This window comes from Micromonospora sp. CA-249363 (assembly GCF_050950185.1).
Lineage (GTDB): Bacteria > Actinomycetota > Actinomycetes > Mycobacteriales > Micromonosporaceae > Micromonospora.
Genome location: NZ_CP192020.1, coordinates 1,133,143 through 1,189,448, shown reverse-complemented (window position 1 = coordinate 1,189,448; position 56,306 = coordinate 1,133,143). Strand labels below are relative to the sequence as shown.

The window sequence follows — 56,306 nt, the reverse complement described above, 5'->3', positions numbered from 1 at the left end:
GTGTCGCACTCCCCCGCCGAGGCCGCGAGCGACGACGACTGCGCCGCCGGGGTGCGCGCGCTGGCCCGCGTGCTCGAGGAGCTGACATGCCGCTGACGGACGTGGTGCGCGCGCGCCGGGCTGGGCCGCGCGGGGCTGGGCCGCGCGGGGCTGGGCCGCGCGGGGCTGGGCCGCGCGGGGCTGGGCCGCGCGGGGCTGGTCTGCCGCGTGGCGCTGGTTGGCACCTGTTGCGGACGTCCTTTGGAGCTGATGCCGCAGACGGATCAGTCGGAGCGCCGCGGCCACCCCGACCGGCCGGACCGTCGGCAGCACCCCGACCGGCCGGACCGTCGGCAGCACCCCGACCGGCCGGGCCGTCGGCAGCGCCCCGGCCGCTGATGTCACAGACGATTCAGCTCCAAAGGGAGCGTGGAGTATGACCGCCACCCGCTGGCTCGCCGAGTACGCCTGGTTGCCCGCGCACGCCGAGCCCACGCCCGACGTGCTGATCGAGGTCGAGGACGGCCGGATCAGCGCGGTGACGCCGCTGACGCCCGGGAGTCGGCCACCGGCCGGGGTCGACGTGTACGCCGACGCCGTGCCACTGCCCGGCCTGACGCTGCCGGGCCTGGCGAACGCCCACTCGCACGCCTTCCACCGGGCCCTGCGCGGGCGCACCCACGACGGGCGGGGTGACTTCTTCTCCTGGCGGGACCGCATGTACGCGGTCGCGGACCGGCTGGACCCGGACACCTACCTGGCGCTGGCCCGGGCGGTGTACGCCGAGATGGCCCTCGCCGGCATCACCTGCGTGGGCGAGTTCCACTACCTGCACCACCGGCCCGACGGCGGCGCGTACGACGACCCGAACGCGATGGGCGCGGCGCTGGTCGAGGCGGCCGCGCACGCCGGGGTCCGGCTCACCCTGCTGGACACCTGCTACCTCTCCTCCACGGTGGACGGTCAGCCGCTCGCCGGGCCGCAGCGGCGCTTCGGCGACGGCGACGCGGACGGCTGGGCGCGACGGGCGGGGGCGTTCGGACCGACGGACCCGCACGTGCGGGTCGGCGCGGCCGTGCACTCGGTCCGTGCCGTGCCCGCCGGCCAGCTCCGCACGGTCGCCGACTGGGCCCGCGACCGGCAGGCCCCGCTGCACGTGCACCTCTCCGAACAGCCCGCCGAGAACGACGAGTGCCGGGCCGTGCACGGGCGTACACCGACCGCTCTGCTCGCGGACCACGGCGTGCTCGGGCCGGACACCACCGCCGTCCACGCCACCCATCCGACCAGCGCGGACCTGACCCTGCTCGCGGACAGCCGGACCGGCGTGTGCCTCTGCCCCACCACCGAGCGGGACCTCGCCGACGGCATCGGCCCGGCCCGCCGGATGGCCGACGCGGGGATCCGGCTGAGCCTGGGCAGCGACAGTCACGCCGTGGTCGACCTGTTCGAGGAGGCCCGCGCCGTCGAGCTGGACGAGCGGCTGCGTACCCGTCGCCGCGGCCACTTCGCCCCGGTCGACCTGTTCGCCATGGCCACCGCTGCCGGGCACGCCGCGCTGGGGTGGACCGACGCCGGTCGCATCGCCGCCGGTGCCCGCGCCGACCTGGTGACGGTAAAGCTCGACAGCGCCCGCACCGCCGGCGTGCCGCCGCTGGGGGCGTTCTTCGCGGCCGGTGCGGCGGACGTCGACCAGGTGGTGGTGGACGGCCGGATCGTGGTGGCCGAGGGCCGGCATCTGAACGTCGACGTGCCGGCCGAGCTGTCGGCGTCGATCGAGGCGGTGACGCCTTCATGAGCAGCCTGCTGATCGACAACATCGGGGAGTTGGTCACCAACGGCATCGGCGCGGACCCGCTGGGCGTCCGCCGCAAGGTGGCCGTGCTCGTCGAGGAGGATCGGGTGGCCTGGATCGGGCCGGCCGCGTACGCGCCGGCCGCCGACCACCGGATCGACGTCGGCGGGGCCGCCGTGCTGCCCGGCTTCGTGGACAGCCACGCCCACCTGGTCTTCGCCGGGGACCGGGCCGCCGAGTTCGGCGCTCGGATGGCCGGCGAGCCGTACACCGGCGGCGGCATCCGGACCACCGTGGGCGCGACCCGGGCCGCCAGCGACGACGCGCTGCGGGCCACCGTGCGCCGGCTGCGCGGGGAGGCGCTGCGCCAGGGCACCACGACCATGGAGATCAAGAGTGGGTACGGCCTGAGCGTCGCCGACGAGGCCCGCTCGCTGCGGATCGCCGCCGAGACCAGCTCCGAGACCACCTTCCTGGGCGCGCACGTGGTCCCCACCGAGTACGCCGACCGGCCGGACGACTACGTCGGGCTGGTCTGCGGGCCGATGCTTGCCGCCGCCGCGCCGTACGCGAAGTGGATCGACGTGTTCTGCGAGCGCGGCGCCTTCGACGTCGACCACGCCCGCGCCATCCTCGCCTGCGGGCAGGCCGTCGGGCTGGGCGTACGGCTGCACGCCAACCAGCTCGGCCCCGGACCGGGCGTGCGCCTCGGGGTGGAGTTGGGCGCGGCCAGCGTCGACCACTGCACCCACCTCAGCGACGCCGACGTCGACGCGCTGGCCGGCACGGCCCACAGCGACGGGTTCGGGACCCGCACCGTCGCCACCCTGCTCCCCGGTGCCGAATTCTCCACCCGTTCGCCCTATCCGGACGCGCGCCGGCTGCTCGACGCCGGTGTGACCGTGGCGCTGGCGACGGACTGCAATCCCGGTTCGTCGTACACCTCGTCGATGCCCTTCTGCATCGCCCTCGCGGTCCGCGAGATGCGGATGACCCCGGCGGAGGCGGTCTGGGCCGCCACCGCCGGCGGCGCGCGGGCGCTGCGCCGCGACGACATCGGGGTGCTCACGCCCGGCGCGCGGGCCGACCTGATCGTCCTGGACGCACCCTCCTACCTGCACCTGGCCTACCGGCCCGGTGTCCCCCTGATCCGCCAGGTAATTCGCAACGGAGTACCGCAATGACGCACGTGACCATCCAGCCCACCGGGATCTGTCCCGACGACGTGCGCGCGGTGGCCCGCGGCACCGCCACGGTGGTCCTCGACCCGGCCGCCCGGGACGCGATGGCGACCAGCCGCGCGATCGTGGACGGAATCGAGGCGGCCGGACGACCGGTGTACGGCGTCTCGACCGGGTTCGGGGCCCTGGCGAACACGTTCGTCGCCCCCGAGCGGCGGGCCGAGCTGCAACACGCGCTGATCCGCTCGCACGCCGCCGGGGTGGGCGCCCCGATGCCGCGCGAGGTGGTACGCGCCATGATGCTGCTGCGCGTACGCTCGCTCGCCCTGGGCCGCTCCGGGGTCCGGCCGCTGGTCGCCGAGGCCCTCGTCGACCTGCTCAACCACGACATCACCCCGTGGGTACCGGAGCACGGCTCGCTGGGCGCGTCCGGCGACCTGGCGCCGCTGGCGCACTGCGCGCTGGTGCTGCTCGGTGAGGGCTGGGTGCTCGGCCCGGCCGGCGAGCGGCAGGACGCGGCCGACGTGCTGGCCGCCAACGGGCTCAAGCCGATCGAGCTGGCCGCCAAGGAGGGGCTGGCGCTGATCAACGGCACCGACGGCATGCTGGGCATGCTGCTGCTGGCCATCCACGACGCGGCGCACCTCTTCGCGATGGCGGACGTGACCGCCGCGCTGGCCATCGAGGCGATGCTCGGCTCGGAGCGGCCGTTCCTGCCCGAGCTGCACGCCATCCGACCGCACCCCGGCCAGGCGGCGTCGGCGGCGAACATCCACCGGCTGTTGCAGGACTCGCGGGTCATGGACTCGCACCGCGACGACCTGGCCCACGCCGTGCAGGACGCGTACTCGATGCGCTGCGCGCCGCAGGTGGCCGGCGCGGCCCGCGACACCCTCGACTTCGTCCGTACGGTCGCGGGCCGGGAGCTGGTGTCCGTCGTGGACAACCCGGTGGTGCTGCCGGACGGACGGGTCGAGTCGACGGGAAACTTCCACGGTGCGCCGCTGGGCTTCGCCGCCGACTTTCTCGCCATCGCCGCCGGCGAGGTCGGCGCGATCGCCGAGCGACGGGTCGACCGGCTGCTCGACGTGACCCGCTCCCGGGAACTGCCGGCGTTCCTCTCCCCCGACGCCGGGGTCAACTCGGGCCTCATGATCGCCCAGTACACGGCCGCCGGGATCGTCGCGGAGAACCGGCGGCTGGCCGCGCCCGCGTCGGTGGACTCGCTGCCCACCAGCGGCATGCAGGAGGACCACGTCTCGATGGGCTGGGCGGCGGCCAAGAAGCTGCGCACCGTGCTGGACAACCTGACCAGCCTGCTCGCGGTCGAGTTGCTGGCCGGCGTACGTGGTCTGCAACTGCGCGAACCGCTGGTGCCCTCGCCGGCCGGCCGGGCCGCCGTCGCCGCCCTCGGCGCGGCGGCCGGCGACCCCGGTCCGGACGTGTTCCTCGCCCCGGTGATGGAAGCGGCCCGTGCCGTCGTCGCCGGCCCCGAGCTGCGCGCCGCCATCGAGCGGGAGATCGGCCCGCTGGGCTGACCTCCACGGGTCGCTGTCGTCCGCCGCGGGTCAGGCGGCGGGCGGCTGCACCTCGCGCCGGTCAGGCGGCGGGCGGCAGTACCTTGGCGACCAGCTTGGCCAGTTCCCGCAGCGCCTTGCCCCGGTGGCTGACCGCGTCCTTCTCGGCCGGCGTCAGCTCGGCGTTGGTCCGGTCCTGGCCGTCGCCCAGGAAGATGGGGTCGTACCCGAACCCGCCGTCGCCGCGCGGCGCACGCAGCACCCGACCGGTCTGCCGGCCGTCGACCAGGTGCTCCTTGCCGCCGGGCAGCACCAGCGCCACCGTGCAGACGAAGGACGCCGCCCGATGCTCGTCCGGCACGTCGGCGATCTGGTCCAGTACGAGCTGGAGGTTGGCCTGGTCGTCACCGTGCTTACCGGCCCACCGGGCGCTGAACACCCCCGGCATCCCGTTCAGCGCGTCCACCGCGATCCCCGAGTCGTCGGCGATCGTCGGCAGTCCGGTACGTCGGCAGCCCTCCCGCGCCTTGATCAGCGCGTTCTCGCCGAAGGTGAGGCCGGTCTCCGGAAGCTCCGGGTACTCCTCGACGTCGTCGAGGCCGAGCAGCGCGATCCGGTGGGCGCCGAGCGCCCCGTCCAGGATCCGCTGAAGCTCCACCAGCTTCTTGCGGTTCCGCGTGGCCAACAGGACCTTGTTCATGCCAGTACCTTCCGCTGGGCTTCGGCCAACTCGGCGCAGCCGGCCACGGCCAGGTCGAGCAGGCTGTCGAGCTGGTCCCTGGCGAACACGCCCGCCTCACCGGTGCCCTGCACCTCGACGAAGTCGCCCGTGCCGGTGCACACCACGTTCATGTCCACCTCGGCGGCCACGTCCTCCTCGTAGCAGAGGTCCAGGCGCGCCTCGCCGGCGATGATCCCGACGCTGACGGCGGCCACCGAGCGGTGCATGACCTTCTCCGGCTTGCCGGCGAGGGACTTGCGGGCCGCCAGCCAACCCACCGCGTCGTGCAGCGCCACGTACGCGCCGGTGATCGCGGCGGTCCGCGTACCGCCATCGGCCTGGAGCACGTCGCAGTCGAGCACGATCGAGTTCTCGCCGAGCGCCTTGAGGTCGATGCAGGCGCGCAGGCTGCGACCGATCAGGCGAGAGATCTCGTGGGTACGGCCACCGACGCGGCCCTTGACGCTCTCCCGGTCGGAGCGGGTGTTCGTGGCGCGGGGCAGCATCGCGTACTCGGCGGTCACCCAGCCGAGCCCGGAGCCCTTGCGCCAGCGGGGCACGCCCTCGGTGACGCTCGCCGTACAGAGCACCCGCGTGCCGCCGAACTCGACGAGCACCGACCCCTCCGGGTGGGTGCTCCAACCTCGGGTCAGGGTCACCGGTCGGAGTTGAGAGGGCCCTCGCCCGTCAGGTCGCGCCATGCCTGCACCCTATGCGGTGCGGCGATCCACCTCGCCCCGGGTGCCCTGCGGCACGTCCGCGTCGTGGGCCCGAAGGAACCCGGCGACCGCCTCGGGCCAGCCGAACTCCTCGGCCCGCGCCCGGGCGGCCCGCCGCCGCTGCGCCTCCGGACGGGCCACGAGGCGGCGCACGGCCTCGGCCAGCGACGCCCCGGAGCCGTACGCGGCCAGCCCCGCCGAGCCGACCACCTCGGGCAGCGCGCTCGCGGCGTTCACCACCACGGGAGTGCCGCAGGCCAGCGCCTCCAGCCCGGCCAGACCGAAGGTCTCCACCGGGCCGGGCGCCAGCACCACGTCCGCGCTGGCGAGCAGCGCGGCCAGCGAAGCACGGTCGGGCAGGAAGCCGGTGAACGTGACCGGCAGGCCGGTCGCCCGGCGGGCCAGCGACGCGCGCAGCGGCCCGTCGCCGACCAGCACGAGCACCGCCGGCACGCCGGCCCGGCGCAGCTCGGCGAGGGCTTCGACCGCCAGTTCCGGCCGCTTCTCCGGAGACAACCGCGCGCAGTGTACGAGCAGCAGCTCGGTCGGGTCGGCGTAGCGTTCCCGCAGCCGGGGGTCGGCCCGGTCCGGGCGGAACGTGTCCAGGTCCACGCCGAGCGGCACCAGGTGGACGTTGTCGGCCCCGATGCGCGCGAACTCCTCGGCCGCCCACCGGGTCGTGCACACGATCCGGTCGTACGCCCGGCTGGTGGCCCGGTTGAGTCGGTCGGCGGTCGGCCGGCGCAGCACCTCCGGCACTCCCCACTGGCCGAGCAGGCCGGTCAGCGACTCGTGCGAGACCATCACCGACGGCACCCCGTGCGCCTTCGCCCAGGCCCCCGTCCAGCGCAGCGACGACCGGTCGGACACCTCCAGCCGGTCCGGCGCGAGCTCGGTGAGCACCCGGGCCAGCCGCTGCCGGCCGGCCAGCAGCCGGTAACCACCCGTGCCCGGCAGCTCCGGGCCCGGCAGGGTGAACACCCGACCCCACGGGTGCCACTCGTGGGTGTGCCGCCGGCCGGGCACCACCAGCACCGGATCGTGTCCCGCCGCGCGGTAGCCCTCGCCGAGGTGCCGCAACGCCGTCCGCAGGCCACCGGAGCGCTCGGTCACGAAGTTCGCGAGCCGGACGATCCGCAACCCGCCGGCCGTCGCCGTCACGACGCGGCCGGCAGACCGACGGTGGCGGCGCCGGCGCGTACCGCGGAATAGTGCCCGACCAGCTCGTCGCCGACGGCCGCCCAGCTACGCCGGCGCACCGCGGCGCGGGCCGCCACCCCGTACGCCCGCCGCCGGTCGGCGTCCCCGGCCAGCTCGGCCACGGCGACGGCCAGCGCGTCCCCGTCGCCGGGTGGGACCAGCAGCCCGGTCCGGCCCGGGTCGACCAGGTCGACCGGCCCGCCGCTGGCCGGGGCGACCACCGGCACCCCGGACGCCAACGCCTCCTGCACGGTCTGGCCGAACGTCTCGTGCGGGCCGGTGTGCGCGAACACGTCCAGGCTGGCGTAGAGCCGTGCCAGGTCCTCGCCGTGCCGCACGCCCAGGAACGTCACCCCCGGCAACGCCCGCTCGAGCTGACGACGGGCCGGGCCGTCGCCGACCACCACCACCCGTACGCCCGGCAGCCGGGACGTCGCCGCCAACAGCTCCACCCGCTTCTCCGGGGCCAACCGGCCCACGTAGCCGACCAGCAGCTCCCCGCCCGGGGCCAGCCGACGTCGCAGGTCGGCGCAGCGCTTGGCCGGGTCGAACCGGACGGCGTCGACGCCCCGGCCCCACAACCAGATCCGCTGCACCCCGTTGGCGATCAGGTCGGCGGCTGCCTGGGTCGACGGCGCGAGCGTCCGCTGAGCCAGATTGTGGATCTCCCGGAGTCGTCGCCACGCCGCCGCCTCACCCCAGCTCACCCGGTACGCCCTGGCGTAGGCCGCCACGTCGGTCTGGTAGACCGCCACCATCGGCAGCCCGTACCGGTCGGCGAGGGTGGCCGCCCGCGCGCCGAGGACGAACGGGCTCGCCAGGTGCACCACGTCCGGGGCCGCCGACAGCAGAGCCCCCGCCAGCCGGGTGGTCGTCGGCACGCCCAGCCGGAAGCCCTGGTAGCGGGGCAACGGCACGCTGGGGATACGCACCACCGGGTACGCGAGACGGTCGGCGCCCCGCCGGTCCGCACCGGAGGGCGCGGGTGCGATGACGACCGGTTCGTGGCCACGGGCCAGCAGATGTTCGGCCGTGCGCACCACGGAGTGCGCGACGCCGTTGACGTCCGGCGGGAACGACTCGGTCACGATGGCGATCCGCATGTCCACACCGTGCGGGTGCCACGGGTGCGCCAGGCGACCAGCCGCTGACCGGTCGGCGAACAGTACGGCACAACACCGGACCGCCGACGACGCCGACGAAGCGCCGGGTTGGCCGCGACGCGGTCAGATGTCGTAGCTGGCGCCCGCCCGGACCACCTCGAGCGGCCCGCTGTACGCGGCGGCGGCCGATTCCAACGTGTGCGCCTCGCTGCCCCAGGCCGCGACCAGGTGGGTCAGCAGCAGACGACCCACCGCCGCCTTGGTCGCGATCTCACCCGCCTCCCGGCCGGTCAGGTGCAGATCCGGGGGGTTGTCCACGCCGTCCAGGTAGCTGGCCTCGCACAGGAACACGTCGGCGCTCTGGGCCAGCCGCAGCAACGCGTCGCACTCGGCGGTGTCCGACGAGTAGCACAGCGACCGGCCACCGTGCTCCAACCGCACGCCGTACGTCTCGACGGGATGGTTCACCCGGTCGACGGTGACCGTGAACGGCCCGATCGGGAACGTGCCCGGCTGGAGGGCGTAGAACTGGTAGACGTCGTCCACCGTGCCGTCGTCGCCGTAGGCGGCGCTGAGCCGGTCCGGGGCGCCGGCCGGGGCGTACACCGGCAGCGCCGGGTAGGGGCCTTCGGGGGCGTACCGGCGGACCACCACGTACGTCACGGCATCGAGGACGTGGTCACAGTGCAGGTGGGTCAGCAGGATCGCGTCCGGAGCGTGCAGCCCCGCGTACCGCTGGAGGCTGGACAACGACCCCGAGCCGAAGTCGACCAGGAGACGGAAGCCGTCCGCCTCGACGAGGTAGGCGGAGCACGGTGACTCGGGGCCCGGGAAGCTGCCGGCACACCCAAGGACAGTCAGTCGCATCGGGTTTTCTCACTGTCACTGTCAGTAGTATCTCTGCCGGCGGTCGTACCGGCCATGATCTCTACCGACGCGTACGCCACGCTGCGCAGCCTACGCCGGGGTACCCGAGGACAAGAATCATCCGTTGGAAGTTGTCACGAACGTGACACCTGCTCACGGCGAGCCGGGACGCGGAACGGGCCGTCGACGCGTACGCCGACGGCCCGTTCGCGCAGAACCCGGCCCTCAGGCCCAGAGCTGGCCCTCCAACGCGTCCTCGGCGTCGCTGAGAGTGCCGCCGTACGCGCCGGTGGACAGGTACTTCCAGCCTCCGTCGCACACCACGAAGGCGACGTCGGCACGTCGGCCGGCGCGGACCGCCTCATGGGCCACCGCCAGCGCGGCGTGCAGGATCGCGCCCGTGGAGAACCCGGCGAAGATGCCCTCCACCTCCACGAGCTGTCGGGTGCGCAGCACCGCGTCCCTCGTGCCGACCGAGAAACGCCGGGACAGCACCGAGGCGTCGTACAGCTCCGGCACGTACCCCTCGTCGATGTTGCGCAGCCCGTAGACCAGTTCGCCGTAGCGCGGCTCGGCCGCCACGACCTGGATGCCCTCGACCTTCTCGCGCAGGTAGCGCCCGGTGCCCATCAGGGTGCCGGTGGTGCCCAGGCCCGCCACGAAGTGCGTGATGGTGGGCAGGTCGTGCAGCAGCTCCGGGCCGGTCGTCTCGTAGTGCGCCCGCGCGTTGGCCTCGTTGCCGTACTGGTAGAGCATCACCCAGTCCGGGTGCTCGGCGGCGATCTGCTTGGCCGTCGCGACGGCCTGGTTCGAGCCGCCCGCCGCCTCCGAGAAGATGATTTCCGCCCCGTACATGCGGAGCAGCTGGACCCGCTCGGTCGAGACGTTCTCGGGCATCACGCAGACCAGCCGGTACCCGCGCAGCTTCGCCACCATGGCCAACGAGATACCGGTATTGCCGCTGGTCGGCTCCAGGATGGTGTCCCCAGCCCGGAGCCGGCCGGCCTCCTCCGCCGCGCGGACCATGAACAACGCCGCGCGGTCCTTGATGCTGCCCGTCGGGTTGCGGTCCTCCAGCTTGGCCCAGAGCCGCACCGGCGGGGCGCCGTCGGGCACCGTCGGGGAGAGTCGGGGCAGCCCGACGAGCGGCGTACCCCCGCACGCGTCGAGCAGGCTGTCGTACCGCGCCACGACGGCCGCCCTCAGCGAGCGGCGACGGCGTCGCGAGCCGCCGCCGCGCTGTCCCGGCTGATGCTGTGCGAGCTGATCGCCGCTGCCGCGGCGCTGTGCGAGCTGATCGCCGCTGCCGCGGCGCTGTGCGAGCTGATCGCGGCTGCCGCCGCGAAGCCGAACGCGCCGCCGGCCACGGCCGGCAGGATGGTGACGCTGTCGCCGTCGGAGAGCTTGGCGTCGAGCGCGCCGAGGAAGCGCACGTCCTCGTCGTTGATGTAGACGTTGACGAAGCGGTGCAGCGCGCCGGCGTCGGTGACCAGCCGGCCGCGCAGGCCGGCGTGCCGGGAGTCCAGGTCGGTGAGCAGGTCGCCCAGCGTGTCGCCGGCGCCCTCGACAACCTTGGCGCCGCCGGTGTAGCTACGCAGGATGGTGGGGATACGAACTTCGATGGCCATGATGTCGTGCTCCTTGATCGGGTGTACCAACGGTGACGGGAAGAAACGGGTGCGGACGCTGACGGGTCAGCGGCCGGAACACTCGTAGTCGACCGTCGCCGGGCTCTGCCCGAACATGTAGGACTGCACGGCGTGCGGGTCGACCCCGGCCTCCACGATCTGGACCGGCTCCTCGGTCACCACGCCGTCGACGATCCGGAACGAGCGGATCTCCTCCGAGTCGGGCTCGCGGGTCGAGACGAGCAGGTAGTGCGCGTTCGGCTCGCCGGCGAAGGACACGTCGGTACGCGACGGGTACGCCTCGGTCGCGGTGTGCGAGTGGTAGATGACCACGGGTTCCTCGTCGCGGTCGTCCATCTCCCGCCAGACGCGCAGATGCTCCATCGAGTCGAACTCGTAGAAGGTCATCGACCGCGCGGCATTGTCCATCAGGATGTGCCGGGTCGGGGTGTCGCTGCCGACGGCACCGGCGACGACGCCGCACGCCTCGTCGGGGTGGTCCCGGCGCGCGTGGGCGACGATCGCGTCGATGATCGACCGGTCGATGCTCAGCACGTGCTCCAGCCTAACGCCTGGCACGCGGGCCCTGAAGTGGTGCGGGTCACCCCTAGTCGATCAAGGCGTTGAGCAGCGACTCCTGGAGATATCCGAGATACGCGTAGACCGACAGCTGGAACACCCGGCTCGACCCCGGATCCTCGGTCACCGCGTCGTCCAACTCCTCGCCCAGGTCCGTGCCGTCCTTGATCTCCAGCCGGACACCCATCGCCAGTCGTGCGTCGTTGAGCGCCCGCAGCCACGCCTCGGCCGCCTCCGCGTCCAACCGCACCTCGCCGCCGGCATCGTCGGGCAGCGCGGCCAGGATCGCCCCGGCCTGGTCGATCTTCGCGGTCTTCAGGTCACCCTCGGTGTAGCGGCGGAACTCCGCGGTGCTGGCCGCGTCCTCGGGGTACGCCGCCGGAAACAGCCGGCCGACGACCGGATCGGTGTGGTCGAAGCCGTCGGTGAGGAGACCGACCACCTCGGTGGCGACCTTGCGCAGCACCCGCACCTCGTCGACGGCGAAGGTGGCGACGTAACGGCCCGCCTGCCGCCGGAACATGCTCACGATGCCTGCCTGGTTCGCGACTGCGGGGCTCGCAACCCCGGCTCACTCCTCGCGCTCACGAGCGGTCCACCGTTGCCCAGAGGCCGTACGCGTGCAACTGCGACGCGTCGTGCTCCATGCGCTCCCGGGCGCCCGTCGAGACCACGGCGCGGCCCTTGTGGTGCACGTCCAGCATGAGCTGCTCCGCCCTCTCCCGGCTGTAGCCGAACAGCTTCTGGAAGACCCAGGTCACGTACGTCATCAGGTTGACCGGGTCGTCCCACACGATCGTCACCCATTGCCGGTCGGGCGCCGGCACGTCGTCAGTGGCCGGCGTCTCGACCGGTGCAACCTGTGGAGCCGCCATGCCCCCCATCGTGCCACCGGTTTCCCTGAACCGAGGAACCGGAACGCCGGACGAATGCGGATCGCCCGTCGCGACCGTCGCCGAGCCGCCTCGCACCTGCGCGGGGGCGAGGCGCGGAGCGAGGTCGAGCCGCACGGCGGGCACCCGGTCAGGCGAGCAGGATGCCGTGGTCGATCGCATCGGACAGCACCACGCCCAGCGAGAGACGGATCACCTCGAAGCGCCGGGAGATCTCGCGGGAAAGCTCCAACTCGACCTCGCGCAGCGCTCGCTGGGACCAGGCCCGCGCTGCGCTGTGGTCGTTGTTTCCCGGGGTACGCCACTGCTGCCAGCATCCGCCGGAGAGCGCCACCGCGATCGGCGGAAGCACCTCGTCACGGGTCGCCGTCGGATAACCGGCGAGCGCGTCGATCGCCTCGGCGCCGGTCAGACCGGCCACACCCGCCGTACTGGTGACCAGCAGTACGCGGTCCAGGTCGCGTCCCGCGCGGTGGTCGGCCAAGCCGTACTGCACGGCGGTGGCGATCCGACGACGCACACCCTCCGTCGGCGGCGCGCCGAGCACCTGAGCGGTGGTGTCGGCCACGATGCCCCGCACCGCGTGGTCGCACTGCGCGGTGGCCAGCAGCGACAGTGCCGCCATCTCCCGGTCGAGCAGATCGGGAAGGCCGGCGCAGCCCACCCCGAACACGATCTCCTGAACGGCCCGCAGATGGATGTTCGCCAGTTCCAGCGCCAGATGCTGGCGGATCCGCTGGGCGCAGGAGCGGGCCTGCCGGTCGAGCCGCTCGGACCAGTCTCCCGGCTCGGCGGCCACCGCCACCCGGCCGTGCTGCCCCGGCAACACCGGCGGTTCGGCGCTGGCCCGCTGCAACCCCTCGGTCGCCGACCACCCCACCAGCGCCCGGCGCAGGTCGGCGGCGGCGTCCACGCCGTCGACCGGGAACCAGCGCGCGGCGGCCAGGGCGGGCACGGCGGCCAGCAACGCCGCCCGGTGCGCCGCGACGGTCACCGCGACCGGGTCCACCTCCCCCGAACGACCAACCGCCGGCGGGACGGACGCCCCCGCGTCCTCCGTCGTCGCCGTGCCGTCGGCCAGTGGCGCCCAACCGGCAGTGCCGGGCGTCACCGCGAAGACGACCTCCACCGGGGCCGCGGCCACCTCGGCGAGCAGGTTCAGCTCCTGGGCGGTGAACGCCTGGTCGGCCGCGATCACGAAGAGCAGCGCGCCGGCCCGGCCGACGGCTTCCCGCAGCACCCGGACGCCGGCCACACCGAGTGCCGCGGTGTCCGGTGTGTCGATGAGGGTGAAGTGGCGCAGCAGCGGCTCGGGCACGCTCAGCTCGACCCGCCGGGGCGGGCGGGCCAGGGCCGGGCCGGCCGCGTCCCGGTCCGCGCCGTACGAGTGCGGCTGGCGGTAGCCCGGGACGAACGCCGCTCGCGTCGGCACCTTGGCGTGCCGGACCACCAGCCAGCTGCCGGCCGGCACGGTGAGCATCACCGGGTCCAGACCGACGAGGGTGGCGAGCACGGCACGCCGGTCGGCACCGGCGGGACCGACGGCGACCACGCCCAGCGGCTCGTCCGCCCGGGGGCCGGGCACGTCGAGCTCGGTGGGCAGCGGGCCGCAGCTCGGCAGGTCGGCTGAGCTGGCCATGTCGCCGGGCGAGTCGAGCGAGGGGAGAGGGCCCTGCTGCATCGGGTGGCCTCCCGGGGCTGGCGACCGGCACGCCGGTCGGGTGGAAATTCCGGTCACGCTACCCGGATGCCCGAAGAGTACGTGCGGCCGGCCAACCAGGCGAAATACCGCAGATACTCAGCAGTAATTGTGCGACTACTCAACTTCGGTGCGTGACGGTACGGGCGCGGACGGAATTCGATGGATATGCTGCGCGGATGAGTCGATGGAAGTTCGTCGGCCGGACCGATGAACTCAACCGCCTGCTGGCGGCGGTTACCGGCGAGGCCGGCCGAGGGCTCTTCTTCAGCGGCAGCGCCGGCATCGGCAAGAGCCGGCTGTTGCGCGAGGGCGTCAACACCCTGCCCACCGACCGGTACGCCATCTGGTCCATCGCCGCGAGCGCCACCACCGCGGCGCTGCCGTTCGGCGGGCTGGTCCAGGTCCTCCCGGCGGAGCAGCCACAGGGCCTCTCCCCCGCCGGCATTCTGCGCTGGGCGCTGGGCGTCCTGCAACAGCAGGCCGCCGGTCGGCGGATCGTGCTCGCCATCGACGACGCGCACCTGCTCGACCCGCCGTCCGCCGCGCTCGTGCACCTGGTCGCCCGCGCGGACAACGCCACCGTGGTGGGTACCCTGCGCGACGGCGAGCAGATTCCGCTGCCGATCCGCGCGCTCTGGACCGACGATCTGGTCGAGCAGGTCGAGCTGACCCCGATGCCACCGTCGGAGACCGCCGGTCTGCTGGCCGCGATCCTGGGCGGCCCCGTCGACACCAACTCCGCCGACCGGCTCGGCCGGCTGTCGGCCGGCAACCCGCTGCTGCTGCGCGAGCTGGTGCACGCCGCCAGCGGCAGCGAGGAGTTGAAGCGCGCGTACGGCCTCTGGAAGTGGACCGGGCGGCTGGAGCTGGCGCCCAGCCTCACCGACCTGATCGACACCCGCGTCGGGCAGCTCACCGACGGCGTCCGTACGGTCGTCGAGCTGGTCGCCTTCGGTGAGCCTCTCGGGCTGCACCTGCTCAACCAGGCTGCCGAGCAGTCCGATGTGGAGTTCGCCGAGGAACGTGGGTTGATCACCGTCGTCCAGCACGATCGGCGGACCGACGTACGCCTGGCGCACCCGCTCTACGGCGAGGTCATGCGTCGCCGCTGCCCGGTCAGTCGCACCCGACGCCTCCAGGCGCACCTCGCCGAGCTGCTGGAGCAGGTCGGCAAGCGTCGCCGCGACGACCTGCTGCGGGTGGCGGTCTGGCGCCTCGACTCCGGTACCGCGCAGGACGCCGCCCTGCTGGTGGACGCCGCGATGCAGGCGTTCACCCGGTATGACGTACCGTTGGCGACCCGCCTGGCCCGGGCGGCGCTGCACGCCGACGGCGGCTCGGACGCGGCGGAGCTGCTGGCCACCATCCTGATGTTCGCCGACCGACCGGACGAGGCGCTCAGCGTTCTCGACGCGGTGACCCTCGAGCCCGACGACGAGCGCCGCCTCTGCCGGTGGCTGACCGTCCGCGGCATGGTCAGCTACTGGGGGCTCAGTCGGGAGTCCACGGTGGAGGAGATCGCGAGCCGCGTCGAGCAGCTCGGCGACTCCGCCGACCGGGCCCGGGTGCACGCCTTCGAGGCGATCATGCGGCTGCACCGACTCGACACGGCGACCGCCGTACGGCTCAGCCAGACCGTGCTCGACCGGCCCGCGGCCAGCATCGCCGCCCGCGAGCTGGCCCGCAGCACCATCGCGTACGTCCAGGCCGCCGAGGGTCAGCTGACCCGCAGCGGCGCGGCCATCGCTCAGGTGCACTCGGCCGCGGCGAGTTGGCGCACCGACATGCCGTACCTGCAACTGGCCCTGGAACTGGCGCGCGGCACCCGACTCATGCTCACCGGCGATCTCGCCGGGATCGACGCGATCGTGGCCGACGAGTTCGCCGACCTCGCGGGCGCCGGTGACTTCCGGCTCGGCACGGGCTACCTGGCGATCCTCGCGGCGTACGCCGCACGGCTGCGGGGGCAGAGCGACGCGGCCATGCGTACCTCGTTGGGCGCTTGCGCGGTGCTCGCCACCAGCCGGGTCTACGCGGGCCTGGCCCAGGCCGAACGGGCCCAGGCGGCGGCGCTGCGCGGCGACGCGGCGCAGGCCACCGAGGCGATGGCCGAGGCCGACCGCACCCACGCGCCGGGCATGGCGGTGCTCTACCCGTGGTTGGAGCAGGCCCGGGGCGCGGTGCTGGCCGCATCCGATGACCTGCCGGGGGCGGTGAAGCACCTCAGCGACCTGGCCGACCGGCTGCGCGCGGACGGCTTCGCCGGGCACGAGGTGCACGTCCTGCACGATCTGGTCCGGCTCGACCAGGCCGGTACGCCGATCGGTCCCACCTGCTCGGACGGCGGACGCCGCACCGTGGCGCAGCGCCTCGCCGAACTGTCCGAGCAGGTGGACGGGGTGTTGCCGCCACTGCTGGCCCGGCACGCCCGGGCGTCGGTGACCGACTCGGCCAAGGATCTGCTGGCGGTCGCCGACGACTACACCGCGCTGGAGTTGACCGTGTACGCCGCCGAGGCCACCGCCCAGGCCCTGCACCGGCTGCGCCAGCAGCAGTCCACGACGGCCGGCGAGGCACGCGAACGACTCGCGGGGTTGCTCGGGCGGTGCGACCTGATCCGGACGCCGGCGCTACGGGCCGGAGCGCCGGTGCTGACCGAACGCGAGTGGCAGGTGGCCCGTCTCGCGGCGCATGGCGCGACCAGCAAGGCCATCGCCGAACGGCTGTACCTCTCCGCGCGCACGGTGGAGAACCACCTACAGCGGATCTACACCAAGCTCGGCGTGACCGGCCGGACGGAGTTGTGGGCGGCGCTGCGGTCGATCCCGGGCCACGAGGGCGGCGACTCGGGCTGAACCTTAGGCTGGCACGGTGAGCACCCACCGCCCCGCGCTGCTGACCGACCACTACGAGCTGACCATGGTCAGCGCGGCACTCAAGGACGGCACCGCCGACCGCCGCTGCGTCTTCGAGGTGTTCAGCCGCCGGCTGCCCAGCGGCCGGCGGTACGGAGTGGTCGCCGGCACCGCGCGGCTGATCGAGCTGATCCGCGACTTCCGGTTCGACCCGGCCGAGGTCGACTTCCTGCGCCGCACCGGCGTGGTCGACGACACGGCGGCGGCCTGGCTCACCGACTACCGCTTCAGCGGCGACATCGACGGGTACGCCGAGGGCGAGCTGTTCTTCCCGGGTTCGCCGATCCTGACCGTCTCCGGCGGCTTCGCCGAGTGCGTGGTGCTGGAGACGGTGGCGCTCTCCGTGCTCAACCACGACTGCGCGGTGGCGGCCGCCGCGGCGCGGATGGTCACCGCCGCCCGGGGCCGCGCCCTGATCGAGATGGGGTCGCGTCGGGCACACGAGGAGGCGGCCGTGGCGGCGGCGCGGGCCGCGTACCTGGCCGGTTTCCGGTTCACCTCCAACCTCGCCGCCGGCGAGCGCTACGGCATCCCCACGGCGGGCACGGCGGCGCACGCGTTCACGCTGCTGCACGACGACGAGCGGGCGGCGTTCGCCTCGCAGGTCGCCACGCTGGGCAGGGACACCACGCTGCTGGTCGACACGTACGACATCTCGCAGGGCATCCGCAACGCCATCGCGGTGGCGGGGCCGGAGCTGCGGGCGGTCCGGATCGACTCGGGCGACCTGGCGGTGATCGCACAGCAGTCCCGGGAACTGCTCGATTCCCTGGGCGCGACCGAAACCAAGATCATCGTTTCGGGCGACCTCGACGAGTACTCCATCGCCGCGCTGGCCGCCGAGCCCGTCGACATGTACGGCGCGGGCACGGCCGTGGTCACCGGCTCCGGGGCGCCCACTGCGGGGCTGGTCTACAAGCTCGTCGAGGTCGACGGCCGGCCGGTGGTGAAGCGCTCCGAGCACAAGGCCACCATCGGGGGACGCAAGGTGGCGGTCCGCCGGCACAAGCCCACCGGCACCGCCACGGAAGAGATCATCGTCCCGCAGGGCGTGCCCGACCGGCAGGCCAACGACCGGACGCTCCAACGCTCGTACGTGGTCGACGGTGAGCCCGTGGCCCTGCCCACCCTCGACGAGTCCCGGGAGCACCTGCGGGAATGCCTCATCTCCATCCCCTGGGAGGGGCTGAAGCTCTCTGCCGGCGACCCCGCCGTGCCGGTCACCGTCGTACCCGCCGGCTGAGCCCGCTGATCCGACCTCGAAGGGACCCCCGATGGCCAACGCGCTGATCATCGTGGATGTGCAGAACGACTTCTGTGAGGGCGGCTCCCTGGCCGTCCCGGGTGGGGCCGGGGTGGCCGCCGGGATCTCCCGGCTGCTCGCCGGCGAGCCGGACCGATGGCGGCACGTGGTCGCCACGAAGGACTACCACATCGATCCGGGGGCGCACTTCGGCGATCCGCCGGACTTCGTGGAGTCCTGGCCCCGGCACTGCGTGGTCGGCACCAGCGGCTCGGAGTTCCACCCGGAGCTGGAGACCGGACGGGTCGAGGCGATCTTCCACAAGGGCGAGCACGCCGCCGCGTACTCCGGATTCGAGGGGCACGCCGACGACGGTGAGTGCCTGGCCGACTGGCTGCGCCGGCACGACGTGGACACGGTCGACGTGGTCGGCATCGCGACCGATCACTGCGTCCGCGCCACCGCGCTCGACGCCGCCCGGGAGGGCTTCGCCACCACGGTTCTGCTGGAACTGACCGCCGCGGTCGCCCCGGAGACCACCGACGTGGCGCTGCGGGCGATGGACGGCGCCGGGGTGATCCTGCACGGTGAGCCTGTGATCACGGCCGCATGAGGCGGTAATTGGTTGGCCAACGGTCCGCGTCCCGTCGAGGATGTCGCCGGAGGTACGGACCAACATGAACATCAAGCCTTACCGGACAGCGCTCGCCCTGCCCGGCCTGCGGTCGCTGCTGCTGGTCGCCGTCCTCGCGCGTATCCCGCTCACGGCCACCGGGGTCACCCTGACCTTCCACGTGGTGCTCGACCTCGATCGAGGTTACGGCGCGGCGGGTCTGGTGGGCGCCGCCATCACGGTGGGCGCGGCGATCGGCGGCCCCTTGCTCGGCCGCCTGGTCGACCGGCGCGGCCTGCGTCCGGTGCTGGTACTCACCGGGATCGCCGAGGCGATCTTCTGGACCACGGCGCCCTCGTTGGCGTACCCACTGCTCCTGCCGGCCGCGTTCGTGGCCGGCTCGCTGGCCCTGCCCATCTTCTCGGTGGTCCGCCAGTCGATCGCCGCGCTGGTCCCGGAAGATCAACGGCGTCCGGCGTACGCGCTGGACTCCATGTCCGTCGAACTGTCCTTCATGATCGGCCCCGCGCTGGCGGTGGCCCTGGTCACCGCGATCTCGGCGCAGACCACCATGTACCTCGTCGGTGGCGGCATCGTCGCCGCCGGGGCCGCGCTGTGGCTCCTGAACCCGCCGATCCGCAGCGCCGCCGAGCCCGTCGGCCCACGACGCCAGGTGTCCCGCCGCGAATGGCTGACGCCCCGGCTGCTCGCCGTGCTGGCGCTCAGCACCGCCGCAACCCTGGTCCTCGGAGGTACCGACGTGGCGGTGGTCGCCGTCCTGCGGGCCAGCGGAGAGGCCGGCTGGACCGGGGCCGTGCTGGCCGGCTGGGCGATCGCCTCCCTGATCGGCGGCTTCGCCTACGGGGCGGTGCGCCGCTCGCTCTCCCCGCTCACCCTCACCGCCGCGCTCGCGCTCTGCACCATCCCGGTCGGGCTGGGCGGCGCGCACTGGTGGCTGCTGTGCCTGGCGCTGATCCCGGCCGGCGCGCTGTGCGCGCCGACCATCGCGGCCTCCGCCGACGCCGTCAGCCGGCTCGCCCCGGCCGAGGTACGCGGTGAGGCGATGGGCCTGCACGGCTCGGCCGTCACCGTCGGCATCGCGGTCGGCGCACCGCTCGCCGGTGCCGTCATCGACGCCAGCGCGCCACTGTGGGGCTTCGTGGTGACGGGGGCGCTCGGCGCCCTGATCGTCCTGGCCGTGCTCCCCCTGGAGCTGCGTCGCCGCCGCAACACCGACGTCCTCCCCCCGACGACGCCCACCGAACAGGAACTAGCCGCCGCAACCCGCTAGCCCCAGCACCCGGCACCCCCGGGATTTCCGGGTACCCCGCATTCCCGGCCACCCCGGCACCTCCGGACGCCTCGGCACCCGGGCAGCCCGACACCCTGGGCACCCAACACCCTGGCACCAGGTGCCCCGGCTTCCCGGGCACCCCACAGCACCTCGGGCACCCTGGCGCATCTTGGGCGTGCAGGCAAAATTGGCACCTGGGGGCACTCGGGGCACCAAGATCCACGCAACATCCCTGATGTTGCTGCTTCGAAAGCGCGGGAGGCAGCAATATCCCTGATGTTGCGCGGATCTTGCCGCTCGGCGGCACTCGCGAGCGAGAGAACCCGACGTCTCTCCGCGCCGATCTTGCACAAACTGTTGCCGCTTTGTCAGCTTCCGCCTGATTTATGACGACAGAAAGTGCAAGATCGGCGCGGGGAACGGGTGGCGCGAGGTGCGCCCGGGCGCGGGACCGGCGCGCGGGACCGGGGCGCGGGGGGGGGTGGGTAACGGGGCGGGCGCCGCTCCCGGGGGTACCGGGGGCGGCGCCCGTCGTACAGGCTTGGTTGAGCGTCAGTTGCGGTCGATGTTGCTGGCGGTGTCCTCGGTGTAGGTGGCGCCGCCGTCCGACTCGCTGGTGAGCGGCTTGGCGCCACCCTCCGGCGGACCGGCCACGCTCTGGCCCGCGGCCAGCTCCGGGAACTTCGCGTCGAACGCCGGCCGCTCGGAGCGGATGCGCGGCATCCGGTCGAAGTTGCGCAGCGGCGGCGGGCTGCTGGTCGCCCACTCCAGCGAGTTGCCGTGACCCCAGGGGTCGTTCACCTCGACCACGGGGCCGGTCTTGTACGACTTCCAGCAGTTGTAGATGAACGGCAGCGTGGAGATACCGGTGATGAACGCGCCGATCGTGGAGATCGTGTTCAGCGTGGTGAAACCGTCGCCGGGCAGGTAGTCGGCGTACCGGCGGGGCATGCCCTCGGCGCCGAGCCAGTGCTGCACCAGGAAGGTGGTGTGGAAACCGATCATGGTGAGCCAGAAGTGCACCTTGCCCAGGCGCTCGTCGAGCATCCGGCCGAACATCTTCGGGAACCAGAAGTAGATGCCGGCGAAGACCGCGAACACGATGGTGCCGAAGAGCACGTAGTGGAAGTGGGCCACCACGAAGTACGAGTCCGACACGTGGAAGTCGAGCGGCGGGCTGGCCAGCAGCACACCGGTGAGACCACCGAAGAGGAAGGTGACCAGGAAGCCGACCGCCCAGAGCATGGGCGTCTCGAAGCTGATCTGGCCCCGCCACATGGTGCCGATCCAGTTGAAGAACTTCATACCGGTGGGCACCGCGATCAGGTAGCTCAGGAAGCTGAAGAACGGCAGCAGCACCTGGCCGGTGGCGAACATGTGGTGCGCCCACACGCTCATCGACAGCGCGGCGATCGCGACGGTCGCGGCGACCAGGCCCTTGTAGCCGAAGATCGGCTTGCGGGAGAACACCGGGATGATCTCGCTGATGATGCCGAAGAACGGCAGCGCGACGATGTACACCTCGGGGTGCCCGAAGAACCAGAACAGGTGCTGCCAGAGCATCGGTCCACCGGTCGCCGGGTCGTACACGTGGGCGCCGAGGATGCGGTCCGCGGCGAGCGCGAACAGCGCGGCGGCCAGCAGCGGGAAGACCAGGATCACCAGGAGGCTGGTGACCAGGATGTTCCAGGTGAAGATCGGCATCCGGAACATCGTCATGCCGGGCGCGCGCAGGGTGAGCACCGTGGTGATCATGTTCACCGCGCCGAGGATCGTGCCCAGACCGGAGATGGCCAGACCCATGATCCACATGTTCGCGCCGACGCCGGGCGAGTGCTCGACGCTGCTCAGCGGCGCGTACGCGAACCAGCCGAAGTCGGCGGCGCCGCCCGGGGTGATGAAACCGGCGGTCGCCATCGTGCCGCCGAACAGGTACAGCCAGTAGGCGAAGCTGTTCAGGCGGGGGAAGGAGACGTCGGGCGCGCCGATCTGGATCGGCACGATGTAGTTCGCGAAGGCGAACACGATCGGCGTCGCGAAGAACAGCAGCATGATCGTGCCGTGCATCGTGAAGAGCTGGTTGTACTGCTCGGGCGACAGGAACTGCAGCCCGGGTCGGGCCAGCTCAGCCCGCATGACCAGGGCCATCAGGCCACCGATCAGGAAGAACACGAACGCGGTGACCATGTACATGATCCCGATCTGCTTCGCGTCCGTGGTTCGCAGCAGCCGCGCGATGGCCGACCCCTTGACCGGCTCCCGGACCGGCCAGGGCCGGGTCACGACCGGCTTGGGTGCGACGGTGGTCACGAGTGGCCTCCGGTTCTCGGTTGTCCCGCTCGGCACACGCTGGTTATCGGCGGGCCGTCATCCGCAAGGAGGATAGTCCCCGGCAGGTCGCAGCGCCGCGTGGGGTGGCGTGACACGATCTACAACGGGGCTACAGCGGGCCGACCAGTAGGCGGTAGTGCTCCCCGAAGATACGTCCGCCGCGTCCGCGCAGCAGCGGGTCGCGCAGCGCCGGCGGCACGTCCCTGGTCCGGTTGCGGTCCCGGGTCCGGTCGGCCACCCATCGGGTACGCGGGCGACGACGACTCTCGTACGCCACCAGCGCCGCCTCGACGCTGCCGGCCGCGCGCAGCGATTCGGCCAGCACCACGGCGTCCTCCAGCGCCATGGCCGCGCCCTGCGACAGGGTCGGCGCGGTGGCGTGTGCGGCGTCGCCGACCAGCAGGACCCTCCCCCGGTGCCAGCGACCCAGGTCGACCTCGTCGGTGATCCCGACGTCCACCCGGTCGAGCGTGTCGAGCACCTCGGGCACCGGCCCCCGGTAGTTCGCGAAGAGCTCCCGCAGGCGGGCCAGCGGATCGGCGGGCGGCACGGTGCCCGCCTCGTCGGCGTAGCAGTGCAGCCGGCCCTCCCCGATCGGCACGAGCAGCAGGCCGCAGCGCTGCCCGAGCAGGGCGGTCCAGTCGGTGACGGCCGGACCGTCGCGCAGGACGGCCCGGTAGACGACGTGCCCGGCCGGACGGGGCGGCCCGCCGAGCGCGGCCAGGGTCCGGACCGACGAACGAGGTCCGTCGGCGCCGATGACCAGGTCGTACTCGGTGCGGGTGCCGTCGGTGAAGGTGACGCCGACGGCGCCGGGCAGCAGTTCGAGGGTACGGACCTCGGCGCCGTGGCGGACGGCGCCGCCGGCGCCGCTGAGCAGGACCCGGTGCAGGTCGCTCCGGGGCAGCGCCCGGCACTCCCCGACGCCGTCCCAGAGCGCGTCCAGGTCGACCTGGCAGAGCGGGGCCCCGGCGGCGTCGAAGAAGAGCTGCCGGTGGATCACCTGCCCGAGAGGACGGACGGGATCGTGCAGGTCCAGCCGGTGCAGCGCGCGGGCGGCGTTGCCGGGCAGGTAGAGACCGACATCGGTCGACTCTCCCGCCGGCAGCTTGTCGGTCACGTCCGGCCGGAAGCCCGCCAGGCGCAGGGCCCGGGCCACGGCCAGGCCGGCGATGCCCGCGCCGACGATGAGGATGCGCAGGGGGGAGCTACGCATGGTGGTGTACGCCTCCGGAGGGGAACGGCACGCGTTGGAGGCAACACGCTACTCGGAGCGATGGGTGCACACCAGAGCCGATCGGCCCGGCACGAACCGCTCGCCGTCGGCCGCTGCCGCTGACCGGGACGCGGGCTGACAGCCGACCGGAGGGGGCGTGGCAATCCTCACAATTCGCCAGTTTGACGCACGCGGTTGCGCCGTAGTTTCAGACATGTAAATGTGTCGTTGAGCGTGGGAGCGCTCCCGCACCACCCCACCACCGCCGGCGCCCAGCTTGCGCCGAGTCAAGGAGCGTCATGAAACGTCACCTTCGAGCCCTGGCCGCCGCCGGGCTGCTGCTCACCAGCTCACTCGTCGCCGTGGCTCTCGGCGGCAGCGCCTCGGCCGACACGCTGATCTGCGAGCAGTACGGCTCCACCGTCATCCAGGGCCGTTACGTGGTGCAGAACAACCGCTGGGGCACGACCGCCCAGCAGTGCATCAACGCCACCAGCAACGGCTTCGAGATCACCACGCTGAACGGCAGCAGCCCCACCAACGGCGCGCCCACGGCGTACCCCTCGATCTTCTTCGGTTGTCACTACACCAACTGCTCCCCCGGCACGAACCTGCCGATCCAGGTGTCGCAGATCAGCAGCGCCACCAGCAGCATCAGCTACCGGTACGTGAGCGGCGCGACCTACAACGCGTCGTACGACATCTGGCTGGACCCGTCGCCCAAGCGGGACGGCGTCAACCAGATGGAGATCATGATCTGGCTCAACCGCCAGGGCCCGATCCAGCCCATCGGCTCGGTGGTCGGCACGACGAACCTGGCCGGCCGGACCTGGGAGGTCTGGCGGGGCAGCAACGGCTCCAACAACGTCATCTCGTACGTCGCGCAGTCCGCGATCTCCAGCCTGAACTTCAGCGTCCTGGACTTCATCAACGACACCCGCAACCGGGGCGCGATCACGAACTCCTGGTACCTGACCAGCATCCAGGCCGGCTTCGAGCCGTGGCAGGGCGGCGTCGGCCTCGCGGTGACCTCGTTCTCGGCCAACGTCAACGGTGGCGGCAACCCCACCAACCCGCCGCCGACGACCCCGCCCCCGGGCGGCAGCTCGGCCTGCGCGGTCAAGTACACGGCCAACTCGTGGAACAACGGCTTCACCGCCGACGTGCAGATCACCAACACCGGCTCCAGCGCGATCAACGGCTGGACGCTGAACTACAACCTGCCCGGTGGGCAGACGGTCACCAACGCCTGGAACGCCACGGTGAGCCAGAGCGGATCCGCGGTGACCGCCCGGAACGTGAGCCACAACGGGTCGATCGCCCCCGGCGGCACGGCCAGCTTCGGCTACCAGGGAACGCTGAGCGGGTCGTACTCGTCCCCGACCAGCTTCTCGCTCAACGGGACGGCCTGCTCGCGCAACTGAGTCGACGGCACGACGGCGGGGCGCGACCCAAGCGGTCGCGCCCCGTCCGTGTCGAGGGTGAAACAATCACGCTTAACTATGCATTAATATTATCTCAGTACCTTTCTGGAGATGTCGGCTTTAGCGTCATTTCGGCACGATATCCCCTCGTCCATCGTGGTCTTCCTGATCGCCATCCCGTTGTCTCTGGGCATCGCCGCCGCCTCCGGAGCACCGCTGATGGCCGGGCTGATCGCCGCCGTCGTGGGCGGGATGGTCGCCGGCGCGCTCAGCGGCGCGCCGCTCCAGGTCAGCGGACCGGCGGCTGGGCTCACCGTGATCGTCGCGGGCACCATCGCCGAGTTCGGCTTCGCGGGCACCGCCGCGATCGTGACCGTCGCGGGGCTGCTGCAGATCGTGCTGGGCGTCACCCGTCTCGGACGGGCCGCGCTCGCGCTGTCGCCGACCGTCGTACACGGGATGCTGGCCGGCATCGGCCTGGTCATCGCACTGAGCCAGGTGCACGTCGCGCTCGGCGGCGAGCCCCAGAGTTCCGCCTGGGCGAACCTGCGTGACCTACCCGGCCAGGTCGCCGACTACCACAGCCTGTCCGTGCTGCTCGGCGCGCTGACCATCACGCTGCTGCTGGTCTGGTCACGCCTGGTCAAGACCACCATGCTGCCGGCGACCCTGGTGGCGGTGGTGGTCGCCACCGTGGTCGCGACGGCCCTCGACGCCGACGTGGACCGGGTGGATCTGCCCGCCGATCCCTTGAGCGCGCTCGCCTTTCCCCGCTGGCCCGATTCGCCGCCCTGGGAAGTCCTCCCGGCAGTCGTCACCATCGCCCTGGTGGCGAGCGTGGAATCTCTCCTCTCGGCGGTGGCCGTCGACCGCATGCACCACGGCCCGCGCGCGAACCTCGATCGGGAACTCATCGCCCAGGGTGCCGCGAACACCGTTTCCGGGACGCTCGGCGGCCTGCCGGTCACCGGCGTCATCGTGCGCAGTTCGGCGAACGTCGCGGCGGGCGCACGCACCCGGGCCTCGGCCGTCCTGCACGGAGTCTGGATCGCCGGGTTCGTGATGGCCGGCGCGGTACTGCTGGAGATGATCCCGATGGCCGCGCTCGCCGCCGTCCTCGTGGTGGTCGGTCTGCGGTTGGTGAGCCTCGCCCAGATCCGCACGTACGCCCGGCACCGGGAGCTGCCCATCTACGTGGTCACCGCGGTCGGCGTGGCCGCGACGGACCTGCTGATCGGGGTCGGGCTGGGCATGGCGACGGCGGCGCTGTTCATGTTGTGGCGGCTGGCCCGCTGCGACATCCACGTCAGCGAGCCGAACCCCGGCGCCTGGCTCGTGTCGATCACCGGAACACTCGCCTTCGTCGCCTGCGGACGGCTCACCCGCCGACTCGCCGCCCTGCCACCGGGGCAGCACGTCGCACTCGAGCTGCACCTGGACTATCTGGACCACGGCGCCTACGAGACGATCCGCGACTGGCAGGCGTCCTACACGCGGTCAGGTGGCAGCGTCCGGGTCAGCGAGGTGCACGGCTCTTGGCTCCATCGTGCGGGCACCGACGGGCTCGGCACCGGCAAACGAACCACCGTCTGCGTGACCCCTCGGGACTCCGTGAAGTCGGGGCATCCGCACGCCTGGGACACCCCGACTCCACGCAGGGTCAGACGCGGGTGAGGCGTACGGCGTCGGCGATGACCAGACCCGTCGCGTTGCTCCAGCGGCTCACCGCCACCCGGTTGGCGTCCCCGGCGGGCAGGGTGAACGTGCCGAGTACGCGCCACTGCCCGCCGGTCGCCCGCTGGTCGACGTACACCGTGGTGTTGCCGGTGGTGGTGGCCACGATGTACGGGGTGGCGCTGTTGTAGCCGCTGTTCGTCGGCCACCACGCGTCCACCCGGTAGCTGCCGGTCGCCGGGACGTTGAACCGGTACCAGGCCGGGTCGCTGGCCGCGACGGGATCGGCGTAGCGGTAGTCGGCGCCGTACCGCTGGGTGGAGAACGTCGACACGCCCCAGTTGGCGCTGGCGGTGAAGCGACCGGAGGTCGTGTTGTCGACGATTGACGACCAGGCCGTACCGCCGCCGGCCATCTTCGCGGCGACGTCGGCGCGCATAACGTTCAGGTCGATGAAGGACGGGTCGATCTTGCCGGTGGTGCTGGTCTCCCGGTGTCCGCGCGCGTAGCTGCTGTCCCGACCGAGCCGGGTGAGCACGGCGGCCGTGGCGGCTATCGAGGCGTTGTACTGCGCGGTCGTCATCCGCTGGTCGACGCCGTTGTAGTCGATCTCCCACCCGATCATCAGGGTGTTGCCGTCGCCGGCGGGGATGGGCCCGCTGCCGCCGCTGACCCCGGCGTGGTTGCAGCGGCCGGCGGAGATGACGTGGAAGACGCCGTTGTAGTCGACGAGGGCCTGGCAGAGCGGGCCGGCCAGGTCGGAGCGGCCGTTGATGCAGATGCCCAGCGCCGGGTGGGGGTTGCTGGCGCTGGAGGTCGAGGCCGTGTGGTGCCAGAGCACCCCGATCGGGTCGAAGGAGCCGGGCCGCATCCGGTTGAGCCAGTCGCCCTCGACGACGACCTGGACCCCGGCGGCGCGCAGCACGTCCACGAGCCATCCAATGGTGGCCATCAGGATTCTCCGAGCAGGTCGGCGAGGCACTCGGGGGCTTTCGGCGCGGCACTCGCCGGAGCGGGCCGGACCACGACGGTCAGGGCGGCGGCCACCAGGGCGGGGATGCCGAGCACCCCCCGGCGACGCAGACGAATGGACGGTGGTCGGGCCATGGCGATCCTCCAGCGAAGGCGGGTGTGAGACGGATCGACGGACGTGATGACGGCACGCTATACCGTCACGAGCGTCTATGTCGATACCCTTCACATGCCGGCCGCGACCTGAAGGAATTCGCCGCCTCAGGCGTCGCCGAGCGCGTCGATGTCGCGCATCTCCTCCGCCGTCAGCGAGAAGTGGAAGACGTCGAAGTTGGCGGTGATCCGCTCCGGCGTCACCGACTTCGGGATCACCACGATCTCGTGGTCGATGTGCCAGCGCAGCACCACCTGCGCCGGGGAGACACCGTGCGCCGCGGCGATCCTGGTCAGCACCGGATCGCTGAGATCGCTGGTCTTGAACGGGCTGTACCCCTCCAGCACCACGCCCCGGTCCCGGTGCTCGGCGTGCCGCTGCCGGTCGTACAGCGCGGGACTCCACCGGATCTGGTTGACCGCCGGGTTCTCCTCGGTCGACTGGATGAGCTCGTCGATCTCGCCAGTGCTGTAGTTGCTGACCCCGACGGCCCGGGTCAGGTTCTCGTCCCGCGCGGCCAGCAGCTCACGCCACAGCGGGATGCTGTCCGCCGACGACGACGGCGGCCAGTGGATCAACCAGAGGTCCACCTGGTCGACGCCGAGCGCCTCCAGGCTGGCCTCCAGGGTCTCGCGCTCCCGGCCCATCCGGTCCGGCGGCAGCTTCGTGGTGAGGAAGATGTCCTCCCGACGCAGCCCACTCTCCCGAACCGCTCGGCCCACCTCCCGCTCGTTGCCGTACACGGTGGCGGTGTCGAGGTGGCGGTAACCGGTGTCGAGCGCGGCCAGCACCGCGTCGTAGCCCGCCTGGCCGGTCGCCTGCCAGGTGCCGAAGCCGAGCAGGGGCATCCGCACGTCGCCCGGGAGCAGTGCGGTGGGCTGGTCGCTGAGGTCCATGAGGTCCGTTCTACCCCGCCGCGCGCCCGGCCGCCGAGCGAACCGGACACTCCGGAGGCCAGCACGAGGGCCCGTTCTGCCGGAGAATGCGGGTGTGACGGACCGGCTGGACGAGTACCGACGCCGGCGCGACGCGGCCCGCACACCGGAGCCCGTGCCAACGGCCACGCCCCGACCGGCCGGCGGCGACGGCGACACCGCACGCTTCGTCATCCAGCAGCACCACGCCCGCAGCCTGCACTGGGACCTGCGGTTGGAGCACGACGGGGTGCTCGCGTCCTGGGCGGTGCCGCGCGGCCTGCCCCGCGACCCGGGTCGCAACCACCTCGCCGTCCACACCGAAGATCATCCGATGGAGTACCTCGACTTCGCCGGCGAGATCCCGGCCGGCGAGTACGGGGGCGGCCGGATGGTCATCCACGACCGGGGCACGTACCGCTGCGAGAAGTGGCGCGACGACGAGGTCATCGTGACGCTCTCCGGCGAGCGCACCGAGGGCCGGTACGCGCTGTTCGCCACCGGCGGCCGGGACTGGATGATCCGCCGCACCGATCCCGCGCCGCCGGGGTGGACGCCGATGCCGGAGCTGGTCCGGCCGATGCACGCCACGCCCGCCGCCGGGCTGCCGCGCGACGCCGGCGAATGGGGGTACGAGCTGCGCTGGGACGGGGTCCGCGCGATGGCGTACGTCTCCGGCGGACGGTTGCGGCTGCTCTCCGAGACCGACGAGGAGATCACCGGCGGGTATCCGTGGCTGCGCGCCATGGCCGAGGCCCTGGCACCGACCGAGGCGGTGCTCGACGGCGTGCTCGTCCGCATCGACGGATCGGGACGGGTGCGTCCGGCACGCCCGGCCAGCGGAGGCCGAGTGCCGGCGGGCGCGCAGTTCCTGCTCGTCGACCTGCTGTGGTTGGAGGGCGTGAGCAGCATCGACGTCCCGTACGCGCAACGCCGGGAACTGCTCGATGGGCTGGCATTGGCCGGTACGCACTGGCAGACTCCGCCGTGGTTCTCCGGTGCCGGCGACGAGGCCCTACGCACCGGGCGTGAGCAGGGGCTGCCCGGTGTGGTGGCCAAGCGGCTCGACTCGGTCTACGAGCCGGGCGCGCGCAGTCGGCGCTGGTGGAGCATCGACGCGGCCTGACGGCGAGGAGCGACGTGTACCTGACCCACCTGGACTGCCCGCGCTGCGGCCTGGAGTACGCCGCCGACGAGCTGCAGAACCTCTGCGACTGCGGTTCGCCGCTGCTGGCCCGGTACGACCTGCCGGCGGTCGCCAAGGCGGTCACCCCGGAGCGTTTCCCGCTGCGCCCGGCCGACCTGTGGCGCTACCGGGAGCTGCTGCCCGTCGCCGATCCCCGGCACGTCACCACGCTCGGTGAGGGCTGGACGCCGCTGCTGCGCGCTCCGGCGTACGGGGCCGAGATCGGCATCGCGGACCTGATGGTCAAGGACGAGGGGCTGATCCCGACCGGTTCGTTCAAGGCGCGTGGCGCGGCGGTCGGCGTGAGCCGGGCCCGCGAGCTGGGTGTCAAGCGGATCGCGATGCCCACCAACGGCAACGCCGGGTCGGCCTGGGCGACCTATGCGGCGCGCGCCGGAATGGGCGCCACGATCGTCATGCCGTTGGCCGCACCGACCATCTGCCGGCGCGAGTGCGTGGCCGCCGGCGCCGACCTGCGCCTGGTGGACGGGCTGATCAGCGACGCCGGCCGGCGGGTGGCCGAGCTGATCGCCGAGTCGGACGGGGCGATCTTCGACGCCGGCACGCTGCGCGAGCCCTACCGGCTCGAGGGCAAGAAGACCATGGGGTACGAGATCGTCGAGCAGCTCGGCTGGCAGGCGCCCGACGTGATCATCTATCCGACGGGTGGCGGGGTCGGCCTGATCGGCATCCACAAGGCGCTGCACGAGATGCGCGAGCTGGGCTGGGTCGGTGACAAGCTGCCCCGGCTGGTGGCGGTGCAGTCGACCGGCTGCGCGCCCATCGTGCGGGCCTTCGCCGCCGGTGAGTCCCGGGCCCGCCCGTGGGACGACGCGCACACGGTGGCGTTCGGCATCACCGTGCCGACGCCGCTGGGTGACGAGCTGATCCTGGCGGCCCTGCGGGCGTCCGCCGGCACCGCCGTCGCCGTTGACGACGCCGAGATCCTGACCGACCTGCGGGACTTCGCGGCCCGGGAGGGACTGCTGCTCTGCCCGGAGGGCGCGGCCTGCCTGACGGCGGCACGCCAGCTACGCGCCGGCGGGTGGATCCGGGCCGGCGAACGGGTGGTGGTGCTCAACACCGGCGCGGGGCTGAAGTATCCGGAGACGGTCGACGTCTCCGGCGTACCCGTGCTGGCCTGAGCCGGCACGGTCAGAAGCTGTTCGGCTCGGTCAGCCGCCAGGCCGCGTTGATCAGCCCGATGTGGGACAGCGCCTGCGGCATGTTGCCGAGTTGCGCCCCGTTGGTCAGGTCGATCTGCTCGCTGAAGAGGCCCACGTCGTTGGCGCGACCCACCACGCGCTCGAACAGCTCCTCGGCCCGCTTCGGCTCACCCGCCATCACCAGACACTCCACCAGCCAGAACGAGCACAGCAGGAACCCGGCAGGGTCGCTCGTCCAACGCCGGACGAGGCCGTCCTCCGTGCCCAACTCACGCTCCACCATGGCGATGGTCGAGCGCATCCGGGGGTCGGTCGCCGGAAGGAAATGCGCCACCGGCAGAGCGAGCACCGACGCGTCCAACTCGGCCGAGCCGAACGAGCTGGTGAACGCGCCGATCCGGTCGTTCCAGCCTTCGCGCAGCACCGTCTCGCGGATCTCGTCGCGGATGCCGGTCCAGCGGCGCGGATCGGCCCGCTCACCGAGCCGGTCGGCGAGCCCCACCGCCCGATCCATGGCCAACCAGCAGGAGACCTTCGAGGAGAGGTAGTGCCGTTCCTCGTCCCGGGTCTCCCAGATGCCCCGGTCCGGCAGGTGCCAGGTCGCGGCCACCTGCTCGGTCAGGCCGAGGACCATCTCCCGCAACTCCCGGTCGAATGTCCCGCCGAGGTAGTCGCGCAGCCGCCACACCGCCGACAGCACCTCACCCGGCACATCGAGCTGCCGCTGCTTCCAGGCGTCGTTGCCGACGCGCACCGGGCGACTGTCGTGATATCCGCGCAGGTGAGTGCAGTGGTGCTCGGAGAGGTCACGCTCGCCCTCCAACCCGAAGAGCACCGGCACCGGCTCGTCGCCGAACTGACCGATCGACCGGGCCGCCCAGGCGAACAACCTCGACGTCTCCTCCGGACAGGCGGCCACCCAGAGCGCCCGCATCGTCAGCGAGAAGTCCCGCAACCAGGAGTACCGGTAGTCGTAGTTGCGGTCGCCGCCGATCTGCTCCGGCAGGGAACTGGTCAACGCCGCCGCCACCGCGCCACTGCGGGCGTATGTCAGACCGGTCAGCACCGTCGCGCTGTGCCGGACCAACTCCGGGTACCGACCCGAGTACGTGTGCGTATCCCGGAACGCCTCCCAGGCCCGGGTCGTGTCGGCGAGGGCGGCCAGCGGGTCCACCTGGACCGGTGGTGTGCCGTACGCCTGGCCGAACGCCACGTCGATCCCCACCACCTGACCGGAGGAGACCTCGAACTCGTGGGTCACCCGGTCCCGGCTCGCCCGCAGCGGCATGCCCCCGGCCCGCAGCACCAGCACCACCGGGCCGGCATCGGCCACCACCGCGCCGCCGGGCTGCTCGTGCAGGTACGGCGTGAGCAGGCCGTACTCCGGCCGGGGGGCGAAGTCAAGCGCCATCCGTACCCGCCCGGACAGGCCCTCGACCACGCGGACGAGCACGGCGGGCGAGTTCATGCCCAACTCGTGCGCGCGGGCGCCGGGCTCGGCGGCGAGCGCGTCCGTCACCGACACGCTGCCGTGCGGCGTGTGGTGCACCGTCCGGAGGATGAGCGTTTCCGGACGGTAGGCGCGCTCGACCCGGTGACCAGGGCCGCCGGCGCCGACCGGCGCCAACCGGAAGTGCCCACCGTCCGGGTCGAGCAGCCGGCCGAAGACGGAGGCGCCGTCGAACCGGTGCGGGCACCACCAGTCGATCGAGCCGTCGACCCCGACCAGAGCTCCGGAACGGGAGTCCGAGAGGAACCCGTAGTCGGAGATCGGCGGCTGCGTCACCAGGCGCGCGTACCCGGATCGGCCCGATTCAGGCCGCCGCCGTCATGCGGTCGGCGGCTCGTCCTCGCCGGCCTCCTCGGCCCTGTCGGCCTCCTCCTTGGTGTGGTGCACCGCCTGGTCGGCGTGCTCCGGAGGCCCGTAGACGGTGTAGAGAACCAGCGGGTTCGGGCCGGTGTTGACGAAGTTGTGCTTCGTGCCGGACGGCACGACGACCAGGTCCCCCGCGACGACCTCCCGCTTCTCACCGGCGACCCGGGCCTCGCCCGTCCCGCTGACGAACGTCAGGATCTGGTCGATGCCCTCGTGTACCTCCTCGCCGATCTCCCCGCCCGGCGGAATCGTCATGATCACCAACTGGGTGTGCTCACCGGTCCACAGCACCCGCCGGAAGTCCGGGCTCTTCTCGGCGACGGTCGCGATCGTGAAATGCTCCATGGCCCGCTCATACCCCGTTCGGTCCCGCGTCACGCCGGGACTGGCAGATGGTGGAATTCCCCACGGTCGGCAGGTTTGGATCCGCGCCGACCGGGGATCGACAACGCTGACCGGCGAACGGCCGGTCGAGCCAGGTCCCCGCTGGCGTACCGCCGAACGGCTGCGGTGGTGGGAGACGGCCAGAGCGCGGCGACGTTACGACCACGGTCGGAGCGGCGCCGCGCGCTCGTTCTCCCGTACGTCTCAGGCGTCGCGATGCAGCCAGGCGAGCAGGTCGGGCGGGGCGAGCGCCCGCGCCCGCCTCTCGTAGCGGGCCAGCGCGGCCGTGTCGAGCAGGCCACGCCCCTGCCCCGAGCCGCCCCGACGGAAGAACGCCTGACGGTCCCGCAACACGCCGAGCGTGTCCGGGGCGAGCTGGTCGGCGCGCTCCCGCATCCGGTCGAACGTGGCCGCCTCGACCAACGCGGGCCACCGCCCGGCGGGCACCTCGACACCCCAGCGGTCGGCCAGCATCCGCATCTGTGCGCCCAGGTCGGCGCGGAGGTCGTCGTAGTGCACCAGCGTGATGTTCGGCTCGTGCCGGCGGGCCCAGGCGTCGCGCAGGTGCCAGAACACCCCGGGCAGCGAGTCCAGCTCGACACGTGGGTCGACCTCGTGGTCGACCCAGCTCGGCAGCCACTGCCCGAGCGACGGACGGGCACGCGCCGCTCCCGTCGGAGCGGGTTGGCCGGTCAGCTCCGCGACACGGGCCCGGTCCAGGTTTCCCGCCTGGTGGTAGAGGGAGACGGCCATGTCCAGTGGATGCCGCGCCACCACCACGTAGTGCGCACGGGGATCGAGCGGTACCCCGTCCAGCGGGCTGTGTGTCTTGATGAACCTCCGGTGCGGCTGCGCGGCCAACCGCTCGTACACCACGTCCCGTGGCTCGCCCAACCAGTCCAGCCAGGGCGACAACTCGGACAGCGGCGCCGGCAGCTCGGGAGTGCCCAGCACCAGGAGCGCGCAGATCATCTGCATCCACGTGGTGCCGCTCTTGGAGCGGGTGCTGATCACGATGTCGCCGTCGCGGAAACTGAAGCCGACCCAGCGGGCGCTGTCCTCGTCGCTGGAGCGGTAACGGTACGGCGACGCGGACATCGGGCGAGCGTAGTCGCCGAACCGACAGCCAGACAGCGGATTTTCGGTACCAGAAAGTGTGGAGGCATGCGAATGCCTGACTAGATTGAAGTATGGTGCCCGCCCACGGGGGCCGGGCAGTGGCGCCGGTCTACCGCCCCATTCTCGCCAGCCGCCGACGCGGCGAGCTGGAAGCCCTGACCCACCTCGATCCCGCGACTGCCGCGCTCGTCGCGCCGATCCTGGAGGTCAGCGCCGTCGACCGCGCCACGAGGGACGGTCTGCGCCGGCTCCCGGTCGGCCTGCTGCCGGCCATCGACGTGACCGCCCAGCCCGACTCGATCGACACCGAGCTGGTCCGGTGGGGCGTACCGCTGATGCCCGTCATCGGGCTCGCGGAGAGTGAGCGGCGGCTCGTCGCGCACGGCGCGGCGGCCGGGGCGTACGCCCGGCGGGCGCTGGTCCGGGTACGGGCCGCGCACGACCGGGCGGGCCCGGACGCGGACACGACCGCCGTCGAACGGATCTGGCGGTACACCGGCCTCGCGCCGGAGGAGTGCGACCTGCTGGTGGACGCGGGTGACGTCTGCTGCCCGGCGGACGTGCGGGTGGCGGAGCCCCGGGTACGGCGGCTGCTGGACTGGGCCCGTCGCCACGCGTGGCGCTCGGCGACGGTGGCGGCGGGCGGCATGCCGCCGACGCTGTCCCGGCTGCCCACCGACGAGCCGGTACGGCTGGAACGCTGGGACTGGCAGCTCTGGCAGCGGCTGGCCGACGTCGGAGTCGACTACGGCGACTACGGCGTCGGTTCGGCGCTGCCCGACTCGGGAGACCCCGGCGACCGGCTACCCAGCGTGCGGTACACCGCCGACGACGGCTGGTGGGTCTACCGCTGGTCGCGCCGGGGCGGCCGGGGCGACGACCGCTTCGCCGACCTGTGCCGGACGCTGGTGGCGGCACCGCACTGGTCGAGCGTGGGCGCGGCGTTCTCCTGGGGTGACCACGAGCTGCTGCGCCGCGCACGCCGAGGGGCCGGAGCGGGGTCCGCCGCCAACTGGACGGCGTGGAGCACGTCGCACCATCTGGCGCACGTGCTCGCCGCGCTGCTGCGACCCGAGGACCCCGGCCAGTCGGGCTGGGACTCCCGGCCGGGGCCGCCGCAGCGGGGGCGTTCGCCCCGGTGAGAGCCCCTACTGCTTCTCGGTGAAGCCGAACTGGATGATGCCCTCGTCGTCGACGGTGGCGTCCACCGAGGCATCGCCGAGCAGTTCGGCGGCGTCCGGGTCGAGGAAGATCCGTGCGCCCTGGTTGTCGACGACCTGGTCACCCTGCTCCGGCTCGGGCACCAGCTCAACGGTGAGCGATCCGGCGTCGGTGTCGGCGGCGATCCGCACGCCGCCGTCCTGGGCGACGTCCTGCTGGTTGGCGAGGTCACGGATGACGAGCACGGCGTTGTCGGTCATGGTGAGCATGTGTGGAACTCCTCGTGGTTTCTCGGCTCGCGGTCGGTTGTCACGCAGAGGCGGACGATCGACCCGCGTACGAGCACGCGTGGGAGGCGACGGGAGAGACGGACGGTCATCGCCGTCGCGTCGAATCGGGGCGGCTGACAGGCCCCTTCCCAGCCCACGGTGCCCGCTACCGAGCGATACGTCAAATAGAGCCGGATCAGTCCGACCTTCGCTTCCGCGCTGGTCACGGCGCTGATTTGCCCGCCAGCGAGCGGAACTATCCTTACGCTGAGTAAATGATGGATGACGCCAGACGTGCCGCCGCGGAATTTCTGGGCACCCTGCTGCTGGTCTTCTTCGGCGTGGGCGCCGCCGTCGCCGCGCGGGTTCAGGGTGGCGTGGTGGTCGTCGCGCTGGCCTTCGGATTCGTCATGCTGGCCCTCGTCTACACGATCGGCCCGCTCTCCGGGAGTCACGTCAACCCGGCGGTGACGCTCGGCGTCCTGCTCTCCGGAAAGATCTCGGTGATCGGCGCTGTCGCCTACTGGATCGCGCAGTTCGCCGGGGCGACCGTGGCCGGTTTCCTGCTCTGGGCACTGACCCGCTGGGGTGACGTCGCGGACCAGACCGGGGCGCTGGGCTCGAACGGGTACGGCGCGCACATCAACCGCGGCGGCGCGGCCGTGCTGGAGATCGTGCTGACGTTCCTCTTCGTCCTGGTCGTGCTCGTCGTGACCAGTCGCAGCGAGAACCCCGGCATCGCGGGCGTGGCCATCGGCCTGGCCCTGGCCGCCACCCAGCTCGTCGGCGTGACGCTGACCGGCGCGGCGGTCAACCCGGCCCGCGCCTTCGGTCCGGCCGTCTTCGAGGGCGGGGCGGCGCTCCGCCAACTCTGGGTGTTCATCGTCTTTCCGCTGCTCGGCGGGGCGCTCGCGGCGTTGGTGGCACCGCTGGTGATGGGCGGGCAACGCCACTACTGGGGCGGGCACGAACGAAAGCTCGGCCGACCGGGACACCGCGAAGGGCAATAAGCTTCGTCCGGGGCTCTTTTCTGGCGATAATCTTCATGGCAGCATCGGCGCATGCACCGTCGTCTCTTTCCGCGCGCCGTCGCGCTGCTCGCGCTGGTCGCCACCGTGGCCACCGTCGGCGCGTCCGGCGCCACCGCCGAGTCGCCCACCCCCGCGACGACCCGACTGCGCGCCACCATCGACGCGATCCTCGCCGACAGCCGGCTGGCCGGCGCACAGACGTCGGTGGTCGTCGTCGACACCAGCACCGGGAAGACCCTCTACGACCGCAACGGCGACCGGCGGCTGGTCCCGGCCTCCAACACCAAGCTGCTGACCTCGACCGCCGCCCTGGGGTTGCTCGGTCCCGGCCACCACTTCCGTACCGACGTGCAGACCACCGGCCCGCGCCGCGCCGGGCTGCTCTCCGGCAACCTCTATCTGCGCGGCGGCGGCGATCCGACCATGCTCGCGGCCGACTACGACGCGCTCGCCGCCCAGGTCGCCGCCTCCGGTGTCCGGATCGTCACCGGAAACCTGGTCGCCGACGACACCCGCTACGACCGCACCCGGTTGGGCCCGGACTGGACGTGGGACGACGAGCCCTACTACTACGCCGCCCAGGTCTCCGCGCTGACCGTGGCACCCGACACCGACTACGACGCGGGCACCGTGATCGTGCACGCCGCGCCGGCCAACCGGGCCGGCGCGCGGCCGGTGGTCACCACCACGCCGCCCACCAGCTACGTACGCATCAACAACCGGGCCGAGACGGTCAGCGAGGGCGAGACCTCGATCTCCATCGAGCGCGAGCACGGCGGCAACACGATCGTGGTGACCGGGCAGATCGCCGTCGGCGACGAGCCCGCCAGCGACTGGGTGACCGTCTGGGAGCCCACCGGGCTCGCGGCCGAGGTCTTCCGGGCGGCGCTGCGCCGGCACGGCGTACGGGTGCTCGGCCGGACGGTACTCGGTGAGCCCACTCCGGAGACCGCTCAACCGGTCGCCGGACACGACTCGATGAGCCTGGGCGAGCTGATGACGCCGTTCCTCAAGCTCTCCAACAACGGGCACGCCGAGGTCCTGACCAAGGAGATCGGCCGCGTGCTCTCCGGCACCGGCACCTGGTCCGCCGGTCTGACGGCCATCAGCGAGTACGTCGCCGACACGGGAATGGACACCGGAACCCTGCGTCAACGCGACGGTTCGGGCCTGTCCCGCCGCAACCTGGTGCCGGCTGCGGAGTTCGTCGACCTGCTGAGCGCCGTACGGGCCCAGCCCTGGTTCACCACCTGGTACGCGGCGCTGCCCATCGCGGGGCAGCCGGAGCGGTTCGTCGGCGGCACGCTCCGCAGCCGCATGGCCGGTACGCCGGCGGCGGGGAACGTCCACGCCAAGACCGGCAGTCTGACCGGCGTGTCGGGGCTGTCCGGCTACGTCACCAGCGCGGACGGCCACCTGCTCGCGTTCTCCATCCTGCTCAACAACTACCTGACGGCGTCCGTCAAGGCGCTGGAGGACCAGATCGCCGTGACGCTGGCCGGTCACCGCGAGGATGGTGCGAGCGCGGCCCGGGTCGCCGCGCCCGAGGTGCCGGACACTCCGCGTACGCCGGAGGGCGTGGAGTGCTCCTGGGTCAAGCCGATCACCTGCTGAGCCCGGACGCGGGTCAGGCGGGGCGCTTCGGTGTGGGGGGCACCGCCCCGGGGTCGCCGCGCTCGATGAGCGCGGCGATCTCGGCGGCGTGCAGGCCGCGGAGCGTCAACACCCGGGTACCCCATCGGTGCAGCCGGCACGGGTGAGGGCTGGCGTCGTTGCGACAGACGACCCCACCGGACCAGCGCCGAGGCGCGTGTACGACCACCGCGCGCACCGCGAACTGGGCATCCTCAACCGTCACGTACGGCGGCAAGGGGATGTCGCTGAGCACCTCCGGCTCGTCGACGCCGGGGCGAGCGGCAGGACGGACGCGGTGGGCGGTACTGCTGCTCATCTGCGCAGCCTCCACAGTGGAAGGTGAACGGGGACAGCAGAAAGTTACGTCGCCACCGACGGAGGGCGACGGACAAACTGTCCCGCTCAGCGGAGCGCGACAGCCTGGAGGCCGACGTTGCCGCAGTGCTCGGTGTAGACCTTCTCGACCGTCCAGCTCACCACCAGCTGGGCGTCCTTCGGCGCCGCGAACCGGATGACGAACTGGGCGCTCTGGCTGGTGTACGGGTCCTCCAGACGCAGGGTGCTGACCGGCCCGCCGGTGGACAACCGCACGTCGAGCCGACCGCGTGCCATCCAGATCCCGGCGTACACCTGGACGGTGCGCGGCGCGCCGCTGCCGGCGACCGCCAGGCTGAAACCGTTGCCCACGCCGCAGGTGTAGACGCCGTCGGAGCTCCCCCGGTCCCAGCGGTCGGGCGCGCCGTCGGACCAGCGGACGATCTCCTGGTTGCCGTCCCAACCGATCCGGCGGCCCTTTCCACCCCCGTCGACGATCTCCCCGGAGCCGGAGCGCTTGCGGACCGTCGAGTTGCCGCCGCGCAGCCCCCAGTGCATCCAGTCCCGGGTGCCCACGGCGGTCAGGTCGACCTCGGCGGGCACCTCGGCGCGGGTCACCGACAGCAGCGGCGCGGCCGGCTTCGCCGACTCCGAGGCGGGTGGGCTGGTCGACGGGGTCGGTTCGGGTGAGGGTGGCCGCTGCCGCGGTCGCAGACCCGGCAGCGCCGGGCCGGCCTCACCGGTACGTCCGTCCGCGCCCGGCAGGCCCGTCGGACGGGCGGCGCCGGCGGGCACGCCGCCCGGGCCGCCACCCGTCCCGTCGCCCGAATCGGGGCCGGACCTCGTGCCGAGGTACGCCACGAGCACCACGAGGCAGACGACCGCGCCGACCCCTTCCAGTGCCCAACGCCGCCGCTTACGGGCGCGGGCGAGCCGGCGCAGCGCTCGGTGGCTCAGGCCTGCCGCGGCGGATCGCGGCCGGTGCGACGCCGGTCGAGCGGCCGGCTCGTCCCCGGCCCGCGAACCATCCCGCGTACGGTCCTCGTCCGCCACCGACTCCTCCACGTTGCCGCCCGACCGCCACCGCACGTGACGGATCGACCGTCCACTGTGGGTCGTTCACGATTGCACCGGCGTGGTCGACACGCTAAATCGGGACAGCATGACGTGTCCAGTCCGGATCGGGACGGTATGGGACAGCCGGCTCATCAACCGGTGGTCGCCCGGCCTCAGCCGATGCGGAAGCCGAGCGCCTGCGCGATGACGAGCGCCTGCTCGGCGTCCACGAGGGCGCCGGCCCTCTCGACCGACGTCGGGTCGAGCGCGGTGAGATCACTGCGCCGCAGGTCGGCGCCACCGAGGCGGCAGCGCTGAAGTTGCGCCCCGGAGAGGTCGACGCCGGTCACGGTGGCCCCGGTGAGGTTGGCGCCGGTCAGGTCGGCCTCGCGCATCCGCACGTCGCTGAGCCGGACGGCGCGCAGGTCCGCTCCGGGCAGCGCGACGAACGACCAGTCGCCGCCGTCGACGCGCAACGGGCGCAGCTCGCACTCGACGAAGGTGCTGCCCACCAGCTTGCAGCCGGTGAACTCGGCCTCGAAGAAGTTGCAGCGCTTGAAGACACAGCGGGTGAACGCCGAGTCGAGGTGCCGGGACGCGTTGAACCGCACGTTGCCGAACGTGCAGCCGGTGAAGACCGCACCGCGGGTGACCGCCTCGGTCAGGTCCACGTCGAAGAACTCGCAGGCCACGAACTGGCGGTCGGCCAACTCCTCGCCGTACCAGTCCTCGTGGCGGAAGGTCACGTCCTCGGTCAACGTCGGCATCCGGCCAGGCTAGTGCCGCCGACCGACGCCACCGGGGAGCCGCCCCTTCCGGTAGCGGCGTACCGGCGAGTAGTTTCGGCGACGTGAGTGTGGCGCGGAGCAAGGACCCGGACGAGATCGGCTTCGACCCGGCGCGGCTGGCCCGGATCGACAGACACTTCGGGAGGTACGTCGACGACGGCCGGCTTGCCGGCTGGCAGGTGGTGGTCACCCGCCGCGGCGAGGTGGCGCACTCCTCGACGTACGGCCTGCGGGACCGGGAGTCGGGCGCGCCGGTCGAGTCGGACACGCTCTGGCGCATCTACTCGATGACCAAGCCGGTCACCTCCGTCGCGGCGATGATGCTGTGGGAGGAGGGTCGGTTCGAGCTGACCGACGAGATCAGCCGCTGGCTGCCCGAGTTCGCCGACCTGCGGGTCTACTCGAAGGGTTCGACGCTCAAGCCGTACACGGTGCCGGCGACCGAGCCGATCCGGGTCTGGCACCTGCTCACCCACACGGCCGGCCTGACGTACGGCTTCATGCAGACCTCGGTGGTCGACGGGCTCTACCGGGCCGCCGGCTACGACCTGTACCCGCCCGCGGACGTCGACCTGGCCGCCGCCTGCGCGGCCTTCGGCGAGTTCCCCCTGCTCTTCGAGCCCGGTACGGCCTGGGGTTACTCGGTCGCGACGGACGTGCTCGGTCGGCTGGTCGAGGTGGTCTCCGGGCAGAGCCTCGACGCCTTCTTCGCCGACCGGATCTTCGGCCCGCTGGGCATGACGGACACCCGCTGGTGGGTCGAGGGCGACGAGGCCGAACGGCTGGCCGCGCTCTACGCACCGGATCCGCGCAGCGGGCAGGCGTTCCGCTACGACCGGCTCGGCGCTCTCGCGCACCACAAGCCCGGCCTGCTCTCCGGTGGTGGCGGCCTGATCTCCAGCGCCGCCGACTACCACCGTTTCACCCAGATGCTGCTGCGCGGCGGCGAGTTGGAGGGCGTACGTCTGCTGGGGCCACGAACGGTGCGTTTCATGACCCGCAACCACCTCCCGGGCGGGCAGGACCTGGGCACCCTGTCCACCGGCGGCTTCGCCGAGAGCACCCTGGACGGGATCGGCTTCGGCCTCGGCTTCGCGGTCGTGGAGGACCCGATTCCGAGCCGGGTGCCGAGCAGCGTCGGCGAGTACTACTGGGGCGGGGTCGCCAGCACCGCCTTCTGGGTGGACCCGACCGAGGAGATCACCACGCTGCTGTTCACCCAGCTCCTGCCGTCGAGCACCTACCCCCTCCGCTCCCAGCTGCGCCAGCTCGTCTACGCCGCCCTGGCCGACTGATCGGGATCGCCGTTTCGCGGGCGGCGGAACGACCCGGTCCCTAGCCTGGGCTGGTGAGCACCATCGTCGTGTTTGGCGCGGGCGGCACCGCCGGGTCGCGAGTCGTCGCCGAGGCCGCCGACCGGGGGCACCGGGTGATCGCCGCGGTCCGTCGGCCGGAGGCGACCTCGTACCTGCCGGACGGGGTGCGCACGGTCACCGGCGACGCCACCAGCGAGCGCAGCGTCCGGGAGTTGGCACCGGACGCGGACGCGCTGGTGGTGGCCATCGGCGGCGGTGAGCGCGAGCTCTGGCGCACGGCCGCCGAGACCCTGGTGACCGTCCTGCGGTCCATGCCGGCCGCGCCGCGGATCATCCATCTGGGTGGCGGGTCGACACTGCTCACCCCGCGCGGCACGCGCTTCCTCGACGAGCCGGACTTCCCCGAGCAGTACCGGGACTCGGCGATGGGCCAGGCCGACGCTCTGGACTACTACCGCAGCTCCGCCGACGGGGTGCGCTGGACCTACGTCTCGCCGCCGCCGTTGGAGTTCCACCCCGGCGACCGCACCGGGCACTACCGCACGGGCACGGACGAGCCGGTCACCGACGACCAGGGCCGGTCGGTGCTGACCTACGAGGATCTCGCGGTCGCGATCGTCGACGAGATCGAGCAGCCCCGGTACGTGAACACGCGCTTCACCGCCGCCTACTGACGAGCGGCAGCTACTGACCAGCCGGGCCGAGCAGCGGTCGAGCCAACCTACCCTTCAGCCCGACAGTGCACCCACCTGGCGGGTGCGGGCGAGGCGGAGCGACGCGCGGGATCAGTCGGCGAGGCGGGCCGGGAAGCCGCCGGTCGCGATCGGGCCCCAGGCGTCGATGGTCACCCGGATCAGTGACTTGCCCTGGCGCACCATCGCCGCCCGGTAGTCGTCCCAGTCCGGGTGCTCGCCGGAGATGCTGCGGAAGTACTCGACCAACGGCTCCAGCGCCTCGGGCAGGTCCAGCACCTCGGCCGTGCCGTCGATCTGCACCCAGGGGCCGTTCCAGTCGTCCGAGAGGACGCACGCCGAGACCCGAGGGTCGCGGCGAATGTTCGTCACCTTTGCCCTCTCGGGGTACGTGGACACCACCAGCCGACCCTCGCCGTCGATCCCGGCGGAGACCGGGGAGGACTGCGGCCGGCCGTCGGCCCGGGTGGTCATCAGCACGACACGGTGTCGCGGCCGGAGGAAGTCGAGCAGGGTGTCCCGGTCGACCCGGGTGTTCTTCGCGATGCTGCGTGCCATCACTCGTTCCTACCAGGCCGGCGGCGGGTGCGCGGGCGGTGGGGGTCAGCGGGGGTCGGCGGCCGCGCGGTGCACCGCCTGGGCGGGCACGCGGGGCCGGCCGGCGGGGCGCCACGCCCGGCCGTTGGCGTAGATCACCCGAAAGCCGAGGTACGAGGCGAGTGGCGCCCAGTGCGCCGAGCCCATCCGCAGTTCGGCGGCGTTGTGCCGCTGCCCGTTGGCCAGCACGTCGAGCAGGACGGTTTCGAAGGCAGCCGACTCGACCCAGTCGACGTCCCGAGTGAAACCACAGATCAGGGCGGCTCCGGTGACCTCCAGGAACTCGCGCAGCACCGCGTCCGACGCGCGCAGCACCGAGCAGCTGCCGAAATAGAGCCGCCGCCCCTCGCAGCGGCCGGCCATCAACTCGGCCACCTCGTTCAGCTCCACCGACTGCCAGTCGGTGAGGCAGAGCCGGCTCGGCTCACCGTGCATGGCGAAGAACCCCACACGGTGGTCGGCGTACTGCTTGAGCAGCCAGCGGTCCAGGAAGTAGAACAACTCGTCGCGGGTGGCCGCGTCCTTGTGGATGAAGCGGATCTTGCCGAGCCGCTCCAGCAGTTCGAGGGTGGGCAGCACGGAGCCGCGTTCGTTGAGGTCACGGTGCCACTGACCCTCGACACAGAAGACGCCACCGCGTGCCACGTGCACCTCCGCCAGTCCGTCGCCCGGGCCTGACGTTACCGGCCTCCCAGCGGGAAGGAACATCACCCTGGGTGCCACCGAATGCGACGTTCGGTGCCGTTCCCGCGCTAGCGGGCCGAACGGGGGAAATGGCTGTTTCGCAAATCAGCCGAATTCACAGCCGGGGCCCAGGAACGGGCGAATCATGAGGACAATTCTCGTTATTGCCGCCAAGCGCACTGATCAGTGCGAGGGTGGAAATCGCGGGACGTCCCGGTCGATGTCCCAGAGCCCACCCCATTCGCTCTCCTATCGGGAGGACTTCTGTGCGCGTAAACACCTTGAAGCGAGTTGCTGTCGCTTTCGCCCTGGCGTTGCCCGGGGCAGCGATCGCCTCGGTGGTCGCCGCGCCGGCAGCGTACGCGGACGGCTGCTACACCTGGAACCGCAACCTGTACCAGGGGCGCTCGGGCGACGACGTCCGTCAGTTGCAGATCCGGGTCGCCGGCTGGGCCGGCTACCGGGACATCGTCGAGAACGACGGCCGTTACGGACCGAAGACCGCCGCCGCCGTGAAGCGGTTCCAGCAGGCGTACGGGTTGCGCGCCGACGGCGTCGCCGGCCCGCAGACGTACGCCAAGCTGTACCAACTCCAGGACAACGACTGCACGCCCGCGCACTTCAGCTACAGCGAGCTGGACAACGGGTGCGGCGGCAGCGGATGGAGCGGCGGCCCGCTGTCGGCGACCCAGACCAAGCAGAACGCGCTGCGCACCATGTGGAAGTTGGAGGCGTTGCGGAAGAGTCTCGGCGACAAGCCGCTCAACGTGACGAGCGGTTTCCGCAGCCGTGCCTGCAACAACCAGGTCGGCGGCGCGTCGGACAGCCAGCACCTGTACGGCCACGCGGCCGACGTCACCTCACGGACGTCGTCCCTGTGCACGGTCGCGCGGGACGCCCGTAACCACGGCTTCAGCGGGATCTACGGGCCCGGCTACCCCGATCACGACGACCACGTGCACGTCGACTCGCGGCGCGAGAACAACAGCGACAGCAGCTCGAACACGACGAACTGGTCCGCGCCGGACTGCGGGATCGGCGCCGGCAACGACTGAACCAACCGATCGGCGGAACGTCGGCCCGACGCGGTGGGAGCACCTCCGCGTCGGGCCGACGCCCTGTCGCCCCGGGCAGAGCGGGCCGTGGGGTGACGCCGCTCAGCTCGCCCGGGGCCAGCGCGGGGCGGCGACACCGGGACTCACCGGGCGGCCGGCAGGCGCGGGTCGTACCCCGGTGGGGGTGGCACGCGCGGCCTGGTGTCGCGCGGGTAGTCCGGCCCGGCCGGGCGGCGGCGCCGGATAGCCGGCGGGCGTGGCCGGCCGGGCGGCGGGACGCGCGGACGACGGCCCGGTCGCGGTGAACGGGAAGGGCACGTGCACGAACGGGTTGCCGTGCCGGATCAGCGCCTCGATCTGCCGCTCGTTGAGCCCGTGCGCCTCCAGGACGCGACGCCCCCAGCGGTGCAGGCGGCACGGGTAGGACGCGCCGTCGTTACGGCACAGCGGTCCGGTCGGCCACTCCTCGGCGGTGTGTACGACCACCGCCCGGACCGCGAGCCGGACATCCTCGGGGGTCAGTGGTGCCGGCACTGGCACCTCGCCCAGCACCTGGTCGATGGGATCCGTCGACTGCTCACCAACACGCACGGCAGGCCTCCCGCAGCTCGGCAGCGGTACGGCGGACCCACCGCACCGACATCCTCGGGCAGTGGTACGGCCGGCATCGGGCGAAGGTTCAATCGCGGTACGCGATAAGCAGATCCTCCGGCGACAGCACGCGGATCCCGTCGACGGCGGCACCGCTGCGCGACACGGCAACGATCGGTACCGATTCATCCGCTCCGGGCAGCCGGGACCGGTGCAGAAGCAGTCGGCCCAGGTCATGGGCATCGAAGGGACGATTTTCCTGCCACTTCACGGAGCCGACGAAGCAGATGCGTTCAGCAACCGGCCCCCGATCAGCGCCGACGATGTCGATCTCCGGGTCGTTCGTACGCGTCCAGTAGCCGCCGATCACCGACGCTTCGGCTGGCAACGCATCTCCGGGCAGCCGGCGCATCGTCTCGCGGACGACAGGTTCGATCGCCCGGCCCCGCCAGGACGTCCACGATCGCAGGATCCGCTGCAGGGTCAGATCGCCTCGCCCACGCTCGATCTCTGCCAGGTGGGGCCCCAGGAACGACAGCCAGAAACGGAGGTACGGGTCAGCCACCGCATACCTCGTCTCCCTCGACGGCTTGGTCGACAGGGGGACGGCGACCTCCACGGCCCGCTTCTGGGTCAGCAGACCCAGGGCGCGGTTCAGGGACGCCTGCGGTAGATCCCCTGCCGCACGAGAGATCAGCGTGAAGGTCCGCTCACCGGAGCCGATGGCCCGCAGCACCAGACCCGCCTGGGACTGGGGTGGAAACTCCGCCGCAAGCGCGCGTTCGCCGCTGACCAGCAGGGCCGAGGTCGGATCGCGTACCGCGTCGGCCAGATACTCGTGCACCGATGCACCGGTTGGCCACTCGTCGAGGATCAGGGGCAGACCGCCGGACACCAGATAGGCGTCGAAAGCGTCGGCGGCGGACAGGTCGAGCATGTCGCGGACATCGGCCGGGCTCAGCGGAGGGATGACCATCTCGGTGGCCCGCTGGTGGAACGGCCGACCGTAGTCGTTCAGGGCTTCCATCATGGCCAGGTCCGAACCGACGCAGATCAGCAGGACCGGCCGCCGGGACAGCTCTCGATCGAACACCTTCTGCAGTGTGCCCTCGAAGCCCGGGTCGCTCGCGATGAGGTACGGCATCTCGTCCAGGACGACGACGCTCGGCCGATCGGTCGGCAGCGCGGCGGCGAGCAGGGTGAGTGCTGCGTCCCAGGTCCGTGGTTGCTGCTCGGTCAGCAGTTGCGCTGCGGGCAACGTAGATGTGGCCGCCGTTTCTACGAAGAGGGCCAGATCGGCGGCGGCGGTCGGCTGCGCTGAGGCGGTGAAGAAGAGGTGCGGGACCTCAGCGCGCTCGACGAACTCCTCCACGAGCCGCGACTTGCCCACCCGTCGGCGACCACGCATGAGGAGGGCGCGACCCGGCCGGCCGGCCCGGCCACCGCGAGCTACCCGCGCGAGCATCCCGTCGAGCAGGGCCAGCTCACGCTCCCGCCCCACGAAGCCGTCCATGCAACCACCCTTGATGCTGTCATTTTTGGAACCCTCATAAATGAGGGTATCAAGGAGTGCTACGCCAACGAGGTCGACACTCAGACGAGGTCGGCGTCGTGCACGAGCAGGGCCACCTGGACCCGGTTGTTGAGGTCGAGTCGGGTCAGCAGCCGGGAGACGTACGCCTTCACCGTCGCCACGCTCATGAACAGCTCCCCCGCGATCTCCGCGTTGGTGTGCCCCCGCCCCAGGGCGATCGCGACCTGCCGTTCCCGCTCACTGAGCGCGGCGAGCAGGCGCAGCGCCCGCTCGCGTCGCGGATCGGGGCCGGGCAGGCCCGGGTTGGCGGCGGTCACGTGGTTGATCAGCGTGCGGGTCACCGACGGGGAGAGCATCGCCTCGCCCGCGGCGACCCGGCGTACCGCGTGCACGATGTCCACCGGCGGGGTGTCCTTGAGCAGGAAGCCCGCCGCGCCGGCGCGCAAGGCCCGCAGCACCTGCTCGTCGGCGTCGAAGGTGGTCAGCACCAGCACCTCGGGCGGGTTCGGTTGCCCACGCAGCGCCTCGGTGGCGGCCAGCCCGTCCACCCGAGGCATCCGGATGTCCATCAGCACGACGTCCGGGGCGTACGCGGCGACCGCCGCGGGAACCTCGCCGCCGTCGGCCGCCTCGCCCACCACCCGCAGGTCCGGCAGACCGCCGAGGATCATCGAGAGCCCCGCCCGGACCAGCGCGTCGTCGTCCACGATCAGCACCCGCACCGGCTCCGACCCGCCGGCCGGACCGGATTCGGCACGGGCGCCGGGAACGTCAGGAGAGCCAGGCCCGCCGGCCGGGGCGGTCACGCCGGCCACGGCAGCCAGGCTGCCAGCCGGAAGTCGCCGGTGTCGTCCCGCCCGTAGGCGAGTCGGCCGCCGGCCAGGGTGACCCGTTCGCTGATGCCGACCAGGCCGGTGCCCGCGCCCGGGAGCGTGCCGCCGGCCGGAGCGCCCACCGGCCACCGGTTGGCGATCGCCACGGTCAGCCCGCTGCCCGGGCCACCGGTCACGTCCACGGTGACGGCCGCGCCGGCCGCGTGCTTGCGGGCGTTGGTCAGACCCTCCTGCACGATCCGGTAGGCCGCCCGTCCCAGCGCCGCCGGCACCTCCTCCGACCGGGCCACACTGTCGCTGACGTTGACCCGCACACCGGCCGTCCGCGACTCGTCGATCAGGGCCGGAAGGTCGGCGAGGGTGGGCTGGGGCGGCTCGGGCGCGTCGCCGGCGCCGCCGTCGCCCTCGGCCCGGAGCACCCCGATGACCTCCCGCAGGTCCTGCAGGGCGGCGTGGGCGCTGCCCCGGATCACTCCGGCGGCGCGGGCCACCTCGTCGGCGGGCGCGTCCGGGCGGAACTCCAGCGCGCCCGCGTGCAGGCTGAGCAGGGAGATCCGGTGGGCCAGCACGTCGTGCATCTCCCGGGCGATGCGGGTGCGTTCGAGGTGACGGGCCTGGGCCACCCGCAACTGCTGCTCTGCCTCGGCACGCTCGGCGCGTTCGCGCAGCGAGACGATCAACTGCCGCCGGGCCCGCACGAACATCCCCCAGGCCAGCACCGCGAGCGTGATCACCACGCCCCAGGACACGGTGAGCAAGTACGGCATGGCCGGGTCGGGACGCGCCCAGCTGAAGACCAGGTTGGTGAGGAGGCCGACACCGGTGACCGCCACCGCGACGGCCGTCCGGCGGTGCACCACCACGGTGAAGAACACGATCAACAGCGGGATCGCGGCGGCCATCGAGAACATGCTCAACGGCAGGGTGGCCACCGCCAGCCCGAGCGGCCACCGCCGACGTACCCAGAGCAGCGCGCAGGAGACCAGCCCGATCAGAGCGTCCGCGCCGACCATCCAGTCGTACGGCAACGGGACCGCCGACTCCGGGCTGGGCGACAGCCCGTCCACGGTGGCGAACAGCACCCAGAGCAGGCTGATGAGGAAGGCCAGGCTGTCCACCACCCAGTCGCGGGTGGTACGACGCGGACGGGCCCGCGCGGGCTCCGCCGGCACCACCAGCTCCCCCGGCAGCAGCCAGGGATGCTCGGGAACGGCGATGCTGGTCACGCGCCCATGCTAGGCAGCTACCGGCCCCGACAACCAGCTACCAAAGTCTCGACCGGAGCGTCGACCAAGGTCGGTGCGACATCGACGAGCGGCCGCAGCGGACAGCCGGGCGGCGGCGGCAGGCTCGACCGCATGATCACCGTGGAGAACCTCACCAAGCGGTACGGGCCGCACCCGGCGGTGGACGACGTGTCGTTCCAGTGCGAGCCCGGCACCGTCACCGGCTTTCTCGGGCCCAACGGCGCCGGCAAGTCGACCACCATGCGCATGATCTGTGGGCTGACCACACCGACCGCCGGCCACGCCACCGTCGCCGGGCACCCCTACCGGGAGCTGCCCAACCCGGGGCGGGAGGTCGGCGTGCTGCTGGACGCCTCCGCCCAGCACGCGGGCCGCACGGGCCGCGAGGCGTTGACGCTGTCCGCGTACACCATGGGTTTGGACAAGCGCGAGGTCGCCGCGAAGCTCGACCTGGTCGGGTTGAACGCGGTGGCCGCGAAGCGTCGGGTACGGGCGTACTCGCTGGGCATGCGCCAGCGGCTCGGCCTGGCGCAGGCGCTGCTCGGTGACCCCCGGGTGTTGATCCTCGACGAGCCGGCGAACGGCCTGGACCCGGAGGGGATCTTCTGGATGCGAGGTCTGCTGCGGGACTTCGCCGACCGGGGCGGCACGGTGCTGCTCTCCTCCCACCTGCTGCGCGAGGTGGAGGCGGTCGCGGACCGGCTGGTGGTGATCGGGGGCGGCCGGATCGTGGCCCAGGGCGGCAAGGACGAGTTGCTGGCCGGTGGCGGCACGGTGGTGCGGGCCCGCGACGGCGCGGCGCTGCGCCGGGCGCTGGAGGCGGCCGACCTGACCGCCGCCGACAGCGCCGACGGCCTGCTCGTGCAGGCCGACGCCGAGACCGTCGGTCAGGCCGCGGCCGACGCCGGCGTCGCGTTGGCCGAGCTGCGGCCCGCCGGCAGCGGCGGCCTCGAACAGCTCTTCCTCACCCTGACCGCCGGCGAATCCACCAGGGAGGCCGTCCGATGACCACCACCACCGCGCCCGCCGCCGACGCCGTCGCGTCCCGGCGCCATTCCCCGGTACGCCCCCCGTCGCTGCTCCGACTCACCGCTGTCGAACTGCGCAAGCTCGTCGACACCCGGGCCGGCCGCTGGATGCTGATCACCATCGGTCTGATCGTCGTCGCGGTCGTCACCCTCCTGCTGATCTACGCGGAGGACGCCGAACAGACCTTCTCCACCTACTTCGTGACCTCGCTGCTGCCCGTCAACGTGCTCCTGCCGGTGCTGGGCATCCTGTCGATCACCAGCGAGTGGTCACAGCGCACCGCCCTCACCACGTACGCGCTGGTCCCCCGGCGGGAGCGGGTGGTAACCGCGAAACTGCTCGCGGTGGTGCTGGCCGCGCTCGCCTCTCTGCTGGTCACCGTGGCCGTCGCGGCCGTCGGGACGCTCGTCGCGTCGGCCACGGGCGGTGCGGGCACCTGGCAGGTCGACGCGACGCTGATCCTGAACGGGGCGATCGTCCAGGTGGCCGGGGTGCTGATGGGCGCCGCCTTCGGTCTGCTGCTGCTCAACCCGCCGCTGGCGATCGTCGGCTACCTGCTGCTGCCGACCCTCTGGTCGGTGCTCGGCGAGATGGTCCGGCCGCTGCGCGGTCCGGCCGGTTGGCTGGACACCAGCCGGACCATGGAACCGCTGTTCAGCAGCGATGCCCTCACCGGCGAACAGTGGGGGCGGCTGGCGGTTTCCCTGCTGGTCTGGATGGCCCTTCCGCTGGCCGCCGGCCTCGTCCGTACGCTGCGCCGCGAGGTGTCCTGACCATGGACACGGCCGGCTACCGTCCCCGCACCATCGTCAGCGGCGGCCCGCTGGAGCTGGCGGTCCTCTGGGGTGGCTTCCCGCTGCTCGGCGCGGGGGCGGGCTGGCTCCTCGCCGCGTCGACGGGGTGGTTGTCCCGGTTGTCCTGGGTGCCGTTCGGCGACCTCGTCAGGTGGTTGGACCGGTTGCCGGAGCCGCAGGCGACCCTCGGCGCGATGGCCGTGGGCGTCCTGGGCGGCCTGGTGGTCGCCGGGGTCGGCACCGCCGAACGGCTGATCGTCACCGTGGACTCCACGCAGGTCCGGCTGCGCCGCGCCGACCAGGTCCGCACCGTCGCGCGGGCCGACACCCGGGTCGCCTTCCTGGCCGACAAACACCTGGTGCTGCTCGACGGCGACGGCGCGGAACTCGTCCGGGAGTCGACGGACCTGCCGGCGTCCCAACTGGCCGCGGCGTTCCGCGCGCACGGCTGGGCCTGGACGGACGACGACCCGCACCGGTCGGCGTACCGGCTCTGGGTCCCCGACCTGCCCGGCCTGCCGGCCGGCGCGGACGCGCTGCTGCGTGCCCGCGACCGGGCTCTCGGACGAGAGCGCCGCGACGACGTACGGGAGCTGCGCCGGGAACTCGGCCGGCTCGGCGTGGTGCTGCGCGACGAGGGCGGACGCCAGTACTGGCGGACCGTCGCCCCGGGGACGGGACAACCGACTTCGGCCGAGCGGCAGCCGGAGGGGCGGTAGCGTCAGGCCAGGAGATCCTGGGAGCGCGCGATGACCGAGCAGCAGCCGTACCGGATGGTGTCCCGACACCCCGGCTTCGAGCTGCGCCGCTATCCGGCCCACCTGGTGGCCGAGATGCGGGTCCAGGCGTCGTTCACCCGGGCGCCGATGGAGGCGTTCCGGCCGCTGGCCGCGTACGTCGGGGGCGCCAACCGGGCCCGACAGCCGGTCGGGTCGGCCGTGTCGACGACGTCGGTGGCCAGCGGCTCGGCCAAGATCCCGATGACGCTGCCGGTCGTCCAGATCGAGGGTGAGCGGCCGGGCGCGTACCTGATCCAGTTCGTCCTGCCGGCCACCGTCACCGCCGCGACGGTGCCCGAGCCGGTGGACGCCCGGGTGCGGATCCACGAGGTCCCGGCACAGCTGGCGGCGGCGATGCGGTTCTCCGGCCGGTGGACGGAGCACGCCTTCAGCCAGCGGGCCACCATGCTCGGCCGCGCGGTGACCGCCGCCGGGCTGCAACCCACCGGAGCCATCCGGTACGCGCGCTTCGACCCGCCGTGGAAACCGTGGTTCCTGCGCCGCAACGAGGTCGTGCTGCCGGTCGTGGACTGACCGGGCGCGAGGCCGATCCTGCGCCCGGTCATGCGACCACGCCGAGCGGCGCCCGCGCGGGACCGTGCCGCAGCGAGCGCCACGTCGGCAGGACGCTGGCGAGCACGGCCAGCAGCAGGCACAGACCCACCACCGCGCCGACGACCGTCCACGGCACCACCAGGTCGACCGGGGCGCCGACCTGCTCGGCGAGGCCGGCGCGGATGCTGAGCAGGCCGACGAACGCGACCGCGCCTCCGAGCAGCGCGCCGATCAGCACCACCAGGGCGGATTCCGCCGTGACGAGCCAGACGACCTGCCGTCGGGTGGCCCCGGCCAGCCGGATCAACCGCAGGTCGGCAGCCCGGCCGGCGGCGGCCAGCACCAACGTGTTGGCGACCGCGATCGCGCCGTAGCCCGCGGACACCCCGATCAGCAGCACCGTGAACAGCCAGACCAGGCGGTCCTCGGCCGCGTCCGCCTCGGCCGCCCAGGTGGCCACGTCGACGACCCGTGCGCCGACGGGCGGGTCGATCCGGTCCCGGACGTACACCGTGGACGTCAGGGCCGAGGGGTCGTGCGTCCGCACCACCGCCCGGGGCAGCAGCAGGTCACCGGGGAGCGAGTCGTCGGTGACCACGGCCACGACGCGCAGCGACACCGCCGTCCCGTCGGCGAAGACCACCTCGTACGACGCGGACGGGCGCAGGTTCGTCGCGGCGGTGACCACCACCGTGTCGTCGCCCCGCAGATCGTCGAGCGTGCCGGCGACGACGGTGAGTACCCGGTTCGCGGCGGCGAAGCCCACCGGGTCCACGCCGAGCGCGGTGAGTGGACGGTCCGCCGGCGACGTTCCGGGGTCGGTGCGGTAGACCGTGGTCGGCAGGAGGGCGGTGCCGCCGGTCCCGGTGACCGCCGCGTCCGACAGACCGGGCCCGGAATCGGGCACGACGATCCAGCCGGCGTTGACGTTGTCCGCCCGACCTGCCGCGTACGCGGCGCTGGTGGTGCGCACCATTCCGGACACCAGCACCGCGAACGCGACCGTCAGCAGCACCGGCGCGGCGATGGCGGCGGTCCGTCGGGTGGCGGTCAACGCGCTACCCCGGACCAGCATCCCGATCGCGCCCCCGCGCCGTCGTATCGGGAGGCGTAGGAGCCGTACGACCGGCCCGACCACCGCCGGCGCGAGCACGGTGGCGCCGGCCACCAGGGCCATCACGGCGTACAGGGCGTACTGCGCGGCGATCCGGGCCTCGTCGGCGGTCGCCGTCCCCACGCTGAGCGCGATCCCCGCCGTGACGAGCAGCGCCCCGGTGACGACCCGCGCCCGCCCGATCGGCCGCTGCTCCCCCGCGGCCTCGCGCAACGCCTCCAGCGGACGGACCCGGGCCGCCCGGCGGGACGCCGACCAGACGGCCAGCAACGCGATCGCCGGCCCGGCGACGAGCGAGACCGCAACCGGCCAGAGGTGGTAGTGGACCGTGTAGGTCGCCGGCTCCAGACCGGCGTCGACCAGCAGGGCACCCAGTGCCGGGGCGAGCGCTGCCCCGGCCAGCAGACCGGCGACCCCACCGACGGTCCCGACGGCGAGCGCCTCGACGTACACCATGCGACGGACCTGGCGTCCGGTGGCGCCCACCGCGCGCAGCAGGCCCAGCTCGCGGCGGCGCTGCGCGATGGTGAACGCGAACGTGGAGGCCACCACGAAGACGGTGACGAAACCGGCGAGGGCCGCCGTGGCGGTGAGCACCTGCATGCCGATCCACCGGCTGCGGGCGTCCCCGCGAGGCTCCAGCGCCCCGCGCTGGTCGCCGGTCAACACCCGGCCGTCGCCGCCGACGATCCCCCGGGCCGCCACGGCGACCTCCTCCGGATCGGCGTCGGGCGAGAGCAGCAGACCGATCGCCCGGACGCCGGGGGCGAGCGCGGCCGCGACCTCGTCCGCGACGTGGACGCCGGGAGCGTCGACCAGACCGCTCACGGTGTACGGCTGCGGCCCCGACGCGGTGAGCACGGTGACCGACGCGCCGGTCCGCAGCCCGAGCGCACGGTCGAGGACCACCTCGTCGGCGTTCCGGGGCGGCTCGCCGGCCGTGGGACGCAGTCCACCGAGATGGGCGCTGGACCAGCCGTGCCCCTGGTGGGCGTCCTCGCGCCCAGTTTCGACCGCCGGGGGACGGCCGTCGACGAGCGGCTGGGCGTAGAAGGTCCGGTCCGGTACCGCCGCCGTCACACCCGGCAGGTCGGCCAGCCGGGCGGCGAGGGTCGCCGCCACGGTCGCGGACCAGGGGCGGGTGGGCACGAACGAGTCGGCGGCGGCGCCCGCCTCCGGGCTCTGCACCACCACGGCCGCCCGCGCCAGTCGGTCCGGCACCCGGGGACGCCCGGAGGCGAGCAGCAGGGTGGCCGCCGCGACCAGCATGACCCCGATGGCGACGGCCACGAACGCGCTGGCCGAACGCCGGATGCTCAACACGAGGGCTCCCCGGCGGTCTCCCGCTCGGCGATCCGGGCGGCGACGGCTGCGGCGGTGATTCCGTCGGTCATCTCGTCGACGACACGCCCGTCGGCGAGCAGGAGGACCCGGTCGGCGTACGCGGCGGCGGCCGGATCGTGGGTCACCATCACCACGGTCTGCCCGTGGTCGTCCACCAGCGCGCGCAGCAGTCGCAGCACCTGCCGGGACGCCGCGCTGTCCAGCGCTCCGGTGGGCTCGTCGGCGAAGAGCACCGCGGGGCGGGTGAGCAAGGCTCGGGCCACGGCGACGCGCTGCTGCTCGCCGCCCGACAGCTCACTGGGCCGGTGCCCGGCCCGGTCGGCGAGGCCGACGGCGTCGAGCGCGGCGGCGACGTCCCGGGCCGGTGGGCGGCGGCCGGCGAGACGCGACGGCAACTCGACGTTCTGCGCGGCGGTCAGCGTGGACACCAGGTTGAACGCCTGGAACACGAAGCCGATCCGATCCCGCCGCAGCCGGGTCAGCTCGTCCTCGCCCAGGTCGTTCAGGCGTACGCCGGCGATCGTGACGACACCCTCGGTCGGACTGTCCAGCCCCGCCGCGCAGTGCAACAGCGTGGACTTTCCCGAGCCGGAGGGGCCCATCACCGCCGTGAACGTGCCGCTGGCGAAGCTGGTCGTCACGCCGTCCAGCGCCGTCACCGGCCGGCCCGCAGCGCCGTACACCGCGCGTAACCCCGTCAGGGTCACCGTGTCTGTGGTCATGACCGCCACGGTGCCGCCTCCGGCAGGCGTCGCGCGTCGTGCCAGCGCCGACAATTCTCGGCCCGCCCGTGGGGGGAGCCGGGGCTCGTCCGGCAGCCGGATGTCGTACCCGAGGATGACGGCCCACGGGTGGACGCGCCCGCCGCCGGCGGCCGATAGCGTGCCAAGGGTGATCGCGCACCTGGTGTCCCGGCGACTGCGACCGAGGGATCTGTACGTCCTGGACGCCGCCCTGGCCCTGGCGGTCGGCGGGTTGCTCTGCCCGTACGCGGCGCTCGAACCGCCGCTGCACGGCGGCGTACGCGAACCGCTCTGGGTGTCCGTGCTCGTCGGGATGGCCCTCGGACTGCCGTTGGCCGTCCGGCGGCGCTGGCCGGTCACCGTCGCCGCCGTGATCAGCTCGGTCGCCACCGTCGCCCTGATCACCGGCGTGATCCCCAACTTCGCCGCTGCCGCGCCCGCCCTCGCCATCGGCCTGTCCTTCTACACGGTGGCCGTGTCGGCGACCACGCGCCGGTCGATGCTCGCCGCCGGTTGTTGCCTCGCCCTGGTCAGCGTCGCGCTGGTGCTGACCGCCGGTGACCTCTGGTCCCGCACCGGGGCGGTCGCCTACGCCCTCGTCATGATCGCGCCGGCCTGGCTGATCGGCTGGCTGGTCCGGGAGCGACGTGCCCTGGCCGCCCGGCAGAGCGATCACCTGGTCCGTCAGGCGGCCACCGAGGAGCGCCTGCGGGTGGCCCGGGAGCTGCACGACGTGGTGGCCCACACGCTCAGCCTCATCGTGGTGAAGGCCGCCGTCG

The 56,306-nt window shown here is 72.6% G+C and carries 53 protein-coding genes and 1 pseudogene (2 of these 54 only partly in view); 23 read left to right on the top strand and 31 right to left on the bottom strand.

Going from position 1 to position 56,306, the window contains the following annotated elements; genetic code table 11:
• The 4 genes from ACQPZK_RS05630 to hutH form a co-directional block, all read left to right on the top strand.
• Positions 1-96, top strand: partial view of an allantoate amidohydrolase gene (locus ACQPZK_RS05630; protein WP_433537272.1) — the 3' portion only. Its footprint begins 1,107 nt before the window's first position; the window shows 96 of its 1,203 coding nt (coding positions 1,108-1,203); its start codon lies off the left edge, out of view; it ends in the stop codon at positions 94-96.
• A gap of 319 nt (positions 97-415) precedes the next feature.
• Positions 416-1,777, top strand: a complete 1,362-nt coding sequence (locus ACQPZK_RS05625; RefSeq protein WP_433537271.1) for a formimidoylglutamate deiminase — start codon at positions 416-418, stop codon at positions 1,775-1,777.
• Positions 1,774-2,958: an imidazolonepropionase gene (gene hutI / locus ACQPZK_RS05620; RefSeq protein WP_433537270.1), complete on the top strand. Its 1,185-nt coding sequence runs from the start codon at positions 1,774-1,776 to the stop codon at positions 2,956-2,958. Before ACQPZK_RS05625 ends, hutI begins: the two co-directional genes overlap by 4 nt.
• Positions 2,955-4,493, top strand: coding sequence for a histidine ammonia-lyase (gene hutH, locus ACQPZK_RS05615; RefSeq protein ID WP_433537269.1), 1,539 nt, complete (start codon positions 2,955-2,957; stop codon positions 4,491-4,493). Before hutI ends, hutH begins: the two co-directional genes overlap by 4 nt.
• A 61-nt stretch (positions 4,494-4,554) precedes the next feature.
• On the opposite strand, the gene rdgB is transcribed toward hutH, so the two are convergent.
• From rdgB to ACQPZK_RS05560, 11 genes and pseudogenes are all read right to left on the bottom strand, one after another.
• Positions 4,555-5,172, bottom strand: coding sequence for an RdgB/HAM1 family non-canonical purine NTP pyrophosphatase (gene rdgB / locus ACQPZK_RS05610; RefSeq protein ID WP_433537268.1), 618 nt, complete (start codon positions 5,170-5,172; stop codon positions 4,555-4,557).
• On the bottom strand, positions 5,169-5,894 hold the full coding sequence (gene rph, locus ACQPZK_RS05605) for a ribonuclease PH (protein ID WP_433537267.1): 726 nt from the start codon (positions 5,892-5,894) through the stop codon (positions 5,169-5,171). Before rph ends, rdgB begins: the two co-directional genes overlap by 4 nt.
• A gap of 9 nt (positions 5,895-5,903) precedes the next feature.
• The gene (locus ACQPZK_RS05600) at positions 5,904-7,073 is read right to left on the bottom strand and encodes a glycosyltransferase (protein ID WP_433537266.1); all 1,170 of its coding nucleotides are present in this window, start codon (positions 7,071-7,073) and stop codon (positions 5,904-5,906) included.
• Positions 7,070-8,215: a glycosyltransferase family 4 protein gene (locus ACQPZK_RS05595; RefSeq protein ID WP_433537265.1), complete on the bottom strand. Its 1,146-nt coding sequence runs from the start codon at positions 8,213-8,215 to the stop codon at positions 7,070-7,072. Before ACQPZK_RS05595 ends, ACQPZK_RS05600 begins: the two co-directional genes overlap by 4 nt.
• A 123-nt stretch (positions 8,216-8,338) precedes the next feature.
• Positions 8,339-9,082: an MBL fold metallo-hydrolase gene (locus ACQPZK_RS05590; RefSeq protein ID WP_433537264.1), complete on the bottom strand. Its 744-nt coding sequence runs from the start codon at positions 9,080-9,082 to the stop codon at positions 8,339-8,341.
• A 225-nt stretch (positions 9,083-9,307) separates the two neighbouring features.
• The gene (locus tag ACQPZK_RS05585; protein ID WP_422738560.1) at positions 9,308-10,273 is read right to left on the bottom strand and encodes a PLP-dependent cysteine synthase family protein; all 966 of its coding nucleotides are present in this window, start codon (positions 10,271-10,273) and stop codon (positions 9,308-9,310) included.
• Positions 10,274-10,410: 137 nt separating this feature from the next.
• Positions 10,411-10,710, bottom strand: a pseudogene (locus ACQPZK_RS05580) (MoaD/ThiS family protein); the annotation flags it as partial.
• A gap of 66 nt (positions 10,711-10,776) precedes the next feature.
• Entirely contained in the window at positions 10,777-11,265 is a 489-nt protein-coding gene (locus ACQPZK_RS05575) for a Mov34/MPN/PAD-1 family protein (RefSeq protein ID WP_433537263.1), read from the bottom strand.
• Between the two features lie 52 nt (positions 11,266-11,317).
• Positions 11,318-11,812 (bottom strand): DUF2017 domain-containing protein, encoded by a 495-nt coding sequence (locus ACQPZK_RS05570; RefSeq protein WP_421476559.1) that lies wholly within the window; start codon positions 11,810-11,812, stop codon positions 11,318-11,320.
• A gap of 61 nt (positions 11,813-11,873) precedes the next feature.
• The gene (clpS, locus tag ACQPZK_RS05565) at positions 11,874-12,164 is read right to left on the bottom strand and encodes an ATP-dependent Clp protease adapter ClpS (RefSeq protein ID WP_039905549.1); all 291 of its coding nucleotides are present in this window, start codon (positions 12,162-12,164) and stop codon (positions 11,874-11,876) included.
• 148 nt (positions 12,165-12,312) lie between these two features.
• Positions 12,313-13,863: a hypothetical protein gene (locus ACQPZK_RS05560; RefSeq protein ID WP_433537262.1), complete on the bottom strand. Its 1,551-nt coding sequence runs from the start codon at positions 13,861-13,863 to the stop codon at positions 12,313-12,315.
• Between the two features lie 197 nt (positions 13,864-14,060).
• Between ACQPZK_RS05560 and ACQPZK_RS05555 the strand changes: the two genes are divergently transcribed.
• From ACQPZK_RS05555 to ACQPZK_RS05540, 4 genes are read left to right on the top strand one after another with little or no spacing between them, the layout of a single operon-like run.
• Positions 14,061-16,739 (top strand): LuxR C-terminal-related transcriptional regulator, encoded by a 2,679-nt coding sequence (locus tag ACQPZK_RS05555; RefSeq protein WP_433537261.1) that lies wholly within the window; start codon positions 14,061-14,063, stop codon positions 16,737-16,739.
• Positions 16,740-16,755: 16 nt separating this feature from the next.
• Positions 16,756-18,042: a nicotinate phosphoribosyltransferase gene (locus tag ACQPZK_RS05550; RefSeq protein WP_433537260.1), complete on the top strand. Its 1,287-nt coding sequence runs from the start codon at positions 16,756-16,758 to the stop codon at positions 18,040-18,042.
• A gap of 31 nt (positions 18,043-18,073) precedes the next feature.
• Positions 18,074-18,655, top strand: coding sequence for an isochorismatase family protein (locus ACQPZK_RS05545; protein WP_433537259.1), 582 nt, complete (start codon positions 18,074-18,076; stop codon positions 18,653-18,655).
• Positions 18,656-18,695: 40 nt separating this feature from the next.
• A complete protein-coding gene (locus tag ACQPZK_RS05540; protein WP_433537258.1) occupies positions 18,696-19,946 on the top strand; it encodes an MFS transporter in 1,251 nt (416 codons plus the stop codon).
• A 555-nt stretch (positions 19,947-20,501) separates the two neighbouring features.
• On the opposite strand, the gene ctaD is transcribed toward ACQPZK_RS05540, so the two are convergent.
• Both ctaD and ACQPZK_RS05530 read right to left on the bottom strand, forming a co-directional pair.
• Positions 20,502-22,259, bottom strand: a complete 1,758-nt coding sequence (ctaD, locus tag ACQPZK_RS05535) for an aa3-type cytochrome oxidase subunit I (RefSeq protein WP_433537257.1) — start codon at positions 22,257-22,259, stop codon at positions 20,502-20,504.
• 130 nt (positions 22,260-22,389) lie between these two features.
• Positions 22,390-23,496, bottom strand: coding sequence for an FAD-dependent monooxygenase (locus ACQPZK_RS05530; protein WP_433537256.1), 1,107 nt, complete (start codon positions 23,494-23,496; stop codon positions 22,390-22,392).
• Between the two features lie 299 nt (positions 23,497-23,795).
• On the opposite strand from ACQPZK_RS05530, the gene ACQPZK_RS05525 reads away from it, so the two are divergent.
• Together ACQPZK_RS05525 and ACQPZK_RS05520 are read left to right on the top strand one after the other, a co-directional pair.
• Positions 23,796-24,920 (top strand): GH12 family glycosyl hydrolase domain-containing protein, encoded by a 1,125-nt coding sequence (locus ACQPZK_RS05525; protein WP_433537255.1) that lies wholly within the window; start codon positions 23,796-23,798, stop codon positions 24,918-24,920.
• Positions 24,921-25,076: 156 nt separating this feature from the next.
• Positions 25,077-26,594 (top strand): SulP family inorganic anion transporter, encoded by a 1,518-nt coding sequence (locus ACQPZK_RS05520; protein WP_433537254.1) that lies wholly within the window; start codon positions 25,077-25,079, stop codon positions 26,592-26,594.
• On the opposite strand, the gene ACQPZK_RS05515 is transcribed toward ACQPZK_RS05520, so the two are convergent.
• From ACQPZK_RS05515 to ACQPZK_RS05505, 3 genes are all read right to left on the bottom strand, one after another.
• Positions 26,581-27,546, bottom strand: a complete 966-nt coding sequence (locus ACQPZK_RS05515) for an N-acetylmuramoyl-L-alanine amidase (protein ID WP_433537253.1) — start codon at positions 27,544-27,546, stop codon at positions 26,581-26,583. The genes ACQPZK_RS05520 and ACQPZK_RS05515 overlap by 14 nt on opposite strands.
• Positions 27,546-27,701 (bottom strand): hypothetical protein, encoded by a 156-nt coding sequence (locus ACQPZK_RS05510; RefSeq protein ID WP_396801453.1) that lies wholly within the window; start codon positions 27,699-27,701, stop codon positions 27,546-27,548. The genes ACQPZK_RS05515 and ACQPZK_RS05510 overlap by 1 nt, the downstream gene beginning before the upstream one ends.
• Before the next feature lie 126 nt (positions 27,702-27,827).
• The gene (locus ACQPZK_RS05505) at positions 27,828-28,616 is read right to left on the bottom strand and encodes an aldo/keto reductase (RefSeq protein ID WP_433537252.1); all 789 of its coding nucleotides are present in this window, start codon (positions 28,614-28,616) and stop codon (positions 27,828-27,830) included.
• 94 nt (positions 28,617-28,710) lie between these two features.
• Here ACQPZK_RS05505 and ACQPZK_RS05500 point away from each other — a divergent pair, with 94 nt between their 5' ends.
• Both ACQPZK_RS05500 and ACQPZK_RS05495 read left to right on the top strand, forming a co-directional pair.
• Positions 28,711-29,760, top strand: a complete 1,050-nt coding sequence (locus ACQPZK_RS05500) for a DNA polymerase ligase N-terminal domain-containing protein (protein ID WP_433537251.1) — start codon at positions 28,711-28,713, stop codon at positions 29,758-29,760.
• A gap of 14 nt (positions 29,761-29,774) precedes the next feature.
• Positions 29,775-30,965, top strand: a complete 1,191-nt coding sequence (locus ACQPZK_RS05495) for a threonine synthase (protein ID WP_433537250.1) — start codon at positions 29,775-29,777, stop codon at positions 30,963-30,965.
• Between the two features lie 10 nt (positions 30,966-30,975).
• Here ACQPZK_RS05495 and ACQPZK_RS05490 read toward each other — a convergent pair whose 3' ends face one another.
• From ACQPZK_RS05490 to ACQPZK_RS05480, 3 genes are all read right to left on the bottom strand, one after another.
• Positions 30,976-32,772, bottom strand: a complete 1,797-nt coding sequence (locus ACQPZK_RS05490) for a glycoside hydrolase family 15 protein (protein ID WP_433537249.1) — start codon at positions 32,770-32,772, stop codon at positions 30,976-30,978.
• 42 nt (positions 32,773-32,814) lie between these two features.
• Complete coding sequence (locus ACQPZK_RS05485) at positions 32,815-33,207, bottom strand: cupin domain-containing protein (protein ID WP_355051904.1); 393 nt, start codon at positions 33,205-33,207, stop codon at positions 32,815-32,817.
• A 243-nt stretch (positions 33,208-33,450) separates the two neighbouring features.
• A complete protein-coding gene (locus tag ACQPZK_RS05480; RefSeq protein WP_433537248.1) occupies positions 33,451-34,344 on the bottom strand; it encodes a sulfotransferase domain-containing protein in 894 nt (297 codons plus the stop codon).
• A 119-nt stretch (positions 34,345-34,463) separates the two neighbouring features.
• On the opposite strand from ACQPZK_RS05480, the gene ACQPZK_RS05475 reads away from it, so the two are divergent.
• Positions 34,464-35,507 carry a beta family protein gene (locus ACQPZK_RS05475; protein WP_433537247.1) on the top strand — a complete coding sequence of 348 codons (1,044 nt, stop codon included), beginning with the start codon at positions 34,464-34,466 and terminating at the stop codon, positions 35,505-35,507.
• Between the two features lie 6 nt (positions 35,508-35,513).
• Here the strand turns inward: ACQPZK_RS05475 and ACQPZK_RS05470 are convergent, their stop codons facing one another.
• On the bottom strand, positions 35,514-35,795 hold the full coding sequence (locus ACQPZK_RS05470; protein WP_355051907.1) for an adhesin: 282 nt from the start codon (positions 35,793-35,795) through the stop codon (positions 35,514-35,516).
• A 275-nt stretch (positions 35,796-36,070) separates the two neighbouring features.
• On the opposite strand from ACQPZK_RS05470, the gene ACQPZK_RS05465 reads away from it, so the two are divergent.
• The gene (locus ACQPZK_RS05465; protein ID WP_433537246.1) at positions 36,071-36,805 is read left to right on the top strand and encodes an MIP/aquaporin family protein; all 735 of its coding nucleotides are present in this window, start codon (positions 36,071-36,073) and stop codon (positions 36,803-36,805) included.
• 51 nt (positions 36,806-36,856) lie between these two features.
• Positions 36,857-38,440: a D-alanyl-D-alanine carboxypeptidase/D-alanyl-D-alanine endopeptidase gene (gene dacB / locus ACQPZK_RS05460; RefSeq protein WP_433537245.1), complete on the top strand. Its 1,584-nt coding sequence runs from the start codon at positions 36,857-36,859 to the stop codon at positions 38,438-38,440.
• A 13-nt stretch (positions 38,441-38,453) separates the two neighbouring features.
• Here the strand turns inward: dacB and ACQPZK_RS05455 are convergent, their stop codons facing one another.
• The 3 genes from ACQPZK_RS05455 to ACQPZK_RS05445 form a co-directional block, all read right to left on the bottom strand.
• Positions 38,454-38,777, bottom strand: a complete 324-nt coding sequence (locus ACQPZK_RS05455; RefSeq protein ID WP_433537244.1) for a hypothetical protein — start codon at positions 38,775-38,777, stop codon at positions 38,454-38,456.
• Between the two features lie 86 nt (positions 38,778-38,863).
• Positions 38,864-39,829, bottom strand: a complete 966-nt coding sequence (locus ACQPZK_RS05450; RefSeq protein WP_433537243.1) for a hypothetical protein — start codon at positions 39,827-39,829, stop codon at positions 38,864-38,866.
• Between the two features lie 176 nt (positions 39,830-40,005).
• The gene (locus ACQPZK_RS05445; RefSeq protein WP_433537242.1) at positions 40,006-40,599 is read right to left on the bottom strand and encodes a pentapeptide repeat-containing protein; all 594 of its coding nucleotides are present in this window, start codon (positions 40,597-40,599) and stop codon (positions 40,006-40,008) included.
• 83 nt (positions 40,600-40,682) lie between these two features.
• On the opposite strand from ACQPZK_RS05445, the gene ACQPZK_RS05440 reads away from it, so the two are divergent.
• Both ACQPZK_RS05440 and ACQPZK_RS05435 read left to right on the top strand, forming a co-directional pair.
• Positions 40,683-41,915: a serine hydrolase domain-containing protein gene (locus ACQPZK_RS05440; RefSeq protein WP_433537241.1), complete on the top strand. Its 1,233-nt coding sequence runs from the start codon at positions 40,683-40,685 to the stop codon at positions 41,913-41,915.
• Positions 41,916-41,968: 53 nt separating this feature from the next.
• A complete protein-coding gene (locus ACQPZK_RS05435; RefSeq protein ID WP_433537240.1) occupies positions 41,969-42,610 on the top strand; it encodes an NAD(P)-dependent oxidoreductase in 642 nt (213 codons plus the stop codon).
• A gap of 111 nt (positions 42,611-42,721) precedes the next feature.
• On the opposite strand, the gene ACQPZK_RS05430 is transcribed toward ACQPZK_RS05435, so the two are convergent.
• Both ACQPZK_RS05430 and ACQPZK_RS05425 read right to left on the bottom strand, forming a co-directional pair.
• On the bottom strand, positions 42,722-43,186 hold the full coding sequence (locus tag ACQPZK_RS05430; RefSeq protein ID WP_357127763.1) for a PPOX class F420-dependent oxidoreductase: 465 nt from the start codon (positions 43,184-43,186) through the stop codon (positions 42,722-42,724).
• Positions 43,187-43,231: 45 nt separating this feature from the next.
• A complete protein-coding gene (locus ACQPZK_RS05425) occupies positions 43,232-43,870 on the bottom strand; it encodes a DUF6642 family protein (RefSeq protein ID WP_433537239.1) in 639 nt (212 codons plus the stop codon).
• Positions 43,871-44,175: 305 nt separating this feature from the next.
• Here ACQPZK_RS05425 and ACQPZK_RS05420 point away from each other — a divergent pair, with 305 nt between their 5' ends.
• The gene (locus ACQPZK_RS05420; RefSeq protein WP_433537238.1) at positions 44,176-44,964 is read left to right on the top strand and encodes a D-Ala-D-Ala carboxypeptidase family metallohydrolase; all 789 of its coding nucleotides are present in this window, start codon (positions 44,176-44,178) and stop codon (positions 44,962-44,964) included.
• Between the two features lie 102 nt (positions 44,965-45,066).
• Here ACQPZK_RS05420 and ACQPZK_RS05415 read toward each other — a convergent pair whose 3' ends face one another.
• The 4 genes from ACQPZK_RS05415 to ACQPZK_RS05400 all read right to left on the bottom strand — a co-directional run bounded on the left by ACQPZK_RS05415 (position 45,067) and on the right by ACQPZK_RS05400 (position 49,148).
• The gene (locus ACQPZK_RS05415; protein ID WP_433537237.1) at positions 45,067-45,555 is read right to left on the bottom strand and encodes a hypothetical protein; all 489 of its coding nucleotides are present in this window, start codon (positions 45,553-45,555) and stop codon (positions 45,067-45,069) included.
• A gap of 88 nt (positions 45,556-45,643) precedes the next feature.
• Positions 45,644-47,068, bottom strand: a complete 1,425-nt coding sequence (locus tag ACQPZK_RS05410) for an ATP-binding protein (RefSeq protein WP_433537236.1) — start codon at positions 47,066-47,068, stop codon at positions 45,644-45,646.
• Positions 47,069-47,148: 80 nt separating this feature from the next.
• A complete protein-coding gene (locus ACQPZK_RS05405) occupies positions 47,149-47,913 on the bottom strand; it encodes a response regulator (RefSeq protein ID WP_433539114.1) in 765 nt (254 codons plus the stop codon).
• Positions 47,892-49,148: a sensor histidine kinase gene (locus tag ACQPZK_RS05400; RefSeq protein ID WP_433537235.1), complete on the bottom strand. Its 1,257-nt coding sequence runs from the start codon at positions 49,146-49,148 to the stop codon at positions 47,892-47,894. The genes ACQPZK_RS05405 and ACQPZK_RS05400 overlap by 22 nt, the downstream gene beginning before the upstream one ends.
• Before the next feature lie 132 nt (positions 49,149-49,280).
• Between ACQPZK_RS05400 and ACQPZK_RS05395 the strand changes: the two genes are divergently transcribed.
• From ACQPZK_RS05395 to ACQPZK_RS05380, 4 genes are read left to right on the top strand one after another with little or no spacing between them, the layout of a single operon-like run.
• The gene (locus tag ACQPZK_RS05395; RefSeq protein WP_433537234.1) at positions 49,281-50,177 is read left to right on the top strand and encodes an ABC transporter ATP-binding protein; all 897 of its coding nucleotides are present in this window, start codon (positions 49,281-49,283) and stop codon (positions 50,175-50,177) included.
• Entirely contained in the window at positions 50,174-50,971 is a 798-nt protein-coding gene (locus tag ACQPZK_RS05390; protein ID WP_433537233.1) for an ABC transporter permease, read from the top strand. Before ACQPZK_RS05395 ends, ACQPZK_RS05390 begins: the two co-directional genes overlap by 4 nt.
• A gap of 2 nt (positions 50,972-50,973) precedes the next feature.
• On the top strand, positions 50,974-51,711 hold the full coding sequence (locus ACQPZK_RS05385) for a YqeB family protein (RefSeq protein ID WP_433537232.1): 738 nt from the start codon (positions 50,974-50,976) through the stop codon (positions 51,709-51,711).
• Positions 51,712-51,741: 30 nt separating this feature from the next.
• The gene (locus ACQPZK_RS05380; RefSeq protein WP_433537231.1) at positions 51,742-52,305 is read left to right on the top strand and encodes an SOUL family heme-binding protein; all 564 of its coding nucleotides are present in this window, start codon (positions 51,742-51,744) and stop codon (positions 52,303-52,305) included.
• A gap of 28 nt (positions 52,306-52,333) precedes the next feature.
• Here the strand turns inward: ACQPZK_RS05380 and ACQPZK_RS05375 are convergent, their stop codons facing one another.
• Positions 52,334-54,763, bottom strand: coding sequence for an FtsX-like permease family protein (locus ACQPZK_RS05375; RefSeq protein ID WP_433537230.1), 2,430 nt, complete (start codon positions 54,761-54,763; stop codon positions 52,334-52,336).
• Positions 54,757-55,506 (bottom strand): ABC transporter ATP-binding protein, encoded by a 750-nt coding sequence (locus ACQPZK_RS05370; RefSeq protein ID WP_433537229.1) that lies wholly within the window; start codon positions 55,504-55,506, stop codon positions 54,757-54,759. The genes ACQPZK_RS05375 and ACQPZK_RS05370 overlap by 7 nt, the downstream gene beginning before the upstream one ends.
• A gap of 169 nt (positions 55,507-55,675) precedes the next feature.
• On the opposite strand from ACQPZK_RS05370, the gene ACQPZK_RS05365 reads away from it, so the two are divergent.
• On the top strand, positions 55,676-56,306 hold the 5' portion of the coding sequence (locus tag ACQPZK_RS05365) for a sensor histidine kinase (RefSeq protein ID WP_433537228.1). It continues 527 nt past the right edge of the window; the window shows 631 of its 1,158 coding nt (coding positions 1-631); the start codon lies at positions 55,676-55,678; its stop codon lies beyond the right edge, outside the window.

Bases quoted from the DNA above. Each gene is read 5' to 3' on its own strand.
- ACQPZK_RS05385 (WP_433537232.1), top strand. From the start codon at position 50,974: ATGGACACGGCCGGCTACCGTCCCCGCACCATCGTCAGCGGCGGCCCG.
- ACQPZK_RS05370 (WP_433537229.1), bottom strand. From the start codon at position 55,506: ATGACCACAGACACGGTGACCCTGACGGGGTTACGCGCGGTGTACGGC.
- ACQPZK_RS05395 (WP_433537234.1), top strand. From the start codon at position 49,281: ATGATCACCGTGGAGAACCTCACCAAGCGGTACGGGCCGCACCCGGCG.
- ACQPZK_RS05505 (WP_433537252.1), bottom strand. From the start codon at position 28,616: ATGGACCTCAGCGACCAGCCCACCGCACTGCTCCCGGGCGACGTGCGG.
- ACQPZK_RS05515 (WP_433537253.1), bottom strand. From the start codon at position 27,546: ATGGCCACCATTGGATGGCTCGTGGACGTGCTGCGCGCCGCCGGGGTC.
- ACQPZK_RS05380 (WP_433537231.1), top strand. From the start codon at position 51,742: ATGACCGAGCAGCAGCCGTACCGGATGGTGTCCCGACACCCCGGCTTC.
- ACQPZK_RS05595 (WP_433537265.1), bottom strand. From the start codon at position 8,215: ATGCGGATCGCCATCGTGACCGAGTCGTTCCCGCCGGACGTCAACGGC.
- ACQPZK_RS05590 (WP_433537264.1), bottom strand. From the start codon at position 9,082: ATGCGACTGACTGTCCTTGGGTGTGCCGGCAGCTTCCCGGGCCCCGAG.
- ACQPZK_RS05485 (WP_355051904.1), bottom strand. From the start codon at position 33,207: ATGGAGCATTTCACGATCGCGACCGTCGCCGAGAAGAGCCCGGACTTC.
- ACQPZK_RS05455 (WP_433537244.1), bottom strand. From the start codon at position 38,777: ATGAGCAGCAGTACCGCCCACCGCGTCCGTCCTGCCGCTCGCCCCGGC.
- ACQPZK_RS05465 (WP_433537246.1), top strand. From the start codon at position 36,071: ATGATGGATGACGCCAGACGTGCCGCCGCGGAATTTCTGGGCACCCTG.
- ACQPZK_RS05545 (WP_433537259.1), top strand. From the start codon at position 18,074: ATGGCCAACGCGCTGATCATCGTGGATGTGCAGAACGACTTCTGTGAG.
- ACQPZK_RS05470 (WP_355051907.1), bottom strand. From the start codon at position 35,795: ATGCTCACCATGACCGACAACGCCGTGCTCGTCATCCGTGACCTCGCC.
- ACQPZK_RS05430 (WP_357127763.1), bottom strand. From the start codon at position 43,186: ATGGCACGCAGCATCGCGAAGAACACCCGGGTCGACCGGGACACCCTG.
- ACQPZK_RS05560 (WP_433537262.1), bottom strand. From the start codon at position 13,863: ATGCAGCAGGGCCCTCTCCCCTCGCTCGACTCGCCCGGCGACATGGCC.
- rdgB (WP_433537268.1), bottom strand. From the start codon at position 5,172: ATGAACAAGGTCCTGTTGGCCACGCGGAACCGCAAGAAGCTGGTGGAG.
- hutI (WP_433537270.1), top strand. From the start codon at position 1,774: ATGAGCAGCCTGCTGATCGACAACATCGGGGAGTTGGTCACCAACGGC.
- ACQPZK_RS05390 (WP_433537233.1), top strand. From the start codon at position 50,174: ATGACCACCACCACCGCGCCCGCCGCCGACGCCGTCGCGTCCCGGCGC.
- ACQPZK_RS05555 (WP_433537261.1), top strand. From the start codon at position 14,061: ATGAGTCGATGGAAGTTCGTCGGCCGGACCGATGAACTCAACCGCCTG.
- ACQPZK_RS05480 (WP_433537248.1), bottom strand. From the start codon at position 34,344: ATGTCCGCGTCGCCGTACCGTTACCGCTCCAGCGACGAGGACAGCGCC.
- ACQPZK_RS05410 (WP_433537236.1), bottom strand. From the start codon at position 47,068: ATGGACGGCTTCGTGGGGCGGGAGCGTGAGCTGGCCCTGCTCGACGGG.
- ACQPZK_RS05530 (WP_433537256.1), bottom strand. From the start codon at position 23,496: ATGCGTAGCTCCCCCCTGCGCATCCTCATCGTCGGCGCGGGCATCGCC.
- dacB (WP_433537245.1), top strand. From the start codon at position 36,857: ATGCACCGTCGTCTCTTTCCGCGCGCCGTCGCGCTGCTCGCGCTGGTC.
- ACQPZK_RS05525 (WP_433537255.1), top strand. From the start codon at position 23,796: ATGAAACGTCACCTTCGAGCCCTGGCCGCCGCCGGGCTGCTGCTCACC.
- ACQPZK_RS05540 (WP_433537258.1), top strand. From the start codon at position 18,696: ATGTCGCCGGAGGTACGGACCAACATGAACATCAAGCCTTACCGGACA.
- clpS (WP_039905549.1), bottom strand. From the start codon at position 12,164: ATGGCGGCTCCACAGGTTGCACCGGTCGAGACGCCGGCCACTGACGAC.
- ACQPZK_RS05570 (WP_421476559.1), bottom strand. From the start codon at position 11,812: ATGTTCCGGCGGCAGGCGGGCCGTTACGTCGCCACCTTCGCCGTCGAC.
- rph (WP_433537267.1), bottom strand. From the start codon at position 5,894: ATGGCGCGACCTGACGGGCGAGGGCCCTCTCAACTCCGACCGGTGACC.
- ACQPZK_RS05625 (WP_433537271.1), top strand. From the start codon at position 416: ATGACCGCCACCCGCTGGCTCGCCGAGTACGCCTGGTTGCCCGCGCAC.
- ACQPZK_RS05445 (WP_433537242.1), bottom strand. From the start codon at position 40,599: ATGCCGACGTTGACCGAGGACGTGACCTTCCGCCACGAGGACTGGTAC.
- ACQPZK_RS05510 (WP_396801453.1), bottom strand. From the start codon at position 27,701: ATGGCCCGACCACCGTCCATTCGTCTGCGTCGCCGGGGGGTGCTCGGC.
- hutH (WP_433537269.1), top strand. From the start codon at position 2,955: ATGACGCACGTGACCATCCAGCCCACCGGGATCTGTCCCGACGACGTG.